The organism is Terriglobia bacterium (genome assembly GCA_020072815.1).
Classification (GTDB): Bacteria; Acidobacteriota; Terriglobia; order Terriglobales; family Acidobacteriaceae; genus Angelobacter.
Map to the genome: position 1 here is coordinate 1 of JAIQGE010000008.1, position 57,671 is coordinate 57,671.

At 58.2% G+C, this 57,671-nt stretch carries 54 protein-coding genes, 1 tRNA gene and 1 pseudogene (1 of these 56 running past the window's edge); 29 read left to right on the top strand and 27 right to left on the bottom strand.

Annotated features, from left to right (window positions below):
• Positions 1-13 precede the first annotated feature (13 nt).
• The 8 genes from LAO20_11595 (at position 14) to LAO20_11630 (ending at position 12,656) form a co-directional block, all read left to right on the top strand.
• Complete coding sequence (locus LAO20_11595) at positions 14-4,252, top strand: hypothetical protein (GenBank protein MBZ5532066.1); 4,239 nt, start codon at positions 14-16, stop codon at positions 4,250-4,252.
• A gap of 12 nt (positions 4,253-4,264) precedes the next feature.
• Positions 4,265-4,726 (top strand): energy transducer TonB, encoded by a 462-nt coding sequence (locus LAO20_11600; protein ID MBZ5532067.1) that lies wholly within the window; start codon positions 4,265-4,267, stop codon positions 4,724-4,726.
• On the top strand, positions 4,692-5,036 hold the full coding sequence (locus LAO20_11605; GenBank protein MBZ5532068.1) for a hypothetical protein: 345 nt from the start codon (positions 4,692-4,694) through the stop codon (positions 5,034-5,036). Before LAO20_11600 ends, LAO20_11605 begins: the two co-directional genes overlap by 35 nt.
• Positions 5,037-5,361: 325 nt before the next feature.
• On the top strand, positions 5,362-5,784 hold the full coding sequence (locus tag LAO20_11610; protein MBZ5532069.1) for a DUF2924 domain-containing protein: 423 nt from the start codon (positions 5,362-5,364) through the stop codon (positions 5,782-5,784).
• Positions 5,774-7,528 carry a recombinase family protein gene (locus LAO20_11615; protein MBZ5532070.1) on the top strand — a complete coding sequence of 585 codons (1,755 nt, stop codon included), beginning with the start codon at positions 5,774-5,776 and terminating at the stop codon, positions 7,526-7,528. Before LAO20_11610 ends, LAO20_11615 begins: the two co-directional genes overlap by 11 nt.
• Positions 7,529-8,363: 835 nt before the next feature.
• Entirely contained in the window at positions 8,364-9,056 is a 693-nt protein-coding gene (locus LAO20_11620) for a VWA domain-containing protein (GenBank protein MBZ5532071.1), read from the top strand.
• 17 nt (positions 9,057-9,073) lie between these two features.
• Positions 9,074-9,883 (top strand): protein phosphatase 2C domain-containing protein, encoded by an 810-nt coding sequence (locus LAO20_11625; protein MBZ5532072.1) that lies wholly within the window; start codon positions 9,074-9,076, stop codon positions 9,881-9,883.
• Positions 9,876-12,656, top strand: a complete 2,781-nt coding sequence (locus tag LAO20_11630) for a hypothetical protein (protein MBZ5532073.1) — start codon at positions 9,876-9,878, stop codon at positions 12,654-12,656. The genes LAO20_11625 and LAO20_11630 overlap by 8 nt, the downstream gene beginning before the upstream one ends.
• Before the next feature lie 294 nt (positions 12,657-12,950).
• Here LAO20_11630 and LAO20_11635 read toward each other — a convergent pair whose 3' ends face one another.
• From LAO20_11635 to LAO20_11660, 6 genes and pseudogenes are all read right to left on the bottom strand, one after another.
• Complete coding sequence (locus LAO20_11635; GenBank protein ID MBZ5532074.1) at positions 12,951-13,676, bottom strand: TIGR02391 family protein; 726 nt, start codon at positions 13,674-13,676, stop codon at positions 12,951-12,953.
• The gene (locus LAO20_11640) at positions 13,673-14,533 is read right to left on the bottom strand and encodes a transposase (GenBank protein MBZ5532075.1); all 861 of its coding nucleotides are present in this window, start codon (positions 14,531-14,533) and stop codon (positions 13,673-13,675) included. The genes LAO20_11635 and LAO20_11640 overlap by 4 nt, the downstream gene beginning before the upstream one ends.
• A gap of 39 nt (positions 14,534-14,572) precedes the next feature.
• Positions 14,573-14,794: a hypothetical protein gene (locus LAO20_11645; protein ID MBZ5532076.1), complete on the bottom strand. Its 222-nt coding sequence runs from the start codon at positions 14,792-14,794 to the stop codon at positions 14,573-14,575.
• Positions 14,795-14,820: 26 nt separating this feature from the next.
• A complete protein-coding gene (locus LAO20_11650; protein MBZ5532077.1) occupies positions 14,821-15,315 on the bottom strand; it encodes a hypothetical protein in 495 nt (164 codons plus the stop codon).
• A gap of 49 nt (positions 15,316-15,364) precedes the next feature.
• Positions 15,365-15,652, bottom strand: a pseudogene (locus tag LAO20_11655) (DUF3892 domain-containing protein).
• Positions 15,653-15,706: 54 nt separating this feature from the next.
• Positions 15,707-16,045, bottom strand: a complete 339-nt coding sequence (locus LAO20_11660; protein MBZ5532078.1) for a hypothetical protein — start codon at positions 16,043-16,045, stop codon at positions 15,707-15,709.
• A 253-nt stretch (positions 16,046-16,298) separates the two neighbouring features.
• Here LAO20_11660 and LAO20_11665 point away from each other — a divergent pair, with 253 nt between their 5' ends.
• Genes LAO20_11665 through LAO20_11675 form a run of 3 tightly spaced genes read left to right on the top strand, consistent with a single transcriptional unit; the run spans position 16,299 to position 18,099 of the window.
• A complete protein-coding gene (locus LAO20_11665; GenBank protein ID MBZ5532079.1) occupies positions 16,299-16,898 on the top strand; it encodes a hypothetical protein in 600 nt (199 codons plus the stop codon).
• A gap of 7 nt (positions 16,899-16,905) precedes the next feature.
• On the top strand, positions 16,906-17,316 hold the full coding sequence (locus tag LAO20_11670) for a hypothetical protein (GenBank protein MBZ5532080.1): 411 nt from the start codon (positions 16,906-16,908) through the stop codon (positions 17,314-17,316).
• A gap of 3 nt (positions 17,317-17,319) precedes the next feature.
• Positions 17,320-18,099, top strand: coding sequence for an ImmA/IrrE family metallo-endopeptidase (locus tag LAO20_11675; GenBank protein ID MBZ5532081.1), 780 nt, complete (start codon positions 17,320-17,322; stop codon positions 18,097-18,099).
• Between the two features lie 6 nt (positions 18,100-18,105).
• Here LAO20_11675 and LAO20_11680 read toward each other — a convergent pair whose 3' ends face one another.
• Positions 18,106-18,411 carry a DUF3761 domain-containing protein gene (locus tag LAO20_11680; protein MBZ5532082.1) on the bottom strand — a complete coding sequence of 102 codons (306 nt, stop codon included), beginning with the start codon at positions 18,409-18,411 and terminating at the stop codon, positions 18,106-18,108.
• A gap of 13 nt (positions 18,412-18,424) precedes the next feature.
• The gene (locus tag LAO20_11685; protein MBZ5532083.1) at positions 18,425-18,754 is read right to left on the bottom strand and encodes a hypothetical protein; all 330 of its coding nucleotides are present in this window, start codon (positions 18,752-18,754) and stop codon (positions 18,425-18,427) included.
• A 100-nt stretch (positions 18,755-18,854) separates the two neighbouring features.
• Here LAO20_11685 and LAO20_11690 point away from each other — a divergent pair, with 100 nt between their 5' ends.
• Together LAO20_11690 and LAO20_11695 are read left to right on the top strand one after the other, a co-directional pair.
• The gene (locus LAO20_11690) at positions 18,855-19,340 is read left to right on the top strand and encodes a zinc ribbon domain-containing protein (protein ID MBZ5532084.1); all 486 of its coding nucleotides are present in this window, start codon (positions 18,855-18,857) and stop codon (positions 19,338-19,340) included.
• Between the two features lie 210 nt (positions 19,341-19,550).
• Positions 19,551-21,302 carry a restriction endonuclease gene (locus LAO20_11695; protein ID MBZ5532085.1) on the top strand — a complete coding sequence of 584 codons (1,752 nt, stop codon included), beginning with the start codon at positions 19,551-19,553 and terminating at the stop codon, positions 21,300-21,302.
• 849 nt (positions 21,303-22,151) lie between these two features.
• Here the strand turns inward: LAO20_11695 and LAO20_11700 are convergent.
• A tRNA-Ser gene (locus LAO20_11700) sits at positions 22,152-22,241 on the bottom strand.
• Between the two features lie 311 nt (positions 22,242-22,552).
• Here LAO20_11700 and LAO20_11705 point away from each other — a divergent pair.
• Both LAO20_11705 and LAO20_11710 read left to right on the top strand, forming a co-directional pair.
• Positions 22,553-23,098, top strand: a complete 546-nt coding sequence (locus LAO20_11705; protein MBZ5532086.1) for an NUDIX domain-containing protein — start codon at positions 22,553-22,555, stop codon at positions 23,096-23,098.
• Positions 23,099-23,232: 134 nt separating this feature from the next.
• Positions 23,233-24,723 carry a CHAD domain-containing protein gene (locus LAO20_11710; GenBank protein MBZ5532087.1) on the top strand — a complete coding sequence of 497 codons (1,491 nt, stop codon included), beginning with the start codon at positions 23,233-23,235 and terminating at the stop codon, positions 24,721-24,723.
• On the opposite strand, the gene LAO20_11715 is transcribed toward LAO20_11710, so the two are convergent.
• The gene (locus tag LAO20_11715) at positions 24,720-25,799 is read right to left on the bottom strand and encodes a 6-phosphofructokinase (GenBank protein MBZ5532088.1); all 1,080 of its coding nucleotides are present in this window, start codon (positions 25,797-25,799) and stop codon (positions 24,720-24,722) included. The genes LAO20_11710 and LAO20_11715 overlap by 4 nt on opposite strands.
• Before the next feature lie 197 nt (positions 25,800-25,996).
• On the opposite strand from LAO20_11715, the gene LAO20_11720 reads away from it, so the two are divergent.
• The 3 genes from LAO20_11720 (at position 25,997) to LAO20_11730 (ending at position 27,829) form a co-directional block, all read left to right on the top strand.
• Positions 25,997-26,524 (top strand): Hsp20 family protein, encoded by a 528-nt coding sequence (locus tag LAO20_11720; protein MBZ5532089.1) that lies wholly within the window; start codon positions 25,997-25,999, stop codon positions 26,522-26,524.
• A 291-nt stretch (positions 26,525-26,815) separates the two neighbouring features.
• Positions 26,816-27,220, top strand: a complete 405-nt coding sequence (locus tag LAO20_11725; GenBank protein MBZ5532090.1) for a cyclic nucleotide-binding domain-containing protein — start codon at positions 26,816-26,818, stop codon at positions 27,218-27,220.
• A gap of 72 nt (positions 27,221-27,292) precedes the next feature.
• A complete protein-coding gene (locus LAO20_11730) occupies positions 27,293-27,829 on the top strand; it encodes a DUF882 domain-containing protein (GenBank protein MBZ5532091.1) in 537 nt (178 codons plus the stop codon).
• 24 nt (positions 27,830-27,853) lie between these two features.
• Here LAO20_11730 and LAO20_11735 read toward each other — a convergent pair whose 3' ends face one another.
• The 5 genes from LAO20_11735 to LAO20_11755 form a co-directional block, all read right to left on the bottom strand.
• The gene (locus LAO20_11735; protein MBZ5532092.1) at positions 27,854-29,548 is read right to left on the bottom strand and encodes a L,D-transpeptidase family protein; all 1,695 of its coding nucleotides are present in this window, start codon (positions 29,546-29,548) and stop codon (positions 27,854-27,856) included.
• Positions 29,549-29,688: 140 nt separating this feature from the next.
• The gene (locus LAO20_11740; GenBank protein ID MBZ5532093.1) at positions 29,689-30,708 is read right to left on the bottom strand and encodes a DUF4931 domain-containing protein; all 1,020 of its coding nucleotides are present in this window, start codon (positions 30,706-30,708) and stop codon (positions 29,689-29,691) included.
• 69 nt (positions 30,709-30,777) lie between these two features.
• Positions 30,778-31,479, bottom strand: a complete 702-nt coding sequence (locus LAO20_11745; GenBank protein ID MBZ5532094.1) for an alpha/beta fold hydrolase — start codon at positions 31,477-31,479, stop codon at positions 30,778-30,780.
• A gap of 124 nt (positions 31,480-31,603) precedes the next feature.
• Positions 31,604-32,290: a 1-acyl-sn-glycerol-3-phosphate acyltransferase gene (locus tag LAO20_11750; GenBank protein MBZ5532095.1), complete on the bottom strand. Its 687-nt coding sequence runs from the start codon at positions 32,288-32,290 to the stop codon at positions 31,604-31,606.
• A 145-nt stretch (positions 32,291-32,435) separates the two neighbouring features.
• A complete protein-coding gene (locus LAO20_11755; protein ID MBZ5532096.1) occupies positions 32,436-33,842 on the bottom strand; it encodes a tetratricopeptide repeat protein in 1,407 nt (468 codons plus the stop codon).
• A gap of 32 nt (positions 33,843-33,874) precedes the next feature.
• Here LAO20_11755 and LAO20_11760 point away from each other — a divergent pair, with 32 nt between their 5' ends.
• The 4 genes from LAO20_11760 to LAO20_11775 all read left to right on the top strand — a co-directional run bounded on the left by LAO20_11760 (position 33,875) and on the right by LAO20_11775 (position 38,128).
• A complete protein-coding gene (locus tag LAO20_11760) occupies positions 33,875-36,277 on the top strand; it encodes a hypothetical protein (GenBank protein MBZ5532097.1) in 2,403 nt (800 codons plus the stop codon).
• Positions 36,278-36,339: 62 nt separating this feature from the next.
• Positions 36,340-37,380: an acetamidase/formamidase family protein gene (locus LAO20_11765; GenBank protein MBZ5532098.1), complete on the top strand. Its 1,041-nt coding sequence runs from the start codon at positions 36,340-36,342 to the stop codon at positions 37,378-37,380.
• Positions 37,381-37,411: 31 nt separating this feature from the next.
• A complete protein-coding gene (locus tag LAO20_11770; protein MBZ5532099.1) occupies positions 37,412-37,771 on the top strand; it encodes a phage holin family protein in 360 nt (119 codons plus the stop codon).
• An 18-nt stretch (positions 37,772-37,789) separates the two neighbouring features.
• The gene (locus tag LAO20_11775; protein ID MBZ5532100.1) at positions 37,790-38,128 is read left to right on the top strand and encodes a phage holin family protein; all 339 of its coding nucleotides are present in this window, start codon (positions 37,790-37,792) and stop codon (positions 38,126-38,128) included.
• 12 nt (positions 38,129-38,140) lie between these two features.
• Here the strand turns inward: LAO20_11775 and LAO20_11780 are convergent, their stop codons facing one another.
• Entirely contained in the window at positions 38,141-38,794 is a 654-nt protein-coding gene (locus tag LAO20_11780) for a thiamine phosphate synthase (GenBank protein ID MBZ5532101.1), read from the bottom strand.
• A 109-nt stretch (positions 38,795-38,903) separates the two neighbouring features.
• Here LAO20_11780 and LAO20_11785 point away from each other — a divergent pair, with 109 nt between their 5' ends.
• The 3 genes from LAO20_11785 to LAO20_11795 all read left to right on the top strand — a co-directional run bounded on the left by LAO20_11785 (position 38,904) and on the right by LAO20_11795 (position 43,271).
• Positions 38,904-39,392: a (2Fe-2S)-binding protein gene (locus tag LAO20_11785; protein ID MBZ5532102.1), complete on the top strand. Its 489-nt coding sequence runs from the start codon at positions 38,904-38,906 to the stop codon at positions 39,390-39,392.
• Positions 39,389-41,590: a molybdopterin-dependent oxidoreductase gene (locus LAO20_11790; protein MBZ5532103.1), complete on the top strand. Its 2,202-nt coding sequence runs from the start codon at positions 39,389-39,391 to the stop codon at positions 41,588-41,590. Before LAO20_11785 ends, LAO20_11790 begins: the two co-directional genes overlap by 4 nt.
• A gap of 250 nt (positions 41,591-41,840) precedes the next feature.
• Entirely contained in the window at positions 41,841-43,271 is a 1,431-nt protein-coding gene (locus LAO20_11795) for a glutamine synthetase family protein (protein ID MBZ5532104.1), read from the top strand.
• A 78-nt stretch (positions 43,272-43,349) separates the two neighbouring features.
• On the opposite strand, the gene LAO20_11800 is transcribed toward LAO20_11795, so the two are convergent.
• The 3 genes from LAO20_11800 to LAO20_11810 all read right to left on the bottom strand — a co-directional run bounded on the left by LAO20_11800 (position 43,350) and on the right by LAO20_11810 (position 45,075).
• Positions 43,350-43,961: a hypothetical protein gene (locus LAO20_11800; GenBank protein MBZ5532105.1), complete on the bottom strand. Its 612-nt coding sequence runs from the start codon at positions 43,959-43,961 to the stop codon at positions 43,350-43,352.
• A 9-nt stretch (positions 43,962-43,970) separates the two neighbouring features.
• Positions 43,971-44,261 carry a hypothetical protein gene (locus LAO20_11805; GenBank protein MBZ5532106.1) on the bottom strand — a complete coding sequence of 97 codons (291 nt, stop codon included), beginning with the start codon at positions 44,259-44,261 and terminating at the stop codon, positions 43,971-43,973.
• A gap of 469 nt (positions 44,262-44,730) precedes the next feature.
• Positions 44,731-45,075, bottom strand: a complete 345-nt coding sequence (locus LAO20_11810; GenBank protein ID MBZ5532107.1) for a hypothetical protein — start codon at positions 45,073-45,075, stop codon at positions 44,731-44,733.
• A gap of 135 nt (positions 45,076-45,210) precedes the next feature.
• On the opposite strand from LAO20_11810, the gene LAO20_11815 reads away from it, so the two are divergent.
• Positions 45,211-45,423 (top strand): helix-turn-helix domain-containing protein, encoded by a 213-nt coding sequence (locus tag LAO20_11815; protein ID MBZ5532108.1) that lies wholly within the window; start codon positions 45,211-45,213, stop codon positions 45,421-45,423.
• Positions 45,424-46,135: 712 nt separating this feature from the next.
• Here the strand turns inward: LAO20_11815 and LAO20_11820 are convergent.
• The 5 genes from LAO20_11820 to LAO20_11840 form a co-directional block, all read right to left on the bottom strand.
• Positions 46,136-46,819 (bottom strand): hypothetical protein, encoded by a 684-nt coding sequence (locus tag LAO20_11820; protein ID MBZ5532109.1) that lies wholly within the window; start codon positions 46,817-46,819, stop codon positions 46,136-46,138.
• 71 nt (positions 46,820-46,890) lie between these two features.
• Positions 46,891-47,730, bottom strand: coding sequence for a TIGR04255 family protein (locus LAO20_11825; protein MBZ5532110.1), 840 nt, complete (start codon positions 47,728-47,730; stop codon positions 46,891-46,893).
• 162 nt (positions 47,731-47,892) lie between these two features.
• Entirely contained in the window at positions 47,893-48,198 is a 306-nt protein-coding gene (locus tag LAO20_11830) for a hypothetical protein (GenBank protein MBZ5532111.1), read from the bottom strand.
• Between the two features lie 101 nt (positions 48,199-48,299).
• Complete coding sequence (locus tag LAO20_11835) at positions 48,300-51,551, bottom strand: tetratricopeptide repeat protein (protein ID MBZ5532112.1); 3,252 nt, start codon at positions 51,549-51,551, stop codon at positions 48,300-48,302.
• 269 nt (positions 51,552-51,820) lie between these two features.
• Complete coding sequence (locus LAO20_11840) at positions 51,821-52,576, bottom strand: RDD family protein (protein ID MBZ5532113.1); 756 nt, start codon at positions 52,574-52,576, stop codon at positions 51,821-51,823.
• A gap of 2 nt (positions 52,577-52,578) precedes the next feature.
• On the opposite strand from LAO20_11840, the gene LAO20_11845 reads away from it, so the two are divergent.
• From LAO20_11845 to LAO20_11855, 3 genes are read left to right on the top strand one after another with little or no spacing between them, the layout of a single operon-like run.
• Positions 52,579-53,559: a stage II sporulation protein M gene (locus LAO20_11845; GenBank protein ID MBZ5532114.1), complete on the top strand. Its 981-nt coding sequence runs from the start codon at positions 52,579-52,581 to the stop codon at positions 53,557-53,559.
• A 33-nt stretch (positions 53,560-53,592) separates the two neighbouring features.
• Positions 53,593-53,871 (top strand): hypothetical protein, encoded by a 279-nt coding sequence (locus LAO20_11850; GenBank protein MBZ5532115.1) that lies wholly within the window; start codon positions 53,593-53,595, stop codon positions 53,869-53,871.
• On the top strand, positions 53,862-54,275 hold the full coding sequence (locus LAO20_11855; GenBank protein MBZ5532116.1) for a PIN domain-containing protein: 414 nt from the start codon (positions 53,862-53,864) through the stop codon (positions 54,273-54,275). Before LAO20_11850 ends, LAO20_11855 begins: the two co-directional genes overlap by 10 nt.
• Positions 54,276-54,295: 20 nt before the next feature.
• On the opposite strand, the gene LAO20_11860 is transcribed toward LAO20_11855, so the two are convergent.
• The 3 genes in view from LAO20_11860 to LAO20_11870 are tightly spaced (at most 14 nt apart) and all read right to left on the bottom strand, a layout consistent with a single transcriptional unit that may run on beyond the window.
• Positions 54,296-55,681 carry a DUF58 domain-containing protein gene (locus LAO20_11860; protein ID MBZ5532117.1) on the bottom strand — a complete coding sequence of 462 codons (1,386 nt, stop codon included), beginning with the start codon at positions 55,679-55,681 and terminating at the stop codon, positions 54,296-54,298.
• Positions 55,682-56,629, bottom strand: coding sequence for a MoxR family ATPase (locus LAO20_11865; GenBank protein MBZ5532118.1), 948 nt, complete (start codon positions 56,627-56,629; stop codon positions 55,682-55,684). It abuts the gene before it with no gap.
• A gap of 14 nt (positions 56,630-56,643) precedes the next feature.
• Positions 56,644-57,671, bottom strand: the 3' portion of a protein-coding gene (locus LAO20_11870) for a DUF4350 domain-containing protein (protein ID MBZ5532119.1). 154 nt of this gene lie beyond the right edge of the window; the window shows 1,028 of its 1,182 coding nt (coding positions 155-1,182); its start codon lies off the right edge, out of view; it ends in the stop codon at positions 56,644-56,646.

Genomic DNA, 57,671 nt, shown 5'->3' on the forward strand with positions numbered 1-57,671 from the left:
TCCCAGCAACAAGATGACCCAGGTCACGAAGAGCTATGACCCGCCGCAATCTTCTACGGGTGTAATCTTCGGCAATGTGGTTACGGAAAAGCTCTACGACTGGGGGCCGGGCGGCCCTGGCTCCGGTCCAGGTGCCTTATTGCGCGAGACTGACACGGTCTATCAGTGGCAGAAGAACAGCTCTTATCTGACGGCGCACATAGTGGACTTGCCCGCTTCCACCGTGGTGATTGACCCGGTCGCAGCCAACAACACCAAATCTGGGTGCCCGATCAACGCCGCCGGCGGGACCGCATCGTGCATCGCGGAAACGGACCCCTTTTACGACGAAGCCGCGTATCTTACCGCCAGCGGCATCACCACGCAGCACGTCGCGCCTCCGGCGGCGGTGCGCGGCAACCTGACCACCCTCAGCCATTGGCTGAACACCGCGAACAGCTTCGTTTCCAGCCACACCAACTGGTATGACACCGGCGAACCGTATCAGAACATTGACCCCTTGGGGCACACCACCACCCTTACTTACGACTCGGCGTACGTGGGCGCGTACGTCACCCAGACCTGCTCGCCGCAAACCGGCACGGTCACCCACTGCGTCATTGGGACTTATGATTTCAACACCGGCCTGCTGACCAGCTTCACTGACCAAAACGGCCAGACCAGCAACTACGGCTACGACCTGATGTCCCGCATGACCTCGGCGCAGGCGCCGCCTGACTTGGCCAACGGCAGCGCCCGCGCTACCACCAGCCTCAGTTACGCCACCACGTCTCTGCCCTGGTCGGTCACCCGCACCCGGTCCATCACCAGCACGCTCACTGATTCAGCCACCAGCGTGTTTGACGGTCTGGGTCGCTCGAACAAGGGCCAGCATCCCATGCCCGGCGGCACGGCCACGGTGGACACCGTCTACGACCCTGCAGGCCACGTCGCGTCCGTCACCAACCCGTATTTCAGCACCAGCGATCCCACCTACGGCATCACATCCATGCAGTACGACGCGTTGGACCGGGTGACACACACCACTAAACAGGACGGCAGCATCAGCACCGTCTCCTATTCGGACAATTGCATCACTGTCACAGATGAAGCGGGCAAGCAGCGCCGTACGTGCTCCGATGCTCTCGGACGGCTGGCAGAAGTGGATGAACCAAGTACGGCTACTCTTCCGGCGCAGAACAATCACGCCACTATGCAGACTGACGGAAACTTCGTTCTCTACAGTCCCACCAATACGGTGCTCTGGTCGACCGGGACGGCTGGTACGAATGCGCCTGGCCCGATTTATATGCAAGACGACGGAAACCTGGTGTTGTATTTGTTCAAATGGCAAATAGGCACGTATGCCGCTCCGAGTCCCGGACCCTTCGCCCCTGCATCCTGCAGTATCGGAACGTACTTGATGGCGGGCCAGAGGCTCAATGCAAATCAGTGCATCTCCTCGCCCCACGGACAGTACATCCTCTTGATGGCAGGCGACGGCACTTTTTTCATTTACGATTACGCCCACAATGTCGGCACGTGGGGGCCAGGAACATCCGGGCATCCAGGTGCCTATGCCATTCTGCAAACTGACGGTAATTTTGTCGTCTACGCCAGTAACGGTGTCGCTCTCTGGAGCAGCGGCACGTCGGGAACCAATGCCAACCGCCTGAATATGGAAGATGACGGACGCGTCATTATTTACAGGTCGGTGTGGAACAGCGGCACCTCGACCGGTCAATTTAACTGGACACAGCTGGCTCATCCGAGTTGCGACGTGGGTATTGGCGTGGGTTGGACGGGCGTAATTGGAACGGGATCGTGTATAGTTTCTCCCAATGGCCACTTTGAATTGCTGATGCAGAGCGACGGCAACCTGGTTATTAATGACCTTGCTCAGACTCCCGCAGCAACTCTTTGGTCCGCGGGGACTGGCATCACTGCGATATCGCCGGGGATCGCTATGCAAACGCTCTACCAGTATGACGCGCTCGGAGACCTGCTCCGAGTGGACCAGAAGGGTTCCGCGCCCTCGGACAGCACGCAGTGGCGTACGCGTCTGTTTACTTACGATTCTCTAGGACGGCTGCGGACAGCGCAGAATCCGGAGTCGGGGACGATCAGCTACGCCTACGATAACGACAGCGAGCTGCTGATGAAGACCTCGCCTGCTCCGAACCAAACCGGCTCGGCCACCCAAACCATCAGCTACTGTTATGACGAACTGCATCGTGTGACCAAGCGCGACTACGCAGCGCATACCTACGCGCCTCCGGCTTGCCCCATCACCACGGCGGTCGTGAGTTACACGTACGACGCGGGCACAAACGCCAACGGCAAGCTGACTCACTTGGTGGACCAGGCGGGGACGGCTGATTACTTTTACGATCCCCTGGGTCGCATGACGAGCGAGACGCGGGTGATCTCCGGCATCTCCAAATCGCTCAGCTACGGTTACAACCTGGACGGTTCGCTGAAGACCATGACGTATCCCAGCGGGCGCATTGTGACCTACACTCCTGATTCCGTGGGAAGGCCTGTCTCTACCGTAGACTCGAACGGCGCCAATTATGTGACCTCAGCGGCCTACAACGCCGCCAGCTCCCTGACCAGTTTAGTCAACGGCAACAGCACGTCTTTTGCGGGGATTACCAAGAGCTTCCTGTTCAACCCGCGCCTGCAGCTTTGCCGGATTACCGCGTACTCGTCGGGGTCTGTTCCAGGTTCCTGCACAGACGCGGCTAACCACGGCAACCTGATGGACCGGGGCTACAATTACAACTTGGGAGCCGGAGACAACGGCAACGTGATGGGCATAACCAATTACCGGGACACGACGCGTTCCCAGTCGTTTATCTATGATGCGCTGAACCGGCTCACGTCCGGCTGGTCGGCGGCCAATACCGGAGCCATGTCCTGGGGTGAGACGTACTCGATTGATCCGTGGGGGAATTTGATGATCGCGCCCATGGCCAACAAGGCCAACGGCGGGAACTTCCAGCACGCCGGCGATTACCAGAACCATGCGGCCGGCTTGGGCTATGACGCTGTGGGAAATATGACCAATTACACCGCGCCTGGGCAGTTCGTTTACGACCAGGAGAACCGGCTCTTGTCCACCGCAGGCATGACGTACACCTATGACGCTAATGACGAACGGGTCCTCAAGTCGAACACCAGCACCGGTGCTGCTCTGAAACGCTACTGGTCTGGTGCAGGCAATATCGTCGCTGAGGCGGACGGTTCCGGCACTCTCACCGCGGAATACATCTATTTCGGCGGCAAACGCGTGGCGCGCATTGATCTGCCGGCAAATTCCGTCCACTACTATCTCTCTGACCATTTGAGTTCAACCAGCGTCGTGGCCAGCTCGGCGGGAGCGATTGAGGAAGAATCGGATTACTATCCGTTTGGGACTGAGGTGGTTGTTAGCAGCACGGGAGGAAACAAATACAAGTTCACCGGTAAAGAACGGGATTTGGAGAGTGGACTGGATTACTTCAGAGCGAGGCACTACGGAAGCACGCTGGGACGGTTCATAAGTTCCGATCCGCTCGGCGGCTTACTTTTCGATCCGCAGAGTCTTAACAAGTACACATACGTCAGAAACAATGCGCTCCGCTACACCGATCCCACGGGGATGTACATCTGTGCGGACAGTGCGAAGTGTGATTCAAAACAGGACATCGCGTTCGAGAAAGCTCGGCAGAATGATCTGAAGTCCAAAGACGAGAACGTAGTGCGAGGAGCATCAGCCTACGGTGACAAGAACACAGATAACGGTACTACTGTCAAATTCGGCGATCCTGGAAAAGGAAACGATGGTATTACGAAAAACGACCTTGGTGCTGATCCAAAAGACCCGAACAAGATCCGGGCAGTTGAAACAGTGACATTCAGGGACGGACTCAGCGGTGCGGCACTGGATGCGGCTGTAGGTCACGAAGGCAGTCATGTTGCGGATGCGCAAGACTTTGCAGCTTCGATTACTGCTGCTGGAGGATTCGACGCCTCCAAGAATCTGAGCAAGTATCAGACAGAGCTTAAGGCGTATGTGGTCACTCAGTCGATCATGTCTTCTGAAAACGAAAAACGGGGATACGGTAACTGCGGAATGCGAGACCCTTGCGCACTCGGAGTTGGCGTTAGTCCCACGCAGGCAAGAGACACCATCAATCGGTTGCTTGCTAATCCGGCGAATGGCTATGGCGGCATAACGCCACAGAATCCCGGCCCGACGTTGTACCCGAGCCTCACACCTCCGAAGTAGGAACGAGTGGACATGCAGATTCGAATGTTAGTAACGCTCTTCGTTTTGGTGGCATCAGCGTTTGCTCAGAGCAAGACGAGAACGACGAATGCCAGGCAATATCCCATTCTAACCCGCGCAGAGATGCCCACATATCCGCGCGTGGCGCTTGCTGCTCACATCAAGGGCTCAGTGACAATCCAAGTTACTGTCGAACGTGGTTCAGTCACCAATGTTCAGGTACAGTCATCGGGCAGTCCGTTTCTATCCAACCCGGCAGTAGAGAACGTGAAAACTTGGCAGTTTGAGCCGACCACTGATACTACGTTTCTTGTGACGTATGTGTATCAGATCAAGGGAAAAGAAACGCCAGTTTTGGAAAACCCCAAGATCGAACTGGTACTTCCGCGTCTAGTCAAAGTGACCGCCAGGCCAACCAAGCCCACATGCAGCGATTGCCGTGCTCAGCGTCAAGGTCCTGCACAACCAGACTGAGTACTGGGGCAACTCGTACGCTTATGACGCCCGGGGTAACCTGCTGCAGAAGACTGTGACCAAGTGCGGCGCGGAGAACATGTTGTTGACCGCGGACGCGCATAACTGGATCCGCGCCACCAGCCTGCCGGACTATCTGTATGACGCGGCTGAGAACATGACGCACGACGCCACGGCCAATCTGGATTACACCTTCGACCAGGCAAACCGCATCACTGGCGCCGGCGGCTACACCTACACTTACGACGCCGACGGCAACCGGGTGAAGAAGTCGAACGGCGCTGGGGCGTCGGCGGGGACGTTGTACTAGTACATGACGCCAGGGATCGTGGCGGAGTCAGACTAGGCGGGGACGCTCAAGAGCGAGTACGTGATCTTTGGCGGCGAGCGCGTAGCCCGCCGCGATCTGGTCGCGCCCACGGGAGTGTTCTACTACTTCTCTGACCACCTGAAGATCGCGTCGGTGGTTTGTCCCGGCAATGGCCAACAGGAGCCGGGCTAAACCTAGGAAAAGTAAGCGAGAGAACGAGCTTGACTGTCTGCCCAGGCAGAGCGTCACTGTGTAGTGCCCCCATATGCATTAAGGATGTGACCTAAAAGTGGAAGTCTCTGAACAGCTCAAAATTCTGCCCGGAATGGCCAAAACTGCCCTGCGTAAGCAGTGGCAGGAACTCTTCAATAAAGACGCACCAAAGCGTCTCCGCAAGGAAATAATGCTCCGCATCCTCGCGTACAGAATTCAGGAGGAAGCCTACGGCGGCCTCAATCCCAAGATCCGCAAACGGCTTCACCAGATCGCGAGTTCCATGAGCAGCAACCCGAAGGCCGCCATCGCAGACACTGCCCGAGCCAAACCGGGAACCCGCCTGATCCGCTCATGGCAGGGCAAGACTCACACCGTGACCATCGAGGAATCGGGCTATCAATACCAGGGTCGCCGATACCGGAGCCTATCGGAAATCGCCCGGCTGATCACCGGCACTCGCTGGTCGGGGCCGCTCTTCTTCGGCTTGAAGGCCGGAGCTTCCAAGGGCACAGGTGCAGCAAATGGCCGCTGAGAACAAATCTGTGATCCGCTGCGCCATTTACACTCGGAAATCTTCCGAAGAAGGTCTGGAACAATCCTTCAATTCCCTGGAAGCCCAGCGCGAGGCATGTGAGGCATACATTGCCAGTCAACGTCACGAGCGCTGGCGTTGCCTGGGGAACCACTATGATGACGGTGGTTACTCTGGCGGATCCATGGAGCGCCCTGCCCTTCGTCAGTTGCTGGCTGATATCGATGCCGGGAGGGTCGATACCGTAGTCGTTTACAAAGTGGACCGCCTGACCCGATCTCTGGCCGACTTTGCCAAGATCATCGAACGCTTCGATGCCAGGCAGGTCAGTTTCGTCTCCGTTACCCAGCAATTCAATACCACCAGCTCCATGGGACGCCTGACACTCAACGTCCTGCTCTCCTTCGCGCAGTTCGAGCGTGAGGTCACCGGTGAGCGCATTCGCGACAAGATTGCTGCCTCAAAACGAAAAGGCATGTGGATGGGCGGCCGGGTCCCTGTCGGTTATGACGTCAAGGAACACAAGCTCATCGTCAATGTGTCTGAGGCCGATCAGGTCAGGAAGATCTTCCGGTTGTATCTGAAACTTGGCTGCGTCGCCAAGCTGAAGGCCCGACTCGACCGAGATGGAATTAAGAGCAAAACGCGGCTAAGCGCGTCGGGGGTGAAGTCGGGTGGCATGTCTTATTCCCGTGGCGCCCTTTACACCCTTTTGCAAAACCGCATTTACCTCGGCAAGATCCCTCATCGTGACGCAACATACCCGGGCGATCACGCCGCGATCATCCCCCAGGAACTATGGGACAAAGTGCAAGATCGGCTCAGAATCAATAACAAGGTCCGTCGCAATGGTGGCAATGCAAAGTCTCCGAGTCTATTGGTAGGGCTGCTCTACGACGATCAGGGCAACCGGTCTACTCCCTCGCATGCGGTGAAGAGCGGTAAACGGTATCGCTACTATGTTTCGCAGGTCGTAATTCATCATCGAATGGCTGCCAAGGGCGGTCCGACCAGGATCCCGGCAGAGGAAATAGAGGGTCTTGTCTGCCGCAGGATCCAGTCCCTTCTAAGTTCACCCGAACAACTGCTCCAGTCAATTGGCATTGAGTCGGACGGTGCTGCGATCAGCAAATCGTTGATCACCGCCGGGAAGCACCTAGCAAAGAGCTGGCAGGCCAAATCGCCAGCTGAACATCGGGAGTTCTTGAGAGGCGTGATCGAGCGAATCGTTGTACATGAGACCAGCTTGGAGGTAGCGATAATCCAGGCCGCGCTACGCGAAGCGTTGCTGGGTGCTCCTTCAACTCGTCTCACGGAGCGGGAACACCCCGTTCAACGGCGAATGCGGGATGTCTTTAAACTCAAGATCGACGCGATATTGAAGCGCTGCGGCGGTGAAGTCCGGCTACTTGTCCCGCCAGACTTCGCAACTGAAGCACCCTCGCGACCCGTTCCATCGCTGATCAAAGCCGTCGCCCGCGCCCATCAATGGCCTGAAAAGATCATCCGCGAAGGGCTGGCGAGCCTGCGATCGATCGCCCAACTGACGGGTCTCGATGAGCACTATGCCGGTCGAATTCTAAACTGCGCATTCCTCGCCCCTGACATTGTAGAAGCCATTCTCGACGGACGTCAGCCCGCAGATCTGACCGTCCAGAAATTACTGCGCGGTTTACCGCTGGCCTGGTCCGAGCAACGTAAGCAGCTGGGCTTCCCGCAAACAGCGTCACCGCGGGATAGATAAGGCCATACATCAACTGTTGTAGAGGAGACGGTGCTTCAGTCCCAGAGAACTGCTTCAGAGCAGGCGGCGCTTCAGACACTGTAGAACCTCAGCAGAAAAAGATGCGCAAGGATATCAAAACCCCGCGGTGAAATAAAATACCCAACTCAGACCCGGCAAGCTCTTGCAGTACACCGTGCAGTGGGCTGCCTTGGCCCAAATCCTCGTTCAGCTGAGATAGCGTCCAGTTCTCGTAATCGACTTGTGCCCTGGTCTTGGTGAAAGCTGTTGGTGGCCTGATTGATATCCAGGATTTCATATGCCGCCAGGCCATGAGTTGTCTTGTCGGTTTGCTGCGGACCCTCCTGATGTAGGAGGGCAATGTTGCGGAAATGGCAGATTGTAAGAGGCTTGAAGCATTGCCCTGAAGTGCCGGGGCTTTTGTAGCCGTTGTGATTCGCCTGGCACGCTTGTGGGAAAGTAGCCAGCGAGCAAAGCTTAAACAAGCTCGACGGCGAGGTCGGGCCTAGATCCTGCAGCTTGCCCTGCCGAGAAACCGACAATGCAAGAACTTGCAATTGGCAGAATCTTGCAAATTGAAATAATGAATCAGTCAATGCAATTCTACTTGAAGAATCTTTGGCGCGAGAGTATCGTTGTCAACTACATCCCCTTGGAACTGGCCGGGCTCCACACAAGAGTTTTTCCGGATTACCCTGCTTGGTGATTTCCCAATTGGTCCAATATCGGACTCGTAGCGTCTTAGGCCATAAGAAGTGAAGTAGGTCCCCCTAACCAGGTTTCAGGATTTAGCAAAACTGAGATGCTCATTCCCTTGTACGGAGGAGGAGAAGCTATGTCCAGCCTTGCAGATCGAATCGAGATCGGTAATCCGACCCAGCCGCATTGTGCAACGGTTCTTTTGCTCGACGTTTCAGGATCTATGGATGGCGAGAAGATTTCTCAGCTTAACCATGGGCTGCAGGTTTTCAAGGAAGAGATATCCAAGGACGACCTAGCCAGCAAGCGCGTCGATCTAGCCGTGATTTCCTTTGGGCAAACGGTCCAGGTGGTGCACGGCTTCAGCAACATAGACGATTTTGAGCCGACGGTCCTGACCGCGAACGGGGCTACGCCCATGGGGGCGGCGATTCTTACGGCGGCCGACATGATCGAGCAGCGAAAACAGCAATACAAATCGCAGGGCATCGATTATTACCGGCCCTGGATTTTCATGATCACTGACGGCGCTCCCACGGATATGCAGGTTGGCGATTCAACCTGGAACAAGGTACTGCAGTGTGTTCATGAGGGTGAATCCGGCAAGAAGTTCATGTTCTTCGCGGTAGCGGTGGACTCCGCTGAAACCCATCTCTTGGCCCAGATTGCGCCTCCCAACCGTCCTCCGGTGCGTCTGGTGGGGACGAAGTTCAAAGAGATGTTTCAGTGGCTGTCAAAGAGCCAGGCCAAAGTTTCGTCGTCCAAGATCAATGACACGGTGGCTCTGGAGAACCCGGTTGCTGCCGGCTGGGGCGCGGCGTCGACTTAGTCGCGGCGGTGTGTGCAATGGCTTCAGAAGGCAACGCAACTGTCGGCCCTGATTCGACCGCCGAATTCAATCGCGTATTCGGCGCATCGGTGATCGGACCACTGCACGTGCAGATGGACCTGCCTTGCCAGGATGCGTGTGCGTATCGGGTTTTGCCCTCGGGAGCCATTCTGGTAGCGGTCGCTGATGGACTTGGCAGCGCCTCCCTGAGTGAAACCGGAGCCGCGCTGGCGGTGACCGCAGCCATCCGCGAATTGGAAACCATGTTGGAGCAAGGACCCGAGGCTGATCGCGAAGCAATGGTGCGAGGCGCCGCCCGCGCCGCACGTAACCTTTTGGAGGAACACCAAAAAGCGTCCGGGTGCCAATTGAAAGACCTCGCTTGCACCCTGATCCTGGCATTACTCCAGGACCATCGCTTGACTGTGGGACACATCGGTGACGGCGCAGTGGTGGCGGAGTTGGAAGAGGGATTCAAAACGGTTTCTGAGCCCGGGGAATCTGAATTCGCGAACGAGGTGGTTCCGCTCACCAGCGCCACTTGGGAACGGGAATTGCGGACTGCGGCGGCTGACGGGGGAGTACAGGGCATTGCGGTCTTCACTGACGGGTGCCAGCGGGCTGCGTTCAAAAAGTCTGAAACGGGGCTGATCCCGTTCGAAGGCTTTTTCCGGCCAGTCTTCAGCTTTGCCCGCGATGTAGCCGATGCCGAAACCGCGAGGGAGGAAATCAAGGCATTGTTGGCCAGCGAAAAAATATGCAGTAACTCTGACGATGACAAAACGCTCGTCATCGCCGTAGTCCACAATCACGCGCGTCATGCCTGAAAAACTCTACAACACTCAGGGCCAGCCCATCTCGCTGTCGCTTGAAATCGGAAGCGGCGGTGAAGGTGTCATTTTTGCCAATCCGGGAAATGACCGCGATTGCGTTAAGTTCTATCCCAGGGCGGTTTCGGACGACACGCACAGGAAGCTCGGGATCATGGTGGAGCACCCTCCCATCGACCCCGCTCCCCAGACTTCCAGCCACCGGTCTATTGCATGGCCGAGCGCGTTGCTGTATCGCGATTCCGCGCGCCAGAACCTGGGTGGATTTTTGATGCCCAGGATCGACATGAAAAGATTTCACAAGGCCCTGGTGTACGTAGACTGGCAAGAGCGCTCCAAGAGATTTGGCGGGGTGTTCACCTGGAAGCACCTGTTCACGGCTGCCAGCAACACTGCCAGCGCGATCGCGGCCATCAATGACCTGGGTTATTGCGTGGGGGACATCAATGAAAGTAATCTCCTAATCGCTCTGGAAGCTCTGGTTACGGTGATTGACTGCGATTCATTTCAGGTGCCGGACCCGAAGTCAGCCAAGGTGTACAGGTGCGGCGTCGGCAAAGGCGAATACTCGGCGCCTGAGCTGCTCGGCAGGGACTACAAAGACGTGGACCGCACGATTGCCTCGGATTCCTTCGCTCTTGGCGTATTGCTTTTCCAACTCCTGATGGAAGGCACGCATCCATACCAGGCCAAGGGCAAGCTGGTGGAAGGGGCGGACAATACTGAGGCCAAAATCAAGCGCGGGCATTTTGCCTACGCGATGCGCACCCGGGACATTGCTCCGCCAGACCACGCGCCGCCCTACGAATTACTGCACCCGGAAATTCGCAGTCTCTTCGAACAGTGCTTTGTCGCCGGCCATCGTGATCCCGCGGCCCGTCCCAACGCGCGCGACTGGCACCAGTTGTTCATCAAACTCAAGGGCCGCTTCGTTGTGTGCCCGAACAACCAGAATCATTGTTATTTGGATCACCTGCGGGCCTGCCCATGGTGTGCGCTAAAGAAGTCCACCGGCCATGATCATTTTCTGAGTCCGGTAGGCCACCAGATCGCGCTCGACACGCACTCCGGCCAGGCCGATAGCCTGGACAAGCGGATCGAGCACCTCACGCCGTTCATCCAGGTGGCTTTCGCCGATGGCATTCTGACCCCAGAGGAAGAGCTGTTCCTGCTGGCGCGGGGCGCGGAGCTGCAGATTCCGCCAAAAGAGATCAAGAAGGCCATCGAAGCCGAGCAACGGCGCCTGGGTGGCGCTAAAGCGGTGTCCGCAGGCACTCCCAAACTTGAGGTTTCAAGGGTGAACTTCACCTTTGAAAAAATTCGCCGGGGCAGTCCGGCGTCCGGAAGTTATTTCATCAGCAACGTCGGTGGGGGCAGCCTGCAAGGCAAGATCTTGCCCAGGCAGGCGTGGCTCAAGGCGTCGCAAAGCGTCATCGACCCAACGCGGCATCGCCAGGAACACACCTTCCACGCGGACACATCCAAGCTGCCGCTGGGCTCAAGCAATCTGGGTTGCATTGATATTGAGTCGAATGGCGGTCGCGCGCAAGTCCAGGTGTCGGTTTCGATTGAGATCGAAAAAGAAGCGCTCTCGCGCTTTCGCGCTGGTGTCTTTACCCTGGGTGCAATCCTGGGCGGACTATTCGGCTACGTTTTGTACTACTACCTGCTTGTCGATGTTCCTTCTCGCGTCGTGGTCTCGGCGATCGCGGGACTTGTGGGTTTGGTCGGCGCCACCATCGCGGCGTCGCGGAGTGGCGGCTTTTTTGGCGGATGCGGGACCTTTGTGATCGGCAGTACGGTCATCGGTGTCCTGCAGGCGCGTGCCCCTTTGGTTTTCTCCATCATTGCATGGGGCCTTATCGTCAGCGCTTTGTTAGACCTCTTTGCTCGCCCATTGTTTGTTGGCCGGCACGCCGGGAAGGTCGGCGCTGCCGTGGCCGCCTTGTTGACCAGCGTGGTGCTCGCTGCCGCGGTAATCTTTACTGGCATTTCCCTGAAAGATCGGGTGAATATCCCCCCGCAGACCATGCCGCCCGTTCAACTGGGAACAATTGCGACTTGCAGCAAGGCCACAGGCTGGAAACGATTTACGCCAAAGTCGGAATTCCGGCCGAACGACCCAATCTGTGTCTACGCGGAAGCGCTCAATGTGGCTCGCAACGGCAAGATAGATCTCAACTTTACGGTCAACCTCAAGAACAGCGCTGGCGGTGTTTTGACCTCCACCGGACGAAGGGTTTCCGCGCACAAAAATGATCCGTCAGCCTGGTCCTCATGGCCGGCCCTTAAGCTGCCGGCAAATTCTTCCGCCGGATCCTACCTGGCGGAAGTGCTTGTTCACAACAATCTTTCAAATCAAAACGGAGTCTCATCGGCTGCATTCACTGTCATCGCACCGGCGGCGACTTCTACCCTGGCAGAGAGTCAGACTGGGGCGATGAGCCTGAGTAGTAGTTGGTCTGGAATCTGGTACCCGACCGTGAAGTCGTGCGCCCAGCCGCCCTATCCCCCGCAGCAGATCAGGCTGGACTTGCAGCAAAGCGGGAGCCAGGTGACTGGGACATTGTCGGGGCCAGGTATTACAACCGGCCGGCTTGCAGGGACTGTGGATGGAACACACTTCGCTGTGATCATCGACTATGGCCATCGGCCACCTGATGGCTCATTGCAGGGCACCCTTACGGGAAACCAGATCCGCGGGACAATAGCCGAGGAACCTCGGTCGAACCAATGCACCTGGTCTGGCAATTTTGAAGTAAACAGATGAACCCGAGCCCAATACGACTAGACGGATCTACGATCCAAGACAAGAGGAGAGACGATGTCCAGAAGAATTTGAGACGCTTGTGGAAAAGAGCACGATGTCAGTGGCGGCAAGACCTGTGAAAAAGGTCACTTCATCTGTAAGAGCTGCGTGTACAGCGGCGTGATCTTCATTTCTGAAAAGGCCCATTGCCCGGTCTGCAGGAAGCCTTTGCGCTAACAGCCAACAGGGGAAACTTATCGCTGCCAAGCGGGAGGTCACAATGCACATTGGATATGCCAAAGGGCGAAAGAGCTCCTACGAGGTAAGTTGGGATGAGTATATCCGCAGCAGATGACTGGACAGTATAAACATTTCGATTGCTTCTTCCGCATCGATGGTCACTTTTCTGTGACTGTGCGGGTTCTTGTACGAACCAATCGCCCCGGCAAAAAGGTTGGACAACGCCTCTCTCTCAGCGGGAAGCTGCGAAGCGTCGGTAAGCGGCCCCGCACTTACATCAAACGCCTTGCGCATCAGGGCCACTCCTATGTCCGATGCGCTGAGTTTCGCTGCGGTCCGTACCGCCACTTCGACTTCTTTGAATGCCTGAAAGACTGCCGTGTCGTACTCCCCGCGAAGGAAGAGTGCGTACACCTTGTCGGCGATCTGTGGGTGCAGTAGAGTGCGAGGCAACAAAGTGGCTTTGCGATAATTCGCGAATCCGGTGCGATCCCTCAATTGCTGGCCGCGCCTTGTAACAAAAACGGTATCTATGTCCGTGTCGGGAGAAGGTGCAATCAACACTTCCCGCGTAAGCCAATTCCACTCCTCCATCAACGCAAATCGGACTTGTTCGTGGAACTTCGGATCGTAACCTTTAAGTACGTCACGAGTCCGGCCCGTTAGGCCGAGCCGCTGAACCCGGCCAAGCTGAATTATGCCGGACGAATTCATGTATTCAAGCAACACTCCAGCAAGCTCCTCAGTTTCCAGAGCCAATAGGTCTTGGGGATTCGGGATCATTTCCGCAAAAGACTTCATGTTGTTCCGCTCACGTTCTGGCCGACAATACTCTTGAAGTCACTTTCTCCCACAATCCTGATACGCTGGCCCTTGTTGATAAGCTCTTCGGCTTTGCGGTGCTTGGAACTCTTTTCGTGCCCGGCCAGTTTGCGAATATCCTGATCGCCGACTACTAGTAAAGTCGTGTGCTTGGTCACGCCGTCATCGACTTGGCACCCAGCATTCGCGGCAGCGACAGCCGCATCATGACGAAGCATGGACAAAGACCCCGTGAAAACCAATACCTCTCCGAACAGTGGACCCTCGCGATTAGCCTCAGGAAGATCCTCGTGCCCGTGAATGGGCTGGCAAACCCGCACCAGCCACTGTTCAATGCTTAGACCCGTCTGCGCTACGGCACGCAACAGTATTTCCCCTGCGCACCGGGCATCCTCTAACGCATCGTGGGCCTTGTACTTGATGCCGAAGGTCGCAGCGACATTTGAGAGTCCGTAGCCTGATCTTGAAAACTGTGGCCATGTACGCCTGACCACGCGAGCTGTATCAATCCAACGGCAATCACACGTTAAGAGACTCCATCTTCCGCAGGCTTGAGTCAGGGCCGCACGGTCGAACGGCGTGTGACTGGCGACAATATTGCCGGTCAGAAACGGGGCAATAGCTGAGTACACTTCAGGCCAGGTCGGCTCACCATGGACTTTATCCTCGTCGATGCCGTGGATGGACACATTGAGTGAGTCAAAGTAGTCCTGGGGGTTCACCAGCCATTGCCGGGGATTCTCAAGGACTCCGTCGCGAAAAGGCGCGATCCCTATTTGGCAAATGCTCGCGAGATTTGGATTTGCGGTCTCAACGTCTATAACGACGAAGTCCATGGGCTATCAATACCTGTATCGAAGAGCTTTTAGGGAATGCTACTTGAGTTTCCCGTCAACATAATCTTGTCGCAACTGTGTCAGTGACGGATGAGACGGTGCCGTGTTCAATAAGTCAGACAGCTTTTCTGAATCGGGATGACCGGTTGCAAAACCTCGCCCGTAGGTCTGGCGCAGGGTTCCTACTAATGTGTTTCCGTGTTTGCGGCTGATCTCTCCGTCCTTATCACGGTGACGATTATCCAGTCCTGGTTCTTTCATGACTTCCTCCTCTCTGTTGTGTTTGTTTACCGCAACGTGCCAAGAAACAGCGGGATACTCCGCGACCCAACGACGGCATCTAGGGCGACATGCGACACATACCCTGCTGCTAGGCCGTTTAGGAAGCCTGCCAAGAGTCTCCAAAACCACTCAACGATCTGGGCGACGAGTTCCTCAAAGGGACTTCTGGGCAACGCAACACGCTCACCCGTCTGCGTGTTTTCCAACTGCGGTGCTTTTTGAGCATTAGCCTTCGCTCGGCAGATTGTTGACCACTGTTCTAATTTCGCGCTCAGCCCGGCAGCAACTCCGGCAGCGACCGCACTGTGAAACGGTCCTCGATGCCAAGAACTTACCGCTGGCTCAAACTTGTCGGGGAGCATTGAAGTTGTGTAACCGCCTATCGAGCCGCCAATGACTTCAAGCCAATACGCTGCACCCGTCTGGTCCTTAGCTTGAAAGCCTGCATATACCGCACCAGCTCCTGCACCAACGCATTTGTGAACAATTCTTCCAGGCATTTAGTAACTCCAATCCCTCTTCTTTCACTTTCTTAAACTCCACACCATACTAAACGACTTTGCAACTCGTGCACTCCGGCAATGAAAGCAGGTTATTTGGAGCATATCCATCAGAGTCTGTCTTAAGGTATTTTCGGCCATTGTGGGATGCAACTACGATTTCAGCCGAGCGGTTGTTGACCATCGTAAAAAACGAGTCCGTGCCTGATTCAATTCTTCGAATCGCGGAATCTTCAGACATTTTTCAACTCGATTGTTGGCCAATGTACTCAATGCGTTCGTGCGGGTCGTGGTGCGATCCGCGTTTGTTGATGCAAGTTACCTGATAGCGTCCCATTTCCCTTCTCCTTTTTCCCTAAATCTAACTTTGCCTCTCAGCCGGAATAAGCGCTTATGCGGTGACCCTGTCACCAAGGGCCACGGCGGCGGTTGCGCGAGCATCATCAAAGCTGCCATCGAAGTGAACCAAGAGCATCTCAATGAATCGACCATGAAAGACGCCGTAAATCTCTTTGGTGATGGTTACCCCTTGAGGGTTGATGATATTGAAAACGAGTGCGCCAGATTGGATGGTTGGGCGCAACCAAGCCTTTTTTGCCCACTGCGGCGGAGTGTGGGTGAAATCTCCATCGGCATCGTATGACCAGGTATCAACGTGCCTTTCGTTGATCGCTTTCTTGATCGCTGCAAGCAGGGCGTTCGGTTGAGAGGTTATGACGCGAATTGCCATAGAACGGATTCTCTCCTGGAAAATTTGAAATTGCTTCGGCGAACCCTGTGGGGTCCGTGTATTTAGCTAATGCCGAGTTTTGAGAGCTTTCGGAGAACACATGAGCAATATCTTAGGTTTGGGTCTAAGTTGTTTAAATGGAATAGATTAGCCTGCCTGGGCAGGTCGGGATAAGCATGAGCGACTCAAAATAAGTTCGTGCGTTTTCTCGAATAACCCTGTAAGTTCGGCATTCATAGATAGCGAACGACCTGTGGCAAGAGAGAAGAAAGATAGTAAGCCGGAGTATGGCACCCGCGATGACGTTGAGCGGGCGGTTGAGTCTCTTTCTTCGGAGGATGAGTTGCGCTTAGCCAGGTTCGCTCGCTACAAAATCCGGGGCTTGGGCCGCAAGGCCAAGGGCAGAGACCATGAGGATCTGCGCAGCGAAGCAATCAAAGCTACGTGGATTGGCGCTGGAGGCGGCGATGAAGGAAGGCGCTGGAAGAAATCGACCGTGCCCTTCGTGCAGCAACTCCTCGGCGCAATGCGCAGTATTGCTTCGCACTGGAAGGCGGCCCACGATGAAGATGAAACTTACCTTGATTCTGAAGTGGCCGTTGAGACCGGGGACGGAGACATTCTGAGTCCGGTTGACAACGCGCCCTCCGGTGCGCCCAGCCAGGAGAGGGATCTACTTGCCAAGGAAGCCTTGAATTCTGTCTACCAGATGTTCCACGACGATGACGATGCCGCCCTGGTTATCGAAGGCATTAAGGAAGGTTGGAGCGGACCTGAAATCACCGAGCAGCTAGGGTTGTCACGAAAGCAGTATGAGGCAGCCATCAAACGAATACGGTATCGCGTGAGGTAACAAGAAAGTGCCGAAGAAAAAGAAACATGACAGCGAAGAGCTTTATGAACTGATGTCATTTCTCGCCGAAACTGTGGCTGAGATGAGTGACGATCAGATCAGAGAAGAATTCGCGGGCGACCCTGAACCGAAGACTAAGGAAATCTTTAGGGCTGCCATCAAGGACTGCAAGATGGAGGGCTTGCGGACTGCACGTGCTCAGTACGAATCTGCATCCATGGCGCTGTCTTCGCGCTCTTACAATATCCCGCAGAAAAAGCCAAAGCAAAGAGCATTATTGGCATCCATTTTCAGCCGCAAGCCCGATTTGCGTTCAATGACTGCTCAGCACCGAGATCTGAAGGACCTGACCGACTCCGATGTCGAGAGTTTCTTAAAGCAGCTTGCAGAACTCGGACTGCTGGACTCGCTGGAGTAGATTGTGCCCGTCGTCTACAAATCACCTTCCCGTGTACTCAAAGAGCTTGGGATTACTGAGCCGCACGAAATCGACGTAGAGGCCATCGCTCAGTATTGTGGTGCGACCATTGTCTATGACCACCTTTCGGGATGCGAAGCACGCATACTGGGCAATGAAGAGCGTGCAATCATCACCATAAATTCGGCATCGTCGCTCGGCAGAAAGCGATTCTCAGCGGGACACGAGTTAGGCCATTGGATGCGTGACCGTGGCAAAGTTGGATTCTCTTGCACAGAGCAAATGATGATTGGGGAATGGAGTGCCATCAACGCCGAACGCGGAGCCAATGACTATGCTGCGGATCTGCTCATGCCGCCCGATATGTTTGAAAGGGCCGCGCATGACATGCCAATCACCTTTGACACTGTTAGAGAGCTGGCCGAGATGTTTCAGACCAGCTTAACAGCCACGGCGATCCGTCTGGTACGCCACGGGTCGTTTCCTGCAATGCTTGTCTACTTGGAGGACGGGAAAAGAAAGTGGTTTATCCCAGGCGATGATGTTCCCAAAGCACTCTGGCCACTGGAAGCACCAAGGCTTGCGACCACTGCCGCCGATCTCTTGCATGGTCGGCCTGAGGAAAAGCCCACAGCGATTCAAGCTGATGGATGGATCGATCACCCGCGTTCCAAATGGTACGAAGTCGTTGAGCATTCGATCAGGATTTTCCCAGGAGTGATATTGACGCTCTTATGGTGGAAGAACGAAAAGCAGTTACTCGATTTGGGAATAGAGGACTAGGTGATCTTAGTGCGTGATCCACTTCGCTACACGACCATGGTGTGAACAGGTTCCCTTCCTGTGTTGGCTGAACGAATAGCTCCCATCCCGGCACTGTGCCGTCGCTCCTGCCGGAACCGCGCCCTTCGTCTTCACAGGCCGATGAATGCAGACCCCGCTGCTGTTACGGTAGTAGTCGGCTCCGCAAGATCCGGTCCTGCCAGGTGCCGCTTGCGGAGTGGGCGACGGCTTCGGTTGTGCCTGGGGCCACGCGGGTAATGCAGTCAAATTAGCGCAGCTCTTCGGGATCGGTGGCTCATAGTCACTTGATATTTGGGGGTTTTAGTCATTGAACAACGCTGTCTGGACGCGGGAACAACTGGATCAATTCCCAGACCAGGTCAGCCGTCTTGGTAGTCGGCTGCAGCATGACACAGATCCTGCGTGAATCGTTTCCGATACGCTTGCCCATCGGTACGTCATGAGCAATGACGAGCGCGTCAATATCCTCTGTCTCGCACAGGTGCTGGACTTCAGATTCGGACAGAGCTTCCCAGACGCGAAATCCGGCCAACATCAGTTCGTCGCCAAGCTCGGACGGTGCTTGCGTTGAAAGATAGATGATCCCTGTTTGCCTCATGTCCGAATACTGCCACCAATCGGAAAAATCGGTCAAGGTCCTCCCTTCATCAATGGTCTGTGAAATATCATTCCTTGTCTTTCTGTGGCTGGACTATAATCCCGCAACCCCCTTACATCTCTCTTAAGGATCGACAATGGCCTACTGCGTTCACTGCGGAGAACAGGTTACCGATGAAGGAACCTTTTGCCCGAAGTGCGGCAAGCCCAAAGCCGCATCGGGTACTGGTGTCGTTACTGTTGCTGTTCAGAAAACCGAAGTAGAGAAAACATTCCTGTCCAGTGCAGGCGCGACCGTAACGAACACACGGATAATCGTGCCGGGCAAGACGTACGCAATGGCTGGGATTACCAGCGTTCGCTCTGAGATCGTCGGAGCGAAGAGGGGCTTAGCCTTAATCACGGCCTTTGTCGGGCTGTGCATGTTAATGTCACCGGATGCGAGAGTATGGGGAGTCTTCGTGCTGATCGGCGGCATAGCGTGGGCGTTTGCTCTCAAGGACAGCCATGCGGTTGCTATCAATAGCGCGTCTGGAGAAATCCAGGCAGTCGTTAGCAAGGACGCGGCATACATCGCCAGCATCGTCCAGGCTGTGAACGAGGCCATTGTCTACCGCAACTAGGTCAATCCGATCCTGCCAGCTCTCTTGAGCGGCAATAGTCAAGGCCCAGTTCGGTTTACTTCTTTGGTGCGTAGCACACTCGGCACTCAGAGTAACTCTCTAATTGCCGGTGGAGATTATATACAGGAAACTCATATCCTCTTCCCCGAGAGAAAGACGCCACGCAAGCCGCCCACGTAAGTCCACGTACGCAGCCCGTGCAAGTCAGTAATGAAAAACACGCTGTTCTACGGCGATAATCTGGAAATTCTACGCAACAAAGTGCGGGACGAATCCGTTCACCTTTGCTACATAGACCCGCCCTTCAACTCCAAGCGCAACTACAACCAAATTTACAATAAGATCGGCGAAGAGGATCTGGCCCAGGAGCAGGCGTTCGTTGACACTTGGACTTGGAACGACCACGCAAGAAGCGGCTATGAGCAGATAACGTCAAATCACCTGGGCCGATTCACGCGCCAGACAATCGAGCTGATTGCAGGGTTTCACAACGTTCTCGGCGAAGACAGCCTTCTCGCGTATCTCATTAGCATCACCCTCCGCCTTGCCGAGATCAACCGCGTTCTTGCTCCAACCGGAACGTTCTTCCTGCATTGCGACCCAAACGCCAGCCACTACCTAAAGCTGCTCATTGATTCTGTGTTCCTGCCTGCCGGGGGAAATTATCTCAACGAGATTATTTGGAAAAGGAGCAGTGCTCACAGCGACGGAAAGCAAGGATCATGCCACTTCGGGCGGATCAGCGACACGATCCTTTTCTATTCAAAATCGCTGGATCTTACTTGGAATCGGCAGTACGTTCCCTACGATCAAAGTTACATCGACCGGGATTACAGAAGGGTTGACCCTGACGGCAGACGCTACCGGATAGACAATCTTCAAGGACCGGGCGGTGCCGCCAAAGGAAATCCGCTATATGAATTCCTCGGCGTGACCAGGTACTGGCGCTACAAGCGGGAAAAGATGGAGGCGCTTTACCGTGAGGGCAGAGTAATTCAGACCCGGCCTGGTGCTGTTCCTCAATACAAGCGTTACCTCGACGAGATGCCGGGTGTGCCGGTTCAGAACATTTGGACGGACATTCCAGTCATCAACAACCGCTCACGAGAGAAGCTCGGCTATCCGACTCAAAAGCCAGAAGCGCTTCTGGAAAGAATCATCAAAGCGACTTCAAACGAGGGCGATATCGTACTTGATGCGTATTGCGGTTGCGGGACCACGATTGCTGTCGCTCAGAAACTGAACCGCCGCTGGATCGGAATGGACATCACTTACCAGGCAATTGCTACAATCTTGGCCCGGCTGGAAGATCAATTCGGGAAAGAGGTTGCCGACTCCGTTGTCCTGGACGGAATGCCGAAAGACATGAAGTCTGCTAATGCTCTGGCGCGGAAGAAGGACGACCGCGTGCGTAAGGAATTCGAGAAGTGGGCAATCTTGACCTACACAAATAACCGCGCCGTCATAAGGAAGAAAAAAGGTGCTGACGGCGGCGTTGACGGCCTGTTCTATTTCTGGAATGGCGGCACGGGAGACGTTGGCAAGATGGTCCTGCAGGTGAAGTCAGGCGGCGTACAACGTAAGGACATCTCGGCCTTGCGCGGGGACATGGATAAAGAAGGGGCGGCACTGGCCTGCCTCATAACGCTGGAGGAAGCCACGAGGCCGATGAAGCAGGACGCAAAGTCGGCTGGGATTTACGAAAACAAGCTACGCGGTATCAAGTGCGACCGGATACGAATTGTCCAGGTCGAAGAAATACTGCACGGAGCCGCCTGCCTCGATCTGCCACTGAACCTTGATGCGACGGTGAAAGCACGCCGCGATGCGGAAGGCGATCAGCTCAAATTGGATTTGCGGCCTCCCAAACCGGAGCCGGTTCAACCTGCAAAGAAAACCGTAGCGTCAGCTCATCAAGGGCAACCTACAAGAGCTAAAGGCAGAGCCAAGCCGAGCGCCTAAGCGTTAGCTCACATCCTCCTGAGCCGTGCGGAAACAGACTTTCTCATCGGCTCCGGCATAATCCTTGCCTGCGATCTCCTCCACTTTGGACAGGAAGTCTGTCTTGCGGAATCTTGTGCCAGGACCGTGAACCGGCGCGAGGGCAGCGCCGCGTAGAAGGCGCGTACTGCCAACCTCATGATGTCGGGCCGGATTGGACGATAGAAGGCTTCGTTGGTCAGCGTCTCGACCGGTGCTTCCTCACGGGTCATGCTGCAAATGGTATCAGCTCTGCCTCAATTTGCGGCGATGCGGTTACGCGGTGAGGAAATAGGACCGAAGTCCGAAGCTGGCCGCGACGGTCAATGACTCGGTCAGGCTGGCCCGGCTAGTGATGGCGGAAATGGAGCGGGGATAAAGGAAGGATGCATTTTAGGAGTTCAAAAACAAGTCTGCGTGAGGTTGCTAGTTCTCCCGCCCGAATTCGCCACGCTCAAAGATTAACTTGACAAGTGCTAAGTTCGAGAACTAACGTTTTGCTTAAACTTGATCTTGCTGACTCGCCCCCAACAGCGCAGGAGAAGGTTCATGAAAGTCCGGTATCTATTGCTAAGCAGTTTCCTGCTACTAGCTTTGGTGTTTCACTCCGCCCTCGCTTTCTCGGCTTTCAAATCTATAGCCGTCGCTGTTTCGCCTAGAGATCGATTTTGGAAAGTGGACTGCCGATTTGCCCTGCAGAGAATAGCGCCCGAAAACTAGAGTTCCACGGCTGCCCTGGTGGCCATTTCGGTTTCATAGAACCGAGAAAAGGCCCGGAATGCGGGCTATTCGCGACGAATCAGAGAACAATTCTCTGAGTTGCAGACTGAATGGCGGAGGGAGAGGGATTCGAACCCCCGGTACCCTTTCAGGTACAGCGGTTTTCAAGACCGCCTGTTTCAACCACTCACACATCCCTCCGCGTGAGCAAGTGCTTGGCTGTGTTCATTGTACGATGGTTTTTTGTCCGGCGCGAAGGCTGCTGGTTCCGGAAATGGACTTACCGCGGATTGCCGAGGATGATCGCGGATCAGAGGAAACGCCAATATCACCTGAATTCTCCCAGGCGTCGCCACCACTCGCGCTGTTAACAGACGATGAAAATGTCGTGAATAAATCATGCAGGCATTACCAAAGTTATTGCATTGCCGGCGGCAACTCACGTACCGTGTGAGGTGCAGCACGAATTGTGCAGCGGGCGGCAAGACAAAAACCGGACCAGGGGAGTGTCGATGGCCAGAACCAACTCAGGTTTGACCCGGCTCGCGGAAGACGCGGGGCTGCCGGTGCAAGTGGCGGCGGTTTGTTACCGGGTCCGCGAACTGTCCGTGGAGTTTCTGCTGGTCAACACCAGTTCAGGCAAATGGACGTTTCCCAAAGGCCGCATCGAGCCCAGCCTGAGCGGCAGCGAAAGCGCCGCGCTGGAAGCCTGGGAAGAAGCCGGGGCCAAAGGCCGGATTGAAGAAGAATTTTTTGGCGCTTACCTGGATTCCAAGCGCACGCTGGGTCACGATTCGCGCACGCGTGAAGTGATGATTGCCGCTTACATGTTTGAAGTCCACACCACGGTGCAGCCACGGGAGACGGGCCGCAATCCTAATTGGTTTACTCCGCAGCAGGCCAAGCGTCAGTTGGCCGCGGGCCGTCCGGCAAGGTACTCGGTGCAGATCGCCAAGATCGTGGACGCGGCGGTGGAAACGCTCACGACGAAACGCGCCCGCACGCGGTCGCCGCTGGTCTTACCCGACGCACGCCGGCGCGCGGCAACCGTCCGATAAAGGGCCGCGCAGCTCGACTCGGCATCGTCCAATCCGCGCCTTCGCGGGAAATGCCCCGCTCCGATGGAACACCCATCCGCCCAACCTGTGCCTTCTGGCGTTAAGATTGATTCTGGCTGCCGAGACAGCCATCAGTGAAACCAACTCCCGCCATCGCCAACAATTCCGGACTGGGCCACTGGATGCTGCAAGTCCAGAAGGAAATCGTACGGGCCGCGCAAGGCTTCAAGAGCGGTCCCGTGCACGACCTGCGGGTCGCGTTGCGCCGCTGCCGCTCCATGGTGGACGGGTTGCGGGCCATGGACCCTGACAAAGTCTGGAAGAAGATGCGCCGCCAGGCCACCGATCTGTTCGACAGCCTGGGCAATTTGCGCGACTGCCAGGTGATGATGGAATGGGTGGAGAAGCTGGGGCAGCCCGATGATCCGGTCACGCAGCGGCTGCTGGCTTACGAGCGCGAGCAGGAACACGCGTTCAAAGTGCACGCGCAACAAGCGCTGGACAAATTCGACCAAAAACAGTGGCAGCGATGGACCAACACTTTGCCTCGTCGCGCCGGACGCCTGCGGCCCGGCTCTGACCCTTTCAAAGCGCTGGCCTTGGAGAAATGGACGGACGCCCGCAAGCGCGAAAGCGCAGCCCTGAAGACCGAAAGCCCGCTTGCGTTTCATCGCCTGCGCATTGCGGTGAAGAAGCTGCGCTACGTGGCAGAGAATTTTCTTCCTGAGCTTTATGAAGCGTGGGGCCAGGGGTTCAAGAAGGTCCAGGATTTGCTGGGCGAAATCCACGACCTTGACGTTCTGCGCGCCACAGCCACCAGCATCGGCGCATGTCCCACGCCGGAAGAAGAGCAGCGCTGGGACAAGTTGCTGCGCGCCGAGCGCGACTCCCGGATCGAGCAGTACAAACAGAAGATGCTGGGGCCTAAGTCTCTGTGGCGAGCATGGCGCAGCGGTCTGCCGAGCGGCGCGGAAGCCAGGGAAGCGTCGCTGGGCAGGCTGCAGGCCTGGTCGGGATTCTTGGACTCTGACGTTCGCCACAGCCGGCGGGTAGCGCGGCTGGCGTTGCAACTGCACGATGGCCTGCTGCAGGCGGGCGTGATGGAAGACGGCATTCAAAGAAACCAGGAGCGCTCGCGTCAAATGCTGGGCGCAGCGGCGATTGTCCATGAAGTAGGCCGGCACGATGGCGCGAAAGGCCATCACAAGACAACCCAGCGGATGGTCGGCAACCTGGAGCGGGTAGCCGGGTGGACGCGGCCGGAGATGGCGCGAATCGGGTTGATCGCGCGCTATCATCGCGGAGCTTTGCCCAGCGCCGCCAAGCTGCGCGCTCTTCCGCTGGAGCAGCGCAAGCAGACCAGAATGCTGGCGGGCATCCTGCGGCTGGCCAACGCTTTCGACGCCGATCATGACGGCGCCATTCGCCGTATCAAAGTATCCAAACCCGGAGATTACCTGGTGATCCAAGCGGACGGTCTAAACCTCGAGAGCGGCCTGGCGGAAAAGATTGCCGGCGCGCGCCACCTGCTGGAGATGAGTTGCGGAATCCCGGTGATGGTGCGCAGTATGCCGGCAGCGAAAAGCAGTTTGCGCAAGAAGCGTGTGAGCAGAAAACAGGGTTAGTCGCCAAAGCAGACGCCCACGGCGCGGGCGGCCCGGACCAGTTCTCCCTGGGGATCAACGCGGCGGATTTTTCCGGTGACGGCGCTCAGCTCCACGCTGCCGATTAGACCCTGGTTGACGCAAACCATTTTCCCAAACTCATTGCGGGCAAGCAGGTCCACGGCGGCCACGCCGAAGCGCGTGCCCAGAACGCGGTCAAACGGCGAGGGCGGACCGCCGCGCTGGATGTGTCCCAGAACGGTCAGGCGAGTTTCTTTTCCTGTGCGGCGGGCAATGGCTTCGCGGAGAACGCTGGTGGCGGGCTTGGCCTGCGAAGAATCCGGACTTGCGGCCGCGGCTTCCGCCTGAAGCTCCGCCGGCAGGCTGATGCCTTCCGCCACGGCGACGATGGTAAACCGCTTTCCTGCCTGGTCGCGCTGCCGGACGGTCTCACACACCTTGGCGATGTTGAAAGGAATCTCGGGAATGAGGATGACGTCAGCGCCGGAGGTCATGCCGGCTTCCAGAGCAATCCAGCCGGCCTCCCGGCCCATCACTTCCACCAGCATCACGCGATGGTGGGACTCCGCCGAAGAGTGGATCTTGTCTATGGCTTCCATGGCGGTGTGCAGCGCGGTGTCAAAACCCACCGTGATCTCGGTTCCGGCAAGATCATTGTCAATGGTCTTGGGCACGCCCACCAGCTTCAAGCCCTTGCGGTAGAGCGCAAGAGCGATGGCCATGGTTCCGTCACCGCCCAGCACCACCAGACCGTCCAGGCCCAGGGCTTGCGCGTTGCTCACCACCTGGTCAGAGAAATCACGTTCCTGTTTTTTGCCGTCCTCCTCTACCTGATAATGAAATGGATTGCCGCGGTTGGTGGTCCCCAGGATGGTTCCGCCGCGCTCCAACAGGCCGCTGGCATCTTCCAGTTTCAGCTCGCGCACTTTGTGCGGCCAGATCAAGCCGTCAAAGCTGTCCTCAATGCCCAGGACGCGCCAGCCCTGGGCGAGAATGGCGGCCTTGACTACGGCGCGAATCACCGCATTCAAGCCGGGACAATCGCCGCCTCCGGTCGAGATGCCAATGGTCCTCATAGTGTCTGCTGCCAGAGTATATCGTCAGCGGTCCGCTAGCCCAGAGAAACCACAATGTACAAAGTTGCATGATGCGATGCCTGGCGCGCCTGCGATGTGTCTGAACCGTGATTCTGGTCACACACACCAGTAACTGCGATCACATCCCTTTTTAATGATTCCTGGAAGAATGTAACTGGAATATTAGGGAGGTATCTGTGAAGCCGCAATCTTTGCTGCATGAGTTACCCAGAGACGTGGCGATCAAACCGAAATCGCCGGTCAATTTCTGGGACGATGTAAACGATATTTTCAAAGCAATCGAAAAGCGCGCGTACGAATTTTTTGAACAGCGCGGGCGCGAAAACGGGCGCGATCTTGAAGACTGGTTCAAGGCTGAAAATGAGCTGTTCAAGCCGACGGCGGTGGAGATCAGCGATAAGGACAACTCGGTTGTGGTGCGGGCGCAGGTCCCGGGGTTCACCGCCGAAGAGTTGGAGATTGACCTGGAGCCTAGCCAGTTGATCATCCGGGGCAAGCAGGAAAAGGAAACCGAAGACACCGTGGACACGACAGTCTACAGCGAGTCGCGATCCAAGGAGATTTTTCGCGAGGTCCCGCTGCCATTCAACGTGGTTGCCGAAGAAGGCGTGGCCACATTGACGGAAGGCGTGCTTGAAATCACGGCGCCCAAAGTTCCGGAAGCCAAGACCATCGAGCCGGCGGTGGCCGACAAGGTGGCCTGAGTCACCGCCACAGCAGAGCCGGGCTGGTCCCGGCAGCGCTGCGGAGACAGCCGTGACCGCCATCACAGCGGCGCGCGGGCCAGAAGGTGACACTGGAGGATTCGCTACGGGTAGTGTGACAGCATTTTTTGCTGTTAACGCACATGGTGCGACAGAAAAGTTGCGCCTGAGAGCGATCTTTCATCACTTTCAGTGGTGACCGCCGACACATCGGTCTAAACGCGGGTGGCTTATTCTTCATTTATGGTCGCGGAGGAACGTACCGACAAAAAGAAGGAAGTTGGGGGCCCAATGGTTACAGATCAACAACAAGTTTATTATCCGTCCGGCACGGTCTTGTTTCGCGAAGGCGAGAAAGCTGACGGCGCTTTCCTGATCGTGACCGGCGAGGTCACCACCTCCATGGAAGCCCCTGCCAAAGGGAAGCTCTCTCTGGACACGGTGCAGCCTCCGGCCTACGTGGCCCTGGCAGATTCCATTGCCGGCGATAGTTATTCGTGCACCACGCGCGCGTTGCGCGACACCAAGGGTTTCTTCATTCCGCGGGAGCGTCTGCTCAAGACCATGTGTGCTCAAGGGCCGAACCTGGCTTTGCTGCAGGCACTGGCCCGAGAGGTCAGCATAAGCTACCAGAAGCTGCGGGCCGTGCGCGATAAGTTCGGCGGACGTTCGGTGACCCGCAAGCGCATCTCGTAGGCGTGGCTAAGCACAACTAAGCTATTTCCCTGGGGCCATGCGCGGACAAGTCCGTGCTAACATCGCTGTGTTGTGCTTCAAACCATCTTTTCCCTGCTTCTCATCCTTTTGCCTGTTTCTGCGGGCTACGCGACTAACTTGGACGTTCCCGCGGCCACGGGGTACGAACACCGGCTGCGGCTCTACCACACCCACACCAATGAGCACCTGGACATCGTTTATCGCCAGGGCGACCGCTACGTCCCCGAAGCGATTGACCAGCTGGAGCACTTCCTGCGCGACCACCGCACCGGCACGGTCCACCATTTTGATCCGCGCCTGTTCGATCTGCTGAACGACCTCACTGCTACGGTAGGCCGTCCGCAGGCGGAGATTGACGTGGTGTGCGGATACCGCACTCCGTGGAGCAACAGCTTTCTGCGCAGCCGGTCTTCGGCCGTGGCCAAGCACAGCCTGCACATGCAGGCGATGGCCATTGACATCAGGATGCCGGGCATACAGACCGCTGAACTGCGCGACGCCGCGCTCAGCCTGCATCGCGGTGGCGTGGGTTATTACGCGCGCCAGCAATTTGTGCACGTCGATGTGGGCCGCATCCGCCGCTGGTAGGCGCGCCGCTTCCGAAAACAATTTCTAAGGATGGACGCCATCGAGCGCACGCTGTAGCTGCGCGTCGAGTGAATAGATGTCCTCAAGGAAGCTGACTTCACCGTTCTCCTGCACGAACGCGGTGCCGTAAAGCACCAGCACGGGAATGGTGTGCTTCAAATTGACCTGCAAGGTCTGCTCGCCGTTCATGGCCGCTTGAATTCGCTCCGGCGTCCATCCCGGATTGTCGCGCAACACCCAGGCCGCCAGCGCGGGCGGATCTTCCACGCGAATGCAGCCATGGCTGAAGTCACGCCGCGCCCGCTGAAACAGGTGGCGCTCCGGCGTCCCGTGAAGATAAACGCTGTACTGGTTGGGCAGAACGAATTTCAGCAGCCCCACCGAGTTCCACGGCCCGGGAACCTGCCGCACCTCCAACTGGCCGGCTTGCAGCCGGCGTATTAAGTCGGGGCTGGCGATTGCGGCGGGGACAATTTCTCCGTGACGGTCCACCAGCTCCATGTGATGCGTGCTCAGGTAGTTCGGGCGCCGGCGCAAGGCGGGCACAATTTCAGCCTTCACAATGCTGGTGGGAACATTCCAGTAAGGACGGAAAATCACGTACTCCATATCGTCAGCAAACACCGGCGTGTGGTGATCGAACGATTTGCCCACAATCACCCGCATGGAGAGAACTTCTTTGTGGTCCTCATACGCGCGCAGGCGAAACTCCGGAATGTTGATGGCCACCAGTGAATGCTGCAGGTTGTCCGGCAGCCAGCGCCAGCGCTCCAGCGTGAGCTGGAGCTGGGCCACACGACGGCTGAGAGGAACGGTGAGCTGCTGAAAAGTTTCAGGCCCTATGCGTCCGTTGTCGAGGAGCCCGTGACGCTGTTGGAAATGGCGCACGGCCTGGACCAGCGCGCCGTCATAGATGCCAGGTTGTGCTGGAAGTGCGGCGTCCGGAGCAAGATCACCGAGCCGCTGCAAACGCTGCGTGAGTTGCGGCACACCGGCGTATGCGCCACCGGGGGAGACAGGCTTCACCAGCGGAGGCAAGGGATCGCCATCACCTTTGCCGGCCAGCTCAACATAGAGCTGAAGCGCTTGCAGCGTGCGGCGATATCCGGCCAGCGACGGCTCGGCCTGCTCCACGGCGGATTTGACGTCCGCCGCACCGAGCACGCGAGTACGCAGAAACTCCCCTGCGGCAAAAGTCTTGGGCGCCAGAGCAAACTCTACTGCGTTGGGATTGATCCGGCCGCGGTTGATGTCGGACAAGTAGCGCAATGCCGAAACGGTGAACGCGAGATCAAAGCGCGCCACCTCCGCGGGCGTAACGCGCGGGCTGCTGGAAAAACGTTGCAGGCGCTCCGCCCAGCGCGGCGCGTCATAGTCCTCCGGGCGCAGCCCCTTGAGCGCTGCGCCTTGCATGATCCCGGCAAGAGCGCGGGCTTGCGCTGTGGGCTGGTCCTGAACGGTCCACACTGGCTGGTAGTTGGAGGCTGCATAGAACTGCCGCGCCTGGGTGCGGAATTGCACGAAATTGGGCCAGCGCAGCTCTGGTAATACACCGCTCTCGACGAGAAGACAAATTTCGTGCTGGACCACCGCCGTTGCCTGGGACGGCACCGAGTCCGAGAGCTGATCACACGGGACGCCTTGTTGCGCAGCGGCCGTCAGCGACCATGACGGCAGCATGAACAGGAACATGCTGACGGCCAGCCAACAGCGCTGCAAGCATGTCCTCATGTCACTATCTTAATCTGCAGTAGAGCAAGCCTACGGTGACGCGGGTCACGGCTGGCTGAGCTTATGAGTAAGGACGGAGCCGCGTAAGGCAGGCCACACCCTGTTGGCGCGCGAACTCTGCGGGTGGCCTAGGCTGGGATGGCGGCCGCGGTCACTGGTGGCGACAAGGCCTCACGAAGCTGCTGGGCGCCCTCTTCCGGCAAAGTAGGGTTGATGTACATGTGCGAGCCCAGCTCAAACCCCGCGGGTTGCGTCAGCCGGGGAATGATCTGCAAATGCCACAGGTAGTACTCTTCATTGAGTTCGCGCGTGGCGCAGGAATGAATGACAAAGTTGTAATCCACCGGTCCGCAGCAGTTTCTCAGTCGCAGCAATGAGCGGCGCAAGACCGCGCTAAGCCCGCGCAACTCCTCATCCGACGCCAACGCAAAAGAGGGCTTGGCGGCGTGCGGCATGATCCACATCTCATACGGCACAAACGAGGCAAACGGGGCAAACACGGTGAAATCGCTCCCATCTTCCACCACGCGCTGCGCGGCCGTCCGCTCATTTTCCAGAATGTCGCCGTAGAGATTGCGATGGGTGTCGTCAAAGTAGCGTTCCGCAAGCTCATGTTTCCAGCGCACGTAGGCCGGCATCACCGGCGTGGCCAGCAGCTGCGAATGCGGATGCAGCAATGAGGTCCCGGCGCGCTCTCCGTAGTTGCGGAAGATCACGACAAACTGGACCTTGGGATCGCGGCTCAACTCCACCTGGCGCTGCCGGTAGGCTTGCAGGACGTTGGCGATGTGCTCTTCGGACATGTCGGCAAATTCGAGTTCGTGGCGCGGATCTTCGATGATCACCTCATGGTGCCCGGCGCCGGTCACTGTGCGGAAAAAACCGTCATGCCGTTCCGGAGCCGCTTCCGGCGACATGGCCCCAAACTTGTTGGGAACTACCCGGACCTGCCAGTCCGGACCGGCAGGAATACGCAGCAACTCAGGCGGCGTCATAAACTCATGCCCGGGACAAAAAGGACACTGCGCCGCAGGCGGCGCGACCGATTGGTTTCGCAGCGCGGCGGCGTTGGGCCGCTTCGCGCGGTCCGGAGCAATGACCACCCATTCTTTGGTGGCAGGATCCTGGCGCAGTTCAGAGCCCTTCATCGCGGGATCTCCTTTAACTAGCCTACTCTGATCGCGCCGCCGCTCCCGTGACGCAGATCACCTCGTGGCTTAGACGGCGAAGAAGTCCCGAAACGCCTGGCGAATGCGCGTAGGAAGATCTTGGGCAGAATCCCCGGAGGAAGACGCGGCGCGGGCTGAGCTTGCGCGCAGAAGATCGTGACCGGCGCGTTCAACCACCAGCAACTTGCTGCGCGCAGGAATAAGCTGCAGCGCGGCTTGCATCTCCGCGACTGAACCAAAGGGATCGCGTTCACCGTGGACGAACAGCGCCGGCGTTTTGAGCTGGGGCAAGTGCTCGGTGCGGAGTTGCTGGGGCTTGCGCGGAGGATGCAGCGGGTAGGAAAGCAGCAGGAGCCCTGCGACCAATCCTGGATTTTCCGCCGACAGCATGCTGGCCTGGCGGCCGCCGTAGGAATGTCCGCCGAGAAAGACCTGGCCCGCAGCTTTCTCCCGCAACACGCTCACCGCACGCTGCAAGCCGGCGCGGTCCTGGGCCGCAGTGGCAGGAAAAGGAGGCCCATGCGGACGCTTCTGGCGAAATGGCAAGTCGCAGCGCAAGACCACGAACCCGTCGCCGGCGAACGCGTCCGCGAGCCGGCGCAGCAGCGGAGATTGGCAGTTGGCGCCGGCGCCGTGCGTCAGGACCAAAGCATGGCTGTTAGGCGCCGCGGGAGTATGCAGGAAGCCGCGCACAGCCGGCTCGGCGGCAGTATCAGCAAACTCACGGATTACGACCTCAACAGCATCCATCGCCACCGAAGCATTGTACGAGGAGAGCGCGCCACTTTCAGGCAGGAAGTTGCGCTGGAGTTTCGCGAAGATGCTCCACCTGTTCCTGCATGAAGCGGGCAGCTTCTTTGCGGTTGGTGAAGAGTCAGGCTTGCGAAGAAAATGTCAGGTTGGCCTGAATCGACTCCTTCGCCAGCAGCTTCAGCAAATGCGGAAGCAGAGTCATCTCGCCCCAATAGCAGACTTGGGTGGCGGCATCGCCGTCCGGGAGCGAGTAGCGAATGAAGGCTGCGGTCACCGGCGTCTGCAAAGCTACGGCCGGCTCAAAGAGCGAAGAGTGAAACGGAAGCACTTTCGATCCGTCATAGCTGGTGCCTTCCGGGAACAGGACCAGCCGCTGTCCGGCGGCCAGGGCGGCTTCCATCTGCGGGCGAATGGCATGGGTTTCCGCGCGGCGGGAACGGTCAACATAGATGGTGCCGCACAGGGTGGCGATCCATCCGACGCCCGGCCAGGCGCGCACTTCACGTTTGGCGACGAAGGCACAGCCCGAAACCGCGCTGAAAAGCAGAATATCCAGATAGCTGAGATGGTTGGAGACGATGAGTCCGCTCGCGGGCGGCTGTCCGGTGACGCTCCATTGCACGCCGATGCGCCGCAGCACTCTGGCCGACCACTTTCCCAAAATCCCGCCGCGGCTGTGGGGAGTGAGCCGCCCCAGCGACGCCATGACCAGATATTCGGCCAGGCACGCTGCCACGCCGCCTCCCAGGACGGCGCCGCGGAACGCCGTCCGCAACAGCTTATGCGTTTTGCCAGTTTTGTTGGTCACAATTTGGGGCCTGCTACGGGCCGTGTATGGAAAGTTATTTAAGTTGATTGGCGCAGGGTTGTCGAGAAATTTACTTTCGGCGGAAAGGCGAAGGGCACCAAACGCTGGTAAGCCAAAGAAGCAAAGACATCAGCCCGCGGAAAGCTTACGTCCCGTACTTCTTTTTCAAATGTTCGGCGATCTGTTTTTCCAGCTCAGCATATCCGGCATGGATGGTGCTGCGTAACGCGGACTCAATGGACTGTCCTTCCCCCACGCGCTGTATGATGCGGGCCAGGTCGGCCATGCCGAAGGTATCGCGGATGTACTCCACCGCAGCCAAACCTTCCGCGTAAGCCACGGCGGCCTCCGCCGAACTGTAACTGGCAAAGTTTCCTTCAAGCTGGCTGAGCGGAATCTGGCGTCCGGTGTTGAACAGCGCCGCCAGACGGTCGCCGTACGCCGCGGTGGTGACCCCTTCCTCCAGTTGCGCAACGCCCTCATTGAGCCACTGCGGCACGCGGCCGTGGGTTATGTGCTGCACAAAGGAATGCGTCAACTCATGGCGCAGCACGCGCGCCAGTTGCGGCGTGACATTGTTCACGCCGGAGACGGGCAAGCGGATCTTGCCGTCGTTCAGCGCCGCCGACCACAGCGGCGCCTGGGTCACGTCAAAAAAAGCCTGGTCGGGATATAACGAGACATAGATGTTGCGCGGCGTGGCGCCCAGATCGTTTTGCAGGTCGCGGTAGTCAGCTTCCAGCGCTTCCAGGACCTGCTGGCGCAGCCCGCCGGCGGTGTGCGCGCCTTCATAGCGCAGAGTAAAGTGGCTGCTCTCCTGCTGGCGGAAGCTGGCCTCCGTCGCCGACTCGCGTTCCACGCGCTCCATGAGCTGGCGCACCTTGTCGTCAGGACGCAGTTGCAAGGACTTGCGCCACGCGGCGAGCGCTTCCCGGCTGCGGTCACTGCGATAGTAGGCAAGCCCCAGCAGCGCGTACGCCACGGCCGAGGGTGCGCTGGCGCGGGTGGCGCGCTCCGCGGAGATCATGGCTTCCGCGGGCCGGCCTAACTGCAAAAGCACTGACGCATAGCTTTCCAGCAGCACCGGATGGTCCGGCAGGAAGCGCAACGAGTTCTCCAGATACCGCGCGGCCGCAGCAAGGTTGTTGCGGCGCTCTTCAAAGTTGGCGGCAATGGAGTTGGCCACGGCCGATTGCTGCGCCACACCCTGGTCTTCAATGGCCTTGAGCGCCGCAGTGTCCACCTGGTTGTTGCGGATGACGCGCGCCGTCAGCTCATCGGCTCCGGTCATCTGTTGATGAACGGGAGAAATCTCTTCGCTGACCGCGCGCTGCGGCTCCGCGGCAGGTGTGACTCCGGGACCGGCTTCAATTCTGGCGACAATCGATTTGGGGATGGTGAAGGTGTTGTCGCCGATGAAGTAGGTGACGCGACCGTTACTTTCGCGCACAGAATCGGCAACGATGCGATCGCCGTTCTTGAGAACAATGGTGTCCGCGCGGACGAGCGGGCCCAAGACCGCGAAGCAGCAAAATGTAATAATCAATCGCACGGCTGGTACGTCTGAACAATTATGGCATGCTTATGACTCGTCTCCTGCGCTCCCCGGTAACGAAGGTGCTACTGCTGTTTGGGGTGGTTTTTGTGGCCCTGGTCGCCGTGCCGGTGGCTGCGCAAACGGACACCCTGGCTGCGCGCAGCGCGGTTGCCGTTTATCGCGACCTGCTCAATCCAACGCTGAACACGGTTGACGTTTACCAGATCCGCGGCGTTTCCGTGGACCGTGAAGACCTGCACGTCTCGTTGAGCGACGGCATGATCGGGCTGATGCAGTCGGTTGAAGGCCACGTGACCGGCGCCATCTTTGAGGGCCAGGGCGAAGTTCTGCTCATCGCGCCGGACCGCGCGGAACGGACTTCACTCGCGCTGTTCACCGGATCAGCGGTGCTGGAACAAAAATTCGGCTCAGCCTACTTCCGTTTCTTCGACGACAAGCTGGTGGAGGAACTGCGGGCCGGGTTTCGCAAAGCGGAGCCGGCCGACGTCCAGGAGTTTGTCGCCCGCTGGCAGCAACCGGCGCGTGATCTGGCCCAGGCCGACGGCCTGCATATCCTGCAAGCCATGACCAACCGGGGGGAGACTACGGCGACATTTTTGCACGTCCGCTTGGGCGGAACGGCGCTGGGGATCTTTGACCTGTTTTATGACGGAAGCGCGCGCGAGCAGATCAGCGTGGCCCAGGCGTCCGTGAACCAACATGGAGCTTACGTTGACACCTGGGCGTCTTTCCCTCAGCGTTCCGCCCGCCGGGCGGGGGCCGGCAGCCCGCCGCGGCCGCAGCTGGACTTTTCCGACTACCAGATTCGCTCGCACATTGATCCGCCCACGGACTTGAGCGCGGAGGCCGAGTTCACCATTGTTCCGCACGTCGCAGGGCAGCGCATGGTCATCCTGGAGCTGTCTCGCCAACTCCGCGTGAGTGAGGCCCGCTTGAATGGCCAGGCGGTGGAGTTCATCCAGAATGAAGCGGTCACCGGCAGCAACCTGGCACGCCGTGGCGACGACCTGGTGGGCCTGGTTTTTCCCCAGCCTCTGGAGCGGGACCGACCGGCGCGCGTTCTTCTTAAATATTCCGGCCCGGTGATGTTTGATACCGGGAGCGACGTGCTCTACGTGGGCGCGCGCGGCACCTGGTATCCGAATGCAGGGCCTGTGTATGCCAATTTCGATCTCACGTTTGACTATCCCGACGAGTGGTCGCTGGTGGCCACCGGCAAGCAAGTCTCCAGCGAAGTGAACCAGGGCCGGCGGACGTCGCGCTTTGTCACCGCCAAGCAGATCGCCCGCGCGGGATTCAACCTGGGGAAGTTTGTCACCGCCGAATCGTCGGTGGGCGGCGTCACCATCCAGGCGCATGCCGGCAAGAACGTGGAGGAAACCCTGGCGGTGAAAGAGCTGCGCGCGGGCCATCGTCCCGAGCCCTCACGCGAGGTGAAGGCCATCGCCGCCCAGGCGGCAACCACGGTGCAGTTTCTCTCCAACGAACTTGACGAGTTTCCTTATACCAACCTGGAAATCACGCAGCTTCCCGGAATGCTGAGCCAGTCCTGGCCTGGACTGATTTACCTTTCCAGCCTGGCGTTTCTGGACCGCGACGAACGCCGCGCCGCGGGCATCCGCGACCCCTATGTTGACCTGCTGCTGAGCAAGTTGATGCTGGCGCATGAAACCGGCCACCAGTGGTGGGGCGACGCGGTGGACTGGGTGTCTTATCGCGATGAGTGGATCATTGAGGCGCTGGCCAATTACAGCGCGCTGCTCATGCTGGAGAAACAGGACCCGCAGGCGATGAAGATCGCCCTGGACTACTATCGCGCCGAATTGCTCAAGGAAACCAACAACGGGCCCATCGCTGACGCCGGGCCGGTGACGCTGGGACCGCGGCTGACGTCGTCAAAATTCCCGGAAGCGTATGAGCGCGTGTTGTACGGCCGCGGGACCTGGCTCATCCACATGCTGCGGAGCATGCTGCGCCAGGCCGGCGGCGCCAACAGTGATGCCCTGTTCTTCGCCGCGCTCAAGGGGTTGCTGGACAAGTCACCCAACCACAAGATCTCCACCCATGATCTGCAACTGGCGTTTGAGCAGGTGCTGCCGGCGTCACTGCATTATGAAAAAAAGAAATCACTGGAATGGTTTTTTGATAGCTGGGTGAACGGCGCTGCCATTCCTCAGTTCACACTGGCGCAAGTGAGCCTTACGCCGGTAGCGGCCGGGAAAGTGCGCGTCAAAGGCGTGATCAAGGAAAGTCACTCGTCCAAAGACCTGGTAACCGCGGTTCCCATCTATGCGGTTAGCGCGCAAGGCAAGGCACATTTTCTGGCATTTGTGTTTGCCGACGATCCTGAAACCGATTTCACGCTCACGGCACCGGCTGGGACCAAACAGGTTGTTCTGGACCCGGAGAACACGCTGCTGCGGCGGTAAGAAATTCTCTAGCGCAGCACGCGGTTCCTGTGGGAGGATGACAGGCTCGTGTCAGGAGGCCTATGCGTCGCGTTGCCCTTGTTCTTGCCGTAGTTTCGCTATTCGCAGCAAACAATCAGCTTTGCGCTCAGAGCCAGCCGCAACCCTCGCCCCAACAATTCACGCTGAAAGCCACGCCGGCTACCGTGGCCTGGGGCTATTACGACGCCGCGGCGCCGCCCGTCCTGCGGATCCATTCCGGTGACACAGTGCAGTTTGACACGCTGATCACCAACAGTCCCACGGGACTGGAGCGCGCCGGGCTGCCGCCGGAGCAAGTTCAGCAGAGCCTGCGAGATATCTACAAGGAAGTGACGAATAAAGGTCCGGGTGGGCACATCCTGACCGGCCCTGTCTATATAGAAGATGCCGAGCCGGGCGACACGCTGGAAGTCCGCATCCAGAAGATTGATCTGGCTATCGCATACGCCTACAACGCGTTCGGACCGACGCGCGGCTTCCTGCCGGAAGATTTTCCCTATCGCAAGATGAAGATCATTCCCCTGAACCGCGAGCGCATGGTCGCCAAGTTTGCGCCGGGAATCGAAATCCCGCTGCATCCTTTCTTCGGCAGCATGGGCGTGGCGCCGCCGGAAGCGTACGGGCGGATTGACAGCGCGCCTCCGGGCAATCATGCCGGCAACATGGACAACAAAGAGTTGGTGGCGGGGACCACGTTGTTTCTTCCCGTCCACGCGCGCGGGGCGTTGTTTGAAGTGGGCGATGGCCACGTGGGACAGGGCAACGGCGAAGTGGACATCACCGCGCTGGAAACGTCCCTCGTAGGCACGCTGCAGTTCATTGTGCACAAGAAGACGGGGCAGAAGTATCCGCGGGCCGAGACGCCGACGCATTACATCAGCATGGGGTTTCACCAGGAGCTGTATGAAGCCACCAAGATGGCAGTCCGCGAGATGATTGAATTTCTGGTGGCGGAAAAACATCTGAGCCGCGATGACGCCTACATGTTGACCAGCGTGGCCGGCGACGTGGACATCACCGAACTGGTGGATGGCAACAAAGGCGTGCACGTGATGATGCCGAAAGCCATCTTTGTGAAATAGCACGCAACCTTGTTTTGAGATAAATGACCGCATGAAATTGCTTATTCGATGGCTGATCAGCACGGTGACCCTGATGGTGGTGGCCCACTTTGTCACCGGCTTTAAGGTGGACGGATTCGTGGCCGCGTTGATCGCCGCGCTGGTACTGGGATTAGTCAACGCTACGCTGGGTTCGCTGCTCAAGCTGCTGACGTTTCCGCTGACCGTAGTTACGCTGGGGCTTTTCCTGATCGTGGTCAACGCGGTGCTGCTCAAGGTGGCCGCTTATTTCACGCCTGGGTTCACGATTGCCTCGTGGAAGGCGGCGTTCATCGGGGCGATTTGCGTCAGCCTGGTTTCGACGTTTCTGCACTGGATCATCGGCGATAAGCGCAGAGAAGAGCGCGCTTAGCAAGCGGATGCACATACGATGAGAAATCTTTTATTGCGCTGGTTGATTGAGTCAGTATCTTTGCTGATTGTGGCCAACGTTGTCCCGGAATTTCGCCTGTCCGGTTTCTTTGCCGCCATGATTGCCGCCGTGGTCTTCGGCTTCATCAATGCCACGCTGGGTGTGATACTGCGGTTCCTTACCTTTCCTTTGACGATCATCACTCTGGGACTGTTTCTGATTGTGGTGAACGCCGTGCTGCTGAAAATCGCAGCGGCCATCAGCCCGGGATTTGAAGTGAAATCCTGGAAAGCCGCGCTGATCGGCGCCCTACTGCTGAGTCTTGTTTCAACGGTGCTGAACTGGCTGCTGTTTTGACGTTTTAGGAGACTACCTTGACAGCTTTGCGATCGTTTGCACCCGGCTCGCAATTTCTGCGGCTGGATTTTCCTGAAACAACCGTATCGCGGCGATGCCCGCTGCGCCTGCGTCCAGACAGACTCGGGCGTTTTCCAAAGTGATTCCGCCCAGCGCCAGCACGGGGACTGGTGACGCTTCAGTCCGCGGGCGATGGCAGGCTTGCCTGAGCTGCTCCAAACCATGTGGATTGGCTTGGCCGCTCTTTTCAAATACAGGACCGAAGACGATGAAACTCGCCCCTTGTTCGTCGGCGGCGGCGACTTCCTCCAGAGAGTGCGTGGAAACTCCGATGACTGCGTTCGCAGCCCCGGCGCGGACGAAGATGCCGCGCGCATCGCCGGGCGCGAGATCGCCCGCCGGAAGATGCACGCCGTGGGCGCCGCAGGCCAGCGCAACGTCGCAACGCGAGTTGACCAGCAGGCGCGTGCGCGAAACGGCGGGGATGCAGCGAGATGCTTTCGTCGCCAGAGCTTCCAGTTCGCGGGCGCCCAGGTCTTTTTCCCGCAATTGAATGTAGTCCACGCCGGCCGCGGCGCATTCGGCGATCTTGGCCAGCACGCGGCGCTCTTTTTCGGCGGCGTCGCCGGGAAATTGTTTACGGTCAGTGATGTAATAGAGCAGCAAGGTTTCCCCTCGGGCGTAGAGCGGTCAAAATCCGACTTTCAATATAGCGCAGGTGACGGCGGCTAACGTTTTGCAGTAGAACGGGGTCAAACCACTCGGGCAAACCAACATGCGTGAGTACTCCCTTCGGGTGAACGGAAAAGTCAGAAAGGTGACGGCCACGCCGGACACGCCTTTGCTCTGGGTGCTGCGCGACGAACTGCAGTTGACCGGGACCAAGTACGGTTGCGGAGTGGGCGTGTGCGGAGCGTGCACCGTGCATGAGGACGGCGCGGCCGTGCGTTCCTGCCAGGTGAGCGTGAGTTCGGCGGCAGGCCGGGGGTTCACGACCATCGAAGGACTTTCCGCCGCCGGCGACCATCCCTGCCAAGCCGCCTGGGTCGAAGAGGACGTTGCGCAATGCGGCTTCTGCCAGCCGGGCATGATCATGGAGGCCGCGGCGCTGCTGAAGAAAATTCCCCGGCCGAGCGATGCCGACATAGACAACACCATGTCCCACCACGTGTGCCGCTGCGGCACATACCAGCGCATCCGGCAGGCCATCCATCGCGCGGCGGAGATGCAGAGCGGCAAAGCCAACGCCGAGGTCAAGCCATGAGCGTCACCCGGCGAGAGTTCCTTCGCGATGGCAGCCGAGCGGCGGCGGGAATTGTTTTGGGCTTTCACTTTGGTGTGCGCGGAGCGCACGCAGCTCAAAGCTCGGTGGAGTTCGCGCCCAACGCCTACATTCGCATCGGCGCGGACAACGTGGTGCGGCTGTGGGCCACGCGGTCGGAAATGGGTGAAGGCGTGCGCACCATCCTGCCCATGGTCCTGGCCGATGAGCTGGGCGCTGACTGGGAAAAAGTGGTGATCGAACAAGCCGCGATGGAGCCGCGATTTAAAGGCATACGTCTGCGGACCAGCGGCAGCGGCTCGGCTGCGGGAACGTGGCGTCCGCTGCGCAAAGCGGCGGCCACTGCGCGTGAAATGCTGGTCAGTGCCGCGGCGGAGAAGTGGAATGTAAGCGCCGATAGCTGCCGCGCGGAGAAGGGCTCGGTCGTTCACACTCCTTCGGGCCGCAAGTTTACGTTTGGCGAACTCGCGGAGGCGGCTTCGCGCCTGCCGGTCCCGGCTTCGCCGAAATTGAAAGACCGCAAAGACCTGCGTTTGGTCGGCACGCGGATCAAGCGCCGCGACAGCAAGGCCATCGTCAGCGGCGCTGCGATCTACGGGCAGGACGTTCGCCTGCCCGGAATGCTGCATGCGGTCATCGCCCGCTGCCCGTATCTCGGCGGCAAGATGGTGTCGTTTGACCCCGCGCCGGCGTTGAAGGTTGAAGGCGTGAAGCACGTGGTGCCGGTGAAATCGGGATTTGCCACCGGCGTAGCGGTGGTTGCGATGAATACCTGGGCGGCCATCAAGGGTCGCGAGGCGCTGAAGCCCGTGTGGGACAAGGGTCCGAATGCCGGCTTTGATTCCGACCAGTTCACGCGGCAGATGGAACGCGCGTTCGGTCAAGACGGTTTTCCGCTGCGGCGCGAGGGCGACGCGCCCAAAGCGCTGGCAGCGTCGCAGAACGCTTCGCAGAGAACTATGGAGGCGCTCTACGAATATCCGTTTCAGGCGCATGCTCCGCTGGAGACGATGAACTGCACCGCCGAAGTACGTGAGTCGAGCTGCGAAATCTGGGTGCCCACGCAAGCGCCGGAAGCTGCGCAAAAGGATGCCGCCAAGCTGCTGGGAATCGCCGAAGACGCGGTCAAAGTGAATGTCACACTGCTCGGCGGCGGCTTTGGCCGCCGTCTGCAAACCGACTACGTTCCTGAAGCGGTGGAAATATCGAAGGCCGTGGGCGCGCCGGTGCAGGTGATGTGGACGCGCGACGATGACATGAAGTACGGCTTCTTTCATCCGCCTAAGCTGGAGCGCCTGCGCGCCGCGCTCGACGACCAGGGTCTTCCCGTGGCGTGGCATCACAAGTCTTCCGGACCGCATTTGTCGCTGCTGGGGCCGTCGGCGGAAGAGAAGAAGAATCCCAACTACTTCGCCGATGACGGCATGCTGTGGGGATCGTTTGATAATCCTTACAACTTTGCGCATCACTGGGCGGACTACGTACTGGTGGAATCGCCCGTGCCCACCGGGCCGTGGCGCGCGGTGATGTATCCTTCGACCGTCTTCGCCCGCGAATCGTTTCTGGATGAAATCGCGCACGCCGGCAAACTTGACCCTATCGAACTGCGGCTGCGTTTGCTGCAGCCGGGCGACATGCTCGACCTGAAAGCAACCATGATCAACCGCGCGCGTTTGATCGCCGTGTTGCGGCTGGTCGCCGAGAAATCCGGCTGGCCTGCCGCGCCCCGCGAAGAAGCGGGACGGCTGTGGGGACGCGGCGTGGCCTGCAACGTTTACGACGGCGACTGCTACGTGGCGCAAGTGGCCGATGTTTCCCTGAGCAAAGATCTTTCTGACATCAAAGTCCATCGCATTGTCTCCGCTATTGATTGCGGCCTGGTGCTCAACCCGCTGGGACTGGAAGGCCAGACGGAAAGCGCCATCGCCTGGGGCATGACGCCGGTGCTGGGCGGCAAGATCAACTTCAAAAACGCGCAGGCGCAGGAGCATAGCTTCGCCGACTTCAAAGTCCCGCGCATGAACCAGGCGCCGCGCGTGGAAACGTATACCATTCAAGGCGCCGACGCGCCGGGCGGGTTTGGCGAGACCGCCGTCCCCACGGTGGCGCCGGCCATCGCCAACGCCATCTTTGCGGCGACTGGGAAAAGGGTGAGGCGGCTGCCGATTCGTTTGTCATAGCGCTCCGCTTTGCTGCGCGCTGGCCTCCGGCACAGCGGAAGCATTGCGGTCGGCATAAAAACGTCCGCGACGGTTGCGGCTTTTGCACAAGTTTTCCACATCCATAAATTTCCTCTATCCTGCCGATAATCTTATTTAATTGGCCGCGCCGCAGGCGCTCGCGATACCCTATAATTTCAGGTTCTACGCGCCCAAGATTTTCCCAAAAGTCATTTACAGTTTGCGGTGTTAAAAAATTTCCAGGAGAGCCATGTCAAACGAACTGCGCAACTTCCTTACCCTCTCGTACGACGAACTGGAAGCCCTCAACCTGAAGGCCAAAGAGCAGCGCAAGAACCGCGTGCCCATGCATCGCATCCAGGAAGAACGGCTGAAGTACCTGACGGACGAAAAGCGCATCAAGGCGGTCACCGTCCTGTTCAGCGACCTGGAAGGCCGCCTGCACATGCTGGACTACGACAAAAAGTTCCTCATCAAGAGCTTTGACAACTTGACGTTTGACGGCTCGTCCATCCGCGGGTTTACCGCGCAACGTGAATCCGACCTTCGCCTGCACATGGACTGGAGCGCCTTCTACTGGGGACCGTCAGACATTTTTGGTCCCGGTAAAGTCCTGGTCTTTGGCGACGTGATTGACAAAGGCGGCGAGCCTTACGCGGCCGACATCCGCGGCCTGCTCAAGACCTTTGCCGCCGAGATGTTCAAGAAGGAAGGCTACACGCTCAACGCCGCCAATGAGATTGAAGGCTTCCTCTTTCAGGGTACTGACGCCGAGCGCCGCTACCACGAAACCGGCAAGTTCGAATACGTAAACACCGGCGGCTATTACCACTCGCTGCCCGGCGATCCGCTGCGCACGTTCATTGACACCACGGCGGAAGTGCAGCGGGCGATGGGATTCCAGAATGAAAAGGACCATCCGGAAGTTGCGCCAAGCCAATTTGAAATCAATTACGGTTATGGCGAAGTGGTGGCCGCGGCCGACCAGATCCAGCTTTACAAACTGATCTGCCGCCAGGTGGCCACGCGCATGGGCTTTACCGCCAGCTTCCTGCCCAAGCCGGTGGTGGGCGTGAACGGCAGCGGCATGCACACCAACGTCTCCATCAGCAAAGAAGGCAAAAACCTTTTCTGGGACCCCAAGGGCGAAGAAAAACTCAGCAAACTGGGCTGGGCCTTCACCGACCGTATCCTCACCCACGGCAATGACATCTGCCTACTGCTCAACCCCAGCGTGAACGCCTATCGCCGGCTGGATCCGCACTTTGAAGCGCCCAACCAGATCAAAGCATCCGCCGTGGACCGCGGGTCCATGATCCGTATCCCCATCGGCAACGAGAAGAGCATGCGCGTGGAAGTCCGCTCGGTGGCGCCGGACGCCAACGCTTACATGGTGATGTACTCCATCTTCAAGACCGGCATCCAGGGCGAGACCTCCAAGATCAAGAACCTGCGCCAGGCCGAACGCTACCTGCCGGACAACATCTACACGGCCATTGACAACTTCAAGAAATCCGGCTGGACAACCAAACTCTTTGGCGACGACGTAAAAGGCCGCTACGCCGACTTGAAACTGGCGTCAGCCGACCGCTGTCCGCGACTGCTGGGGACGTTCGTGAAAGCTCCGGAAGTTCAGTACCACCACGACGTGTACAACCAGTTCTTGTGGAACATGTTTTAGAAAGAATGTTCAACCAGGCACCAAGGCGGGATGCCGGCCATCCCGCCTTTGCTTTTTGGCAAATGCTTTCAATCGCTACTACTTGGGAATCGTGTCGCCGTGCTCGTCTTTGTCCTCCTGCGCGTTGGTATTCGCTCCCGGACCAACACCGGTTTTGCCGGGATGGTCGGGAATGTTGACCAGGGCTTCGCCAACGTTGTTGCTGAAATCCGATTCCGGCAATTGATGGCAAATCGGCTGGCCGTCTGCGGGATCAATTCTTTCCAGGAACCGGCACGGCTCGCCCGGCGCCGGCTTGAATGGCGGGTTCACGGTAATGCGAATGATGTACTGGCCCGGAGGCACAACCGGCTGGCCATCGCCGCCATCGAGAACGAAAAACTGGCCGCTGAGAAAGAAGCGGTAGGTATCCGCCCAACCGTGGCTGATTCCCTGGTTGCCCGGAATGCCGACCGCGCCACAGTTCCTGAATTGCGGGCTCTTCGGCGGCTCGCCGCCGGTGGACGTGGGAACAGGATCGGTGTCCAGCATGCAGAAGCCTTTTTTCGCCGCCTTCCACACAAAGCCGCTCTGCGGATCAACCAGCTCGTACTGCGCGTAATGGCGGAAGTGGTAGTGGTGATGGCAGGTTGCGAACTCAAACAGGCCGTCGTTGGCGGCGACGTGGGCGTTGGGGTCGCCGACGATGATGTCGGCATCTCAGACGTTCGGCGTCTCCACGGTAAAGCGGATGATGGTCCGCAGTCCGGGTGTAATGCCGCCTTCTTCCACGCTGCACGCCGTGGCGTCCATCTGCTCGTCGCGGACCACCCACTGGCTTCCCAGCAACTTGCTGTTCACCACCAGGTCGGGCAGGCCGGTGGTGTCCGGCTGGCTGTTGGGGCTTTGCGGACTCTGCGCGCTCAGCGCCAACGGCAGGGTTAGAAACAGGCTGAGGACAAACAATGTGACGCCAAGGTATTTGACGCCAAGCAATTTCAAGGTTTTCACGGGGGACTCCTTTCAGCGAAAGCTGGTCGCCGCGCGGTATGTTAGCCATGAGTGAGGCACAACGCAAACGGAGGGCTGGAGCCGGAACCTATTAACCATCTCGCCAATCACCACCAAGTTACTCCCACCCCCACCCCTCCCCTAAGGTGCGTGTTGCAAACACAGGCTTTATTTCATTCGACCCAACGGTCACCCAACTGTTTACTAACTGATAAAATTTACCGCTAACTCGCTGATAGTTTGACACTTAAACCGCAAACTCAAAAGCGCCCGGTTCGGCTGATTGCCGAGTGCTGACTGCTGAGTGCTTCTTGTCAAAGATCGATTTCCCGCGCCGCCTGGGCGGCCGGGCTTTTGCCAACTACCAAATACTAAGTACTAACTACCGTCTTCGCAGTATATCGTAATTTGTTCGCCTTTGCAAGTTAAGAGTTATTTAGCGTGGGGCTGATTCGCTGACGCCAGGAAATTACCGCCGGGGCTTTTTACCCTGCTTGGCCAGTTCCTTCCTGCGCTCTTCAGCCTGAATGAACACATCGTCCGGGTCGCGGAGTTCCTTGTCCCGCGCGTCTCGAATTTTGCCAAACCGGTTCACGTCGTCGGTTTCCCTGGCGTGGATCGTGTCCAGCGCCTCTTCGTTGATTTCAGCCTGCAACTCTTGCGCGAATGCCTGGTGCAGTTTGCTGAATTTGGGCCGGGTAACGCCGCTTTCCTGTAACTCGCGGCAGAGGGCCACGATTCGCGCAAAAGAAAGGTTCAATCGGTACAGGATGCGATAAATCCGGGCCTTTTGTGTGACATCAAGGTCAGCCATTGCGCCTCCTTGCACGTCTCGAAAGTGCCGTCCCTGGCAAGAAAGATGCGGGCTTCAGCCCCTGGAAACCGCAACTACATTTTCACGCGGTCACGGCACTAGTGTCGTCCATTTGATCTGATTAACAAATGACCGATAGATCATATTGTTGGGCGATTTGGCAGACGAGTTCGGCAAGTCCGAAAGGCCAAGGGCCTCAACCAAACCGTTTACGCTGAGAAAGTAGGGACTGACCAGGCAACCGTTTCCCGGATTGAGAATGGCAAACAAGAACCGTGCTTGCGGTTCATTGAACTGCTGGCCATGGGCCTGAAGACGCCCCTCGGAGAACTGTTTAGAGACTTATGACATGCTATGGAGTCGAAGGGCCTCTCAAAACACAGACACGTGTCCAGCGCCGGAGAGCGCAAAAGAGTCGGTAACGGTGTTGATGAGTGCCTTTGGGGAATCCGCGCATCAGCTTTCGGACTACCCATTCATAAGTCCCGCCAGGAACCGAAGTTGGTCCAGCGCCGGAGAGCGCGAAAGAGCCTAGCCCAGGTGCGTAAGCCCTGGGTAAGGGTAGCGGAACAAATGATTCTTTCCTCACGCCGTAGGCCCGCGTGCAGCGAAGCGGAGCGCGTCAAAGCAAAAAGGGCAGGCAGTGAATGGCGCTGCCGGGTCAAATTGTCATTTCTCGCGTTTGTAAATGCGCAGCTCTCCGCACACGCGAGCCTGTTGAGCCAAAAGCGAAGCCAGTCTTTCCGCTTCTTTCGCGTTTGTCTCTTTGTAAGGAACTCCAGTTATGTTTGCGTGTGTCGCCTCATCAGGTATCACGTCCAATGCAAGAGTGCGAACTCTGCCAACGTGCAAGCTTAGAACCCCATAGCATTTTGAGAAATCTTCACGGGACTGTTCAGGTGTGCAGTTCCAATGTACGGACAGTCCAGACTCGATCTCATCTTCACGCAAGAAAAAAGCCTCCGATAGTTCTTCTTGCTGTCCTTTGCTTCTAAGTACACGATAGACGATTACCGAACACTCAAAGGGTGGGAAATTTGCGCTTGCGGAAGACATTCTGTTAGGCGAGCCATCCTAATCTCGCTGCAAGCGTGCGCGCATCGAGCGGCTCGACTTCATAAACCTGGCCAGATTCGTAGTACAAGTAAGATCTAAGATTGGGACGGCCCGCAAAATTTGCCCGGACAACTTTGTCGGGCGTCTTCCAGATTAGGCGAATGCCTCCCGAATTTTCTACAACTGCAGTCGGCTTCATAAGCGTTGCAGAACTTGGATGCTCCGCTCTGAGTAGATTGTAAGCGCCCGCAACTGTCTTCAAGCAGTTCCAATAAGCAAACTCGGTTGCCCGAGGTTCATCATCATCTTGTTCGCCATTTCTTAACAAAAATACTTGCTCAAAAACCTCTGAGTATTTCTTGTCCAAGACGCTTACGGTTGTTGTTGTCGGAGCGGTAAGAAATATTCCACCCGATATCGGCTGGCTTTCGACTCTCATGAAGTAGTGAACCATAGGACCCAAGCCAGAGAACAACCCTGCTGACGGGGTTTCAAACAGGGAGGGCCGAATGCTACCAAAGTGGTATTGAGCAATTTCGTCAAAACCTGGAATAATCGCGGTGGCTTCCATGGGAGCGACTACGCAGTTCGCGATTTTGCTGACACCCCAGCACGCAAGGACGTCGGCCTCAAGGCTCACCGTTTCTGTTGCATCCGCAGGCGGCTCTCCCGACAGAAGACTGCTCAACGTAGCGCCCGTTCCTTGCAGTGGGGGTGTCGTAATCTTGAGAGTCTTGATCGATGTTAAAGCTTCATTTGTCAAAGAGTTCTCCCCCATTTGTTGTGGGCTTCGGCCGTCGTTATTTCCGCAAACCCACGCACAATCCATTCGTGGGCAAGATCCAGCCATGTGTCCAAATCCGAAAAATCAGATTTCGCCTTTCCCCTGGAGGTTAACTCGACTTGGAGAACTTCTTTGTTATCGCTCGCGCGAGTACCCTGCTTTATAGAAACTCTCAGGGTTCCTTGGTCATCTGGCATGTCAAACCACACATCAGCGTTCATCGATCGCGGCGCCGTCAGTAGGTTTCTCTCAGTAGCCGGCTGCAACCGCACGAGCCCAATGTCCTTGGTAAGTAACTCGAGATATTTCTTGTCTGCTTCGTGTAGATGGTTCACGTATGTAACTTCGTACCGGGTCGCAGTCATTTGGCCGAGGTCATTGTTCTTCACAAATGCGCGAAATTGCTCAAAGTTTTCCCTAAATAACGCCCGTGCTGCTTCGAAGTGCGGGTATTCGTCCTCGTCTTTGATTTTCCGCCAATTGTGAATGAAAGCATCTTGCTGCAATTGCATTATGTATCTGTCGTCACTGGTAATCATGAACGTGCGTCTCAGAGGTAAGAGGGGCAGCGCGAGCAATTCGACAATGCTTTCGTTTAGCGGGGGATAGTCCTCGTGCTTTGGATACTGCTTTCGATTTGCGATCCAGAACTCACCAAAGTGGACTGTTCTTAGCCCCGTGAGGGGAGCGAAAAACGCGCTTATTGCAACCTCAACGACGGGAGGCTTCTTAAAATCGGGCAGAGATCTCGACGCCAAGGCCATTCCTCCCGGAGCAAGGGGGGAAGCTCCATTACATTGTTTTCTTGTAACCATTCAAGTTTAACACATGAATTCTCATCCCGAACGTGCGTGAACTCAGGTTGGTAATGGCATCGCTACCTACACGCTAGAGGCTCAGACCATGCTCGGACACAACCTCGTTCCAAAGTATAGGGATCCCTCGCGCTCGGGATAAAGAAGAAGGCTCAGGCAGCATCACCGCTTATCGTGATACTGCACCGCTTCCTGCACGCCGATCCAGATATCAATAATCCCCAGTCCGGAGATGGCGCCGCGGACAAAGCCGTGTTGCAGGGCGCTTTGCAGCGCCGGCCAGCGCTCGATCATGCCCTGGTCAAACCAGTTGGGCGCCCACGGCAGCGTGACCAAGGCCATGCCCACCACCAGGCAAAACAGGCAGTAGGTGACGGCGAACATGCGCTGCATCCACACCGGCGGCTGCATCTCCTGCTCAACCGGCGGAGGCCCGGGGGGCGAATCGAGATTCAAGGTAGGGTTCAAGATGGTTTTGGGTTTGGTGGCCTTGGATTCAATGCTTCTTGATTCGATGCTCTTTGATTCAACGGTCTTTGATTGAACGATTCAACGCCGCAAAGAAGATTCTACGCTTTCAAGGCCTTGATGCGGCTGGCCACGTCGCGGAAATCAATGTTGGAGCCGTAGACTTCCATGAAATTGGCCAGCGCGGACTTCTTGTCGCCGGAAGCCTCAAAGGCCGACGCCAGATCATAGTAAACCGAGCAACGGCTGCCGGAATCCATGCCCGGCAGGGTGAGGGCTTTCTGGTACCAGCGCACGGCGGCTTCGGGCGCGCCTTTGTCCACCAGGCACTGCGCCAGCCAGGTGTAGGCCTGCACCGGCTGCGAGAAGGGATGGCCGCGGTCAATGGCGTGGCAGACTTTTTGCAGTTCGCCGATGGCTTCATCGAGCAGTCCCATTTCCTTGAACGCGATGCCCAGGTTGTAGTGGGTTTCCGGATCTTCTTCCGGCTCCGGAGCGCCGGCCGTTTCTTCCTGCAGCTCATTGAGGATGTCATTGAGCACGTTGGCGGATTCGGCGTCCTGCATGTCGCCGTTTTGCGCGACTGGTATGGCGCGTTCTGAAACTGAAGCCGCGGCGTGCGCACCCGGCGACGTGCTTTGCCAGCGGGCGGGCTGCTCCGGCTGGCCTTGCGGGCGCGGAACAAAATCCGCCAGATCGGATTGTTCCAGGTCGTGCAGGAAGTCGTTGAGAATGTCTTCGGTGGATTGCCCGGCCATCGCGGCCGAAGGCGGCGCGGCTTGAGGCGGCGGCATCTGCAACACCGGCGCTTTGGCCGCGGGCGGAGCCGGCGGCGGAACGGCGACTGGCGGAACTATTTCAGGCGGAATATCCAGGACCGCCGAATCGTCCGGCGACAGTTTCACCGGCACTTCTTTTAATTGCAGTTCATTCGCCGGCGCTTCGGGTTCATGGACCACGGCGTCTATCGGCGCCAGCTCCGGTTCAAAGTGAGGTTCTGCAAAATGTGGTTCGGCAAAGCCCGGTTCAGCAAAGCTTGGGGCGGGCGGAGCGCCGGCTGCGGCCCGGTTGCGTCCCGCAGCAACCTGGGACATGAGCTGGGTGACTTCCGGGGCGTCCGGCGCGAGCTCGGCCAGGTTGAGGACGGCGGTTTTGGCTTCGTCCCACATCTGTTGCGAGATGTAGAACTGAATTTCCTGGACTTTGTCTTCAATGGCGTAGAAGGTGCTGGATTTTCCGGCGGCGAACACCGGCTTCAGGTCGGGTTGCAGATCATGATCAGGCTCCGCATGCGGCGGCATGACCTCCAGCTCCGTGTGGAAGGAAACTGTCTCCGTTTCCTCGTGTTCCACGGAGAGCATGCTCTCCCATTCGTCGGACTGATCAGCTTCTTCCACGTCCGCATGCGCGTGCACGGGCGGCGCATGTTCGGTCGGCGTCGCGAAGTCAGCCACAACCGGCAACGCGGGCGGCGGGACGGGCGCCTCATGTACGGAAACCGGAGGCAACGATTCATGATCGGCGAGGAGAGGCTCAGCAACGTCAAACGAAAATTCCTGGATGGACGCGGCTTCGGCGCCGGCTTCAGGAGAACCCACAGCGGGCGAAGCAACCTCTGGCGCAACTCCGAGCTCTACGTGCGGAGCGGTCTCCACGTGCGCGTCCGGCGCGCGGCTCAATGGTATCTCCAGCGGCGAGAACCTTTCCGGTTCAGGCCTGACCGGCATGGGCGGAGGCGGTGGAGGTGGCGGCGGCGCGCTGCGCATCGGGACCACGGCGGCGGGTCCGGACGGCGCGCGGAGCGCGTACTTGCGGTGCGCTTCCAGATATTTTGCCGATTCCTTGCTGTGGCCAAGTTCCAGGTAAACGTCACTCAGCACCTGGCAGACGCGCGCGGCATCCGCGTAGCGTTCGGCGCGGGCATAAAGAGTGGCCAGGCGCTGGTTCACCGTGATGTCACGCGGGGCCAGCGGCAACACGGATTCCAGCGGCGCAATGGCCTTCATGGGAACGTTGTAAGAGACGAACAGCTCGGCGTCCGTCAACGCGGCTTCCAGGGCGCTTTCCACCGGCGGATCGTAATGCTGCTGCACCACCGCGGAATCCTGGTCCAGCTCTTCCACCATGAACGCCTGGGCGGCTTCCTCCGGCGTAAGGATGCGCGTGGCGGAATCTTCGCCCAGCTTGGCTTGCATCTGGCGGAAATTCTGGGTGTGCAGCGTGTTCTCCGGCTCCATCTCAGAGAGTTGCTGGTAGAGGTCGCGGGCCGCGGCGAACTCGCCCTTCTTCGCGCAGGCATTGGCTTGCAGCTCCAGGATCTCAGCGGTTTGCGACGTGTCTCCGGCCTTCTGCAACAGGCTCTGCATCAGGGCGAGGGACTGCGGATCGTCCTTGATGCGGGTCATCAGCGGATGCAAGGCGTCCTTGAGCATGCCCGGGCTGGCCTTGACCAGGCGGTCCGCGTACTTGTCATAGAGCTTGAGGGCGCTGTTCACGCGATTGTTGCTGGTGTACCACTGCGCCACGGCGGCCACGCCGCTCGCGTCGTTGTGCAAAGTGAGCAACTTTCCGGCGATGACTTCCATGCCCGCGGCGTCGCCCGATTGCTGTTTGATGCGGAGCAAAGTTTGCAGGCCGTCCGGACGCGAATCCAGGTCCGGCACCTGCTCCAGGTAGTGGACGGCGGAACGGTTGTCGCCGGAATTGGCGGCAATCATTCCCCGCAGCATCAGCGCGGCGGTGTTGGTGGGATCGAGGGTAAGGACTTTGCCCAGGGCTTCCTCGGCTGCGTCGTACGACCCGCGGGAATGGAGCGATTCCGCGGCGGAGAAATAGATGTTGCGCGCTTCTTCCTTTTTCCCCAGCTTCATGTACAGGTCGGCCAGCTTGGACTGGGTATGCACGTTCTCCGGGTCCAGCTCCAGGATTCTCTGGAAGACCCGCGCGGCCTGCGGATTGTCGCCCGCCTTGAGCAGATGGTCGGCCACCTGCATGAACTGCTGGCGAGCGTCGTTAAAGAGGCCCTGCTGGGTGTAAAGCTCGGCGAGCTTGGTGATGTTGTCCAGGTTCCCCGGACTGATCTTGGTCAGCTTTTTGTAAATCGCAATGGCTTTGACGGTGAAGCCGTTCTGCGCGTACTGGTCGGCGACGTTGCGGAAGTAGTGCGCAGCCTGTTCGTTGTGCCCCACCCGCGCGTAGAGATCGCCGATGGTGTTCAGCACCGTCAGGTCTTTTGGGTCTTCTTTGATGACCTTTTCGTATTCGGCAATGGCGTTCTGCAGCTTCCCCTGCTGGACAAACTTCTCCGCAGAGGCGAGCACCTTTGCCTTGTTGAAACCAAAACCGAGCGCCATAGTTTAGTCGCTTTGACCAAGAGCGCCTGTCGAGTGCCGGGGGAGACCACCAATAAGCGCGATTAGGGGCTAAAGTACCACAGAGAAACGGGTAAACCCAAGTCACATAGGTGAATCGTTAGTGCATGTCGGTTATTTACCTTAAAGGTTCGGCATTATCCCCTAAAACCCGCAAGCCAAAGGGAGCCTTACACATGATAGCGGAGATTGGGGCAGCGGTTTGCCTGCGGCGTGCTGTAGCGGCGAGATTCGCCGGGCAATTTGGCAATTTAACGATATTTGGCCCGGTTCCTGAACTCCCGCACCAGCAGCTCCAGGAATTGCTCGTCGCCCGCGGGACGCGACTCCGGCGGAATGTTCAGCCGCGCGCTGATCATTTCTGCGATCTGCCGCGCGTTTTGCCAGCGGACGTTGCCGGGAATATCCAGCCGGCGCGCCAGAAAAGTTTCAATCAGCTCGGCTTCCTGCAACGTGAGTTGCGCCGCCTGAGGAATGGCGAAGTCCATGCCGGCGGGAGTGTTGAAAAAAACCTGAGATTCGCGGTCAGAGCTCTCATGCACCACCAGCGTTCCGGCAACGTAGTCGCCCAGGCGGCGATGCTTTTCGTTCAGCAGCATGGTCACCACGCCCACTCCGTAAAATCCGGGCATGTAGTCAACAATCCGGACCAGGTTGCGGGCAATGGCCTCAAATGCGTTGATGGGCCGGCCGGAATCTTTGATCACGCGGATTCCCGCCCAGCGTTTTCCCGGCGTCTGCCCTTTCCACACGATTTCAAAGATCGCGTAGTAACCCCAGTAAATAGTGAAGATGCAAAGGATGAAGATGGCCGTGACCCACACCGGATACTTGGATCCAAAGATGGACGCGCCGCCGGAAAAGATCAGGAGCAGAATGAGCAAAACAACGAAGGCCACCACCTGGATCAAGGTATCCAGAAAGACCGCCATGAAGCGGCTGCCGACCCCGGCCAGCATGAACTCCAGATGCACTTGCTCCGGAGTATCAATGGTAAGCTTGTCCACGTATGATCTCCACGTACTGGCTGGAAAAGCGGCAAAGCCACTGGACCCGCCTGGAACGCCTGCTGGACCAGGGCGCCGGCCAGGGACTGAAGTCGCTGACCCGGCTGGAACTGCAGGAGCTTGGGTTACTTTACCGCCAGGCGGCTGCCGATCTTTCCACGCTGCGCGAAGATCCCAGCGGGAAATCCTATGCCCGCTCTTTGAATCTTCTCCTGGCGCGCGCCCACAATACCATCTATGCCGGACAAAAATCGAGCCCCTGGAGCATCGTCCGGTTCTATCGTTATACCTATCCGCAAATCTTCCGCCGCAATCTATACCTCATCAACACAGCGTTCTTGTTGTTTGTAGTTGGCGGGCTGGCGGGAATGTTGTTGTCCATTACCCAGCCGGAATTCATGCACCTGTTTCTGGGCCCGCGGATGATGGAGAGCATTGATCACCACAAAATGTGGACGGACTCAGTCGTCGCCGTGAAACCCCTGGCGTCGAGCGCCATCATGACCAACAACCTGGGCGTGTCTTTCTTTGCGTTTGCATTCGGCATCACTGCTGGCATCGGGACCGTCTACATGATGGTATTCAACGGCGTGTTGATCGGCGTGATTGGCGTCGCATGCTGGCTGGGAGGCATGAGTCTCTCCCTGTGGAGCTTTGTCGCGCCACACGGCGTGCTGGAACTGCCCGCCATCTTCATTGCCGGCGGCGCCGGACTGCGCATCGCCCAGGGCATGCTCTTCCCCGGCTGGCTGCCGCGTCGCGACTCGCTGGCTAAAGCCGGTGGCGAAGCCGTTCGTCTCCTGCTGGGCACGGTGCCGACGCTGATCGTCGCCGGGATGATTGAAGGCTTCTTCTCACCGTCAGCGTATCCGCCAGCGCTGAAGTTTGCTGTGGCGGGGATGGTAGGCGCGATTTTCTTTGGGTATCTGTTCTTTTGTGCGAGAGGCGGGGAGGAAAGCCGGGAGGCTCTCAGCACACCTTAATTCGCTCGAATAAGCGCGGGTATAATAAGAACGATGGCTGACCGCACAATTCACATTTCAGAGACGGAAGCTGCCACCAGTTTTGCGTCACTGTTGGCCCGGGTTCGCGCTGGCGCGGAAGTTGTGATTGAGCACAACGCTGAACCGGTGGCCGTGCTGCGCGCGACTGCTCCGCTACGCCGAACCATCTCCGCGTGTCTAGCTCTCCTGCCACAGGAATCCACTGGCACCATCGATGCCGATTTCGCGAAAGATGTGGAAGCCGCCATTGAAAGTCATCGCGAACCGATCGAGCCACCCGAATGGGAGTAATTCTCGACTCGACGGTCCTGGTCGCGAAAGAGCGCCAGGGCAACAGTGCACGACAGGCTCTGACTGCCGTTTCTTCCCACATTGGCGATACAGAAATTGCGATATCGGCGATAACCCTGTTGGAACTAGCTCATGGGGCGGCCCGCGCCAATACGCCGGAGCGAAAAGCGACGCGTCAACAGTTTATCGAGGATCTGTTGAAGGCAATCCCGGTTTATCCCGTCTCAGTGGCAATCGCTATCCGAGCGGGACAAATGGACGGGGAGAACCAAGCTCGCGGAGTCCGACTTCCACTCTCAGACCTGTTGATTGCTGTGACGGCGCTTGAAGCAGGGTACAGTGTGGCCACCGTTAATGTCCGTCATTTTCGTCTGATCCCGAACCTTGACGTAATCCAATTCTGACCTCAGTCTGCAGCGATTAACTAAATCAAATTCCTCTCCTTCACCTTCAAATACTGGTTTACCAGCGCCGTGGTCAGTTTGTTGGGAGAAATTTCCAGCGCCAGCGCGCCTTTGTTGCGCACGCGGCTGATCAGCGTTTCCCGTCGATGGACCAGTTCCTGGGCCGCCGCCACTTCGAACATTTCTTCGGAGTCTTGTGGATAGCGATTGGCCAGCGCCAGCAGGTCAGTCTGGGCGATCACCGAAAACAGCAGCAGGTGTTTGGACAAAACCCGCGACGCGCTCTCAATCACCTCCGGCGTCATGGAGGTGTCCGCCAAATCGGTGACCCAGATAATCAGCGAGCGCTGCTTCTGCATCTGCAGTAGCGCCGCCGCAGCGCGAAGATGGTCGGCTTCCGCGGGTTCTTCGTGGGCTGACGCCAGCGCTTCCAGGACCACGCGCATGTGGGAGAGGCCGCGTCCCAGAGGCACGCGCTGCTGTATGTTGCGGCCGTAAACCAGCACGCCGACGCGGTCGCCGGAGTAGAGCGCAATCTGCGCCAGCGACAGCGCGGCGTTCACCGCCAAGTCCAGTTTGCTCAGCTCGCCCACGCGCGCGCGCAGCAAGCGGCCGGCGTCCATCACCAGCCACACGGCCTGACTGCGTTCCACCTGGTAGAGCTTGGTCACGTGTTTGCCGCGGCGGGCGGTGGCCGTCCAGCAGATGTTGCGGAACTCGTCGCCCGGCTGGTATTCGCGCAGGCTTTCAAACTCGCGTCCCACGCCGCGCTGGCGGATCAGGCGTTTCTCCAGCTCAATCTGCCGCGCGCGCACCAGATACATGTTGTGGCGCTTGGCGTCTTCCAGGTCAGGATAGACGCGGATTTTCTGCGCCAGGTCGGCGCGCGCCCAGCGCTCGGCAAAACGCGCTCCGCTGCGATAGTTCAGGTACGCCGCGCCCAGCGCAACGTCGCCGCGCTCCAGCGGACGCACGGTGTACTTCGCCGACCCCGCTGACTGTGCGGCGACTTTGATCTCTACTTTCGGCGGGGCATTACGAAGTGACGGAGGCACGTCGTCCACGACGCGGCACTCCAGATAGGCGCGGCCAAAGTTCTGGACTTCCAGCTCTACGTCCACATCGTTGCTGAGCGAAGGCGGTCCGGCCCACGATCGCTGCACCAACAGTTGTTTCGGTTTAGGCAGACGCGCCAAGTCCACAGCCCAGGCCATCAGCGCGCACAGGTCCCACGCCGCCATCACCAGGAGGAACCGCTTGTCCCAGAACGCTGGCACGGCCCACAACACTCCCAGAATGACCACCAGGAAAAAGCGTGGTCCAAATCCCCAGGCCATCCGCCGGGTGCGGCGGGCCTGCACGATCAACGGCGGGGGCGCCAGCGCGGTTTCTCTGGGATTCGCCATTTACTTGGGCACCGCTACTGAGCCGATGATCTCCGCCAGCGCGCGGTCGCTGTCCAGGCCTTCCAGTTCGGCTTCCGGCTTCATCATCACGCGATGGCGCAACACCGGCATGGCCGCGGACTTCACGTCGTCCGGGATGAGATAGTCGCGGGCTTCCAGCGCCGCCATGGCCTTGGCCACCATCAACAGGCTGATGGCCGCGCGCGGGCTTGCGCCCATGGCCAGCGCGGGCCAATCGCGCGTGCGCCGCACAATCTCCACGATGTACTGAAACAGCGCCGGCTGCACGGTGGTGTTCCGGACTTCCGCGCGGGCCTGGGCCAGCACGTCGGTGGGCAGCACCGCGATGTTGACGGCGTCCAAATTATGCGAATCAAAGCCCTGATGATGGTTCTGCAGGATGGTGACTTCCTGCGCGGCATCGGGATAGCCGATTTTGATCTTCAACAGGAAGCGGTCCAATTGCGCTTCCGGCAGAGGATAGGTGCCTTCAAACTCGATTGGGTTCTGCGTGGCGAACACGGTGAAAAACTCCGTGAGCTTGTGGGTAGCGCCGTCAATGGTGATCTGGCGTTCTTCCATGGCTTCCAGCAGCGCGGCCTGTGTGCGCGGAGGCATGCGGTTGATCTCGTCGGCCAGCAGCAGATCAGTGAACAGCGGCCCGCGGTGCAGCGAGAACACGCTGGTGGAAAGGTTCAGCACGTTGCTGCCGATAATGTCCGCCGGCATCAGGTCTGACGTGCATTGCACGCGCCGGAATTCCAACTCGAAAAGCCGGGCAAAGCATTTGATGACCAGCGTCTTGGCGATGCCGGGGACGCCTTCCAGCAGCGCGTGGCCGCCGCACAAAATGGTAAGCAGGCAGTGGTTGATCAGTTCTTCCTGCCCAACAATGACTTTGGCCAGTTCGGTTCGTCCGTGCGTGAGCACCCGGGACACGTTCTGCATGGGTGGTAGTCTCCTCAATTGTTCTTGCGCAACAAGTCATCTTCTGCAACAAACTTGAGCGCGATCATATGCCGGCTGAGTTCCTGCACTAATTCCAGCACGTCATCTTCCTTCAAATCGTAACGCCCCACCGTGCCTTCAACGCGGTGCAGGAGGTCAGCCAGCCCGGCGTCTTTGTAGCCGAGGCGGGTTTGAATGGCGGACGCCAGCGCGTCCACGGGAACGTCACTGGGCAACCCCAGCCGCCGTGTGGCGATGCTGCGAAAACGCGCGTAGGGCACTTCCAGCGCGGCGCTGGTAGCGCGCGCGCGGCGGTAAAGCCCGCCCAGCGTTTCGACAAACTCCAGCGGCGAAAGCCGCGATGTTTCCTGTGCTGGATGAATGGGTCCATTGCGCCGTGAATACGTCAGCAGCAGGGCCAGAAAAACAAACAGGCCCTGCAGCAGCCCGTACTTGATCGGAGTGGCCGCCACGTAGCTCCCCAGCGATCCGCGCGATCCGTGAAAGTATTCGTCCCAGAAAACATGCACGTGACCGGCTTCGCCCACAGAGTTCAAGAACAGCGCCATATTGCCGGAATTGCGGATGCCGGCGTTGGTCAGCGGCCCGGTTGCGCCCCACCACGTCACTTGGCCCTTGCCGTATTGATAGGACACCACGATGGGCCGGTCGCCGTCAGCATAATGGACCAGATAATTGGTGGATGAGTTCTTCCAATAGGCCGCGGGTGACATCTCCACCGCGCCGCCGCGCGTCAACGACGTCAGCAACTGGGGCTGATACTCCTTGCTTTTCAGCGATGGCAGAGGTTCATTTTCGACTTCTGCTTGCGGCAGGAACCTGCCCACCGTTGTGCCGGTGATTAGAATTTTGCCGCCGCGGCTCAAATATCCAACCAGAGCGTTCTTGTCTTCAGGGGTCGGTTCGCGAAAAGGAAAAGCCATCACCAGGACGGTCCCTGCGGCGTCTGGCCGCAAATCGCCGGGCGGATCATCCCAGCGTTCAGCGTTGTAGCCTGATTCCTGCAACAGGAGGAAAGCCG

Excerpts from the sequence above, each read along its gene's own strand:
- LAO20_11595 (MBZ5532066.1), top strand. The coding sequence starts at position 14 with ATGACCCAGGTCACGAAGAGCTATGACCCGCCGCAATCTTCTACGGGT.
- LAO20_11600 (MBZ5532067.1), top strand. The coding sequence starts at position 4,265 with ATGCAGATTCGAATGTTAGTAACGCTCTTCGTTTTGGTGGCATCAGCG.
- LAO20_11610 (MBZ5532069.1), top strand. The coding sequence starts at position 5,362 with ATGGCCAAAACTGCCCTGCGTAAGCAGTGGCAGGAACTCTTCAATAAA.
- LAO20_11615 (MBZ5532070.1), top strand. The coding sequence starts at position 5,774 with ATGGCCGCTGAGAACAAATCTGTGATCCGCTGCGCCATTTACACTCGG.
- LAO20_11620 (MBZ5532071.1), top strand. The coding sequence starts at position 8,364 with ATGTCCAGCCTTGCAGATCGAATCGAGATCGGTAATCCGACCCAGCCG.
- LAO20_11625 (MBZ5532072.1), top strand. The coding sequence starts at position 9,074 with ATGGCTTCAGAAGGCAACGCAACTGTCGGCCCTGATTCGACCGCCGAA.
- LAO20_11630 (MBZ5532073.1), top strand. The coding sequence starts at position 9,876 with ATGCCTGAAAAACTCTACAACACTCAGGGCCAGCCCATCTCGCTGTCG.
- LAO20_11635 (MBZ5532074.1), bottom strand. The coding sequence starts at position 13,676 with ATGAAGTCTTTTGCGGAAATGATCCCGAATCCCCAAGACCTATTGGCT.
- LAO20_11640 (MBZ5532075.1), bottom strand. The coding sequence starts at position 14,533 with ATGGACTTCGTCGTTATAGACGTTGAGACCGCAAATCCAAATCTCGCG.
- LAO20_11645 (MBZ5532076.1), bottom strand. The coding sequence starts at position 14,794 with ATGAAAGAACCAGGACTGGATAATCGTCACCGTGATAAGGACGGAGAG.
- LAO20_11650 (MBZ5532077.1), bottom strand. The coding sequence starts at position 15,315 with ATGCCTGGAAGAATTGTTCACAAATGCGTTGGTGCAGGAGCTGGTGCG.
- LAO20_11660 (MBZ5532078.1), bottom strand. The coding sequence starts at position 16,045 with ATGGCAATTCGCGTCATAACCTCTCAACCGAACGCCCTGCTTGCAGCG.
- LAO20_11690 (MBZ5532084.1), top strand. The coding sequence starts at position 18,855 with ATGGCCTACTGCGTTCACTGCGGAGAACAGGTTACCGATGAAGGAACC.
- LAO20_11695 (MBZ5532085.1), top strand. The coding sequence starts at position 19,551 with ATGAAAAACACGCTGTTCTACGGCGATAATCTGGAAATTCTACGCAAC.
- LAO20_11705 (MBZ5532086.1), top strand. The coding sequence starts at position 22,553 with ATGGCCAGAACCAACTCAGGTTTGACCCGGCTCGCGGAAGACGCGGGG.
- LAO20_11715 (MBZ5532088.1), bottom strand. The coding sequence starts at position 25,799 with ATGAGGACCATTGGCATCTCGACCGGAGGCGGCGATTGTCCCGGCTTG.
- LAO20_11725 (MBZ5532090.1), top strand. The coding sequence starts at position 26,816 with ATGGTTACAGATCAACAACAAGTTTATTATCCGTCCGGCACGGTCTTG.
- LAO20_11740 (MBZ5532093.1), bottom strand. The coding sequence starts at position 30,708 with ATGAAGGGCTCTGAACTGCGCCAGGATCCTGCCACCAAAGAATGGGTG.
- LAO20_11745 (MBZ5532094.1), bottom strand. The coding sequence starts at position 31,479 with ATGGATGCTGTTGAGGTCGTAATCCGTGAGTTTGCTGATACTGCCGCC.
- LAO20_11760 (MBZ5532097.1), top strand. The coding sequence starts at position 33,875 with ATGACTCGTCTCCTGCGCTCCCCGGTAACGAAGGTGCTACTGCTGTTT.
- LAO20_11765 (MBZ5532098.1), top strand. The coding sequence starts at position 36,340 with ATGCGTCGCGTTGCCCTTGTTCTTGCCGTAGTTTCGCTATTCGCAGCA.
- LAO20_11770 (MBZ5532099.1), top strand. The coding sequence starts at position 37,412 with ATGAAATTGCTTATTCGATGGCTGATCAGCACGGTGACCCTGATGGTG.
- LAO20_11775 (MBZ5532100.1), top strand. The coding sequence starts at position 37,790 with ATGAGAAATCTTTTATTGCGCTGGTTGATTGAGTCAGTATCTTTGCTG.
- LAO20_11785 (MBZ5532102.1), top strand. The coding sequence starts at position 38,904 with ATGCGTGAGTACTCCCTTCGGGTGAACGGAAAAGTCAGAAAGGTGACG.
- LAO20_11790 (MBZ5532103.1), top strand. The coding sequence starts at position 39,389 with ATGAGCGTCACCCGGCGAGAGTTCCTTCGCGATGGCAGCCGAGCGGCG.
- LAO20_11795 (MBZ5532104.1), top strand. The coding sequence starts at position 41,841 with ATGTCAAACGAACTGCGCAACTTCCTTACCCTCTCGTACGACGAACTG.
- LAO20_11810 (MBZ5532107.1), bottom strand. The coding sequence starts at position 45,075 with ATGGCTGACCTTGATGTCACACAAAAGGCCCGGATTTATCGCATCCTG.
- LAO20_11825 (MBZ5532110.1), bottom strand. The coding sequence starts at position 47,730 with ATGGTTACAAGAAAACAATGTAATGGAGCTTCCCCCCTTGCTCCGGGA.
- LAO20_11835 (MBZ5532112.1), bottom strand. The coding sequence starts at position 51,551 with ATGGCGCTCGGTTTTGGTTTCAACAAGGCAAAGGTGCTCGCCTCTGCG.
- LAO20_11845 (MBZ5532114.1), top strand. The coding sequence starts at position 52,579 with ATGATCTCCACGTACTGGCTGGAAAAGCGGCAAAGCCACTGGACCCGC.
- LAO20_11850 (MBZ5532115.1), top strand. The coding sequence starts at position 53,593 with ATGGCTGACCGCACAATTCACATTTCAGAGACGGAAGCTGCCACCAGT.
- LAO20_11855 (MBZ5532116.1), top strand. The coding sequence starts at position 53,862 with ATGGGAGTAATTCTCGACTCGACGGTCCTGGTCGCGAAAGAGCGCCAG.
- LAO20_11860 (MBZ5532117.1), bottom strand. The coding sequence starts at position 55,681 with ATGGCGAATCCCAGAGAAACCGCGCTGGCGCCCCCGCCGTTGATCGTG.
- LAO20_11865 (MBZ5532118.1), bottom strand. The coding sequence starts at position 56,629 with ATGCAGAACGTGTCCCGGGTGCTCACGCACGGACGAACCGAACTGGCC.